The sequence below is a fragment of the Mycobacterium sp. NGS68 genome (assembly GCF_059812195.1).
This window is the reverse complement of the sequence record NZ_JCALCE010000036.1, coordinates 1-51,565: the sequence shown is the minus strand read 5'-3', so window position 1 is coordinate 51,565 and position 51,565 is coordinate 1. Positions and strand designations below refer to the sequence as shown.

At 69.1% G+C, this 51,565-nt stretch carries 56 protein-coding genes, 1 tRNA gene and 1 pseudogene; 21 read left to right on the top strand and 37 right to left on the bottom strand.

From position 1 onward, the window contains the following. Positions 1-100: 100 nt before the first annotated feature. Positions 101-304, bottom strand: a complete 204-nt coding sequence (gene cspA / locus AC5Y5V_RS26625; protein WP_007166602.1) for a cold shock protein CspA — start codon at positions 302-304, stop codon at positions 101-103. Positions 305-594: 290 nt separating this feature from the next. Here cspA and AC5Y5V_RS26620 point away from each other — a divergent pair, with 290 nt between their 5' ends. Beyond that, positions 595-2,928 carry a DEAD/DEAH box helicase gene (locus tag AC5Y5V_RS26620; protein ID WP_499941110.1) on the top strand — a complete coding sequence of 778 codons (2,334 nt, stop codon included), beginning with the start codon at positions 595-597 and terminating at the stop codon, positions 2,926-2,928. 103 nt (positions 2,929-3,031) lie between these two features. Beyond that, a complete protein-coding gene (locus tag AC5Y5V_RS26615; RefSeq protein ID WP_499941108.1) occupies positions 3,032-4,057 on the top strand; it encodes a PAS domain-containing protein in 1,026 nt (341 codons plus the stop codon). 75 nt (positions 4,058-4,132) lie between these two features. Here the strand turns inward: AC5Y5V_RS26615 and AC5Y5V_RS26610 are convergent. The 7 genes and pseudogenes from AC5Y5V_RS26610 to ssd form a co-directional block, all read right to left on the bottom strand. After that, positions 4,133-4,354 (bottom strand): annotated as a pseudogene (locus AC5Y5V_RS26610) (Rv3654c family TadE-like protein); the annotation flags it as partial. A 31-nt stretch (positions 4,355-4,385) separates the two neighbouring features. Continuing rightward, on the bottom strand, positions 4,386-4,715 hold the full coding sequence (locus AC5Y5V_RS26605) for a TadE family type IV pilus minor pilin (protein ID WP_499941124.1): 330 nt from the start codon (positions 4,713-4,715) through the stop codon (positions 4,386-4,388). Continuing rightward, a complete protein-coding gene (locus AC5Y5V_RS26600) occupies positions 4,712-4,903 on the bottom strand; it encodes a DUF4244 domain-containing protein (RefSeq protein ID WP_499941106.1) in 192 nt (63 codons plus the stop codon). Before AC5Y5V_RS26600 ends, AC5Y5V_RS26605 begins: the two co-directional genes overlap by 4 nt. 36 nt (positions 4,904-4,939) lie before the next feature. Beyond that, positions 4,940-5,530: a type II secretion system F family protein gene (locus AC5Y5V_RS26595; RefSeq protein WP_499941103.1), complete on the bottom strand. Its 591-nt coding sequence runs from the start codon at positions 5,528-5,530 to the stop codon at positions 4,940-4,942. Beyond that, the gene (locus tag AC5Y5V_RS26590; protein WP_499941101.1) at positions 5,527-6,330 is read right to left on the bottom strand and encodes a type II secretion system F family protein; all 804 of its coding nucleotides are present in this window, start codon (positions 6,328-6,330) and stop codon (positions 5,527-5,529) included. The genes AC5Y5V_RS26595 and AC5Y5V_RS26590 overlap by 4 nt, the downstream gene beginning before the upstream one ends. Next, positions 6,327-7,502 carry a TadA family conjugal transfer-associated ATPase gene (locus tag AC5Y5V_RS26585; protein ID WP_499941099.1) on the bottom strand — a complete coding sequence of 392 codons (1,176 nt, stop codon included), beginning with the start codon at positions 7,500-7,502 and terminating at the stop codon, positions 6,327-6,329. Before AC5Y5V_RS26585 ends, AC5Y5V_RS26590 begins: the two co-directional genes overlap by 4 nt. Beyond that, complete coding sequence (gene ssd / locus AC5Y5V_RS26580) at positions 7,499-8,551, bottom strand: septum site-determining protein Ssd (RefSeq protein ID WP_499941122.1); 1,053 nt, start codon at positions 8,549-8,551, stop codon at positions 7,499-7,501. The genes AC5Y5V_RS26585 and ssd overlap by 4 nt, the downstream gene beginning before the upstream one ends. 480 nt (positions 8,552-9,031) lie before the next feature. Here ssd and AC5Y5V_RS26575 point away from each other — a divergent pair, with 480 nt between their 5' ends. Next, entirely contained in the window at positions 9,032-9,889 is an 858-nt protein-coding gene (locus tag AC5Y5V_RS26575; protein ID WP_499941097.1) for an HAD-IB family hydrolase, read from the top strand. A 480-nt stretch (positions 9,890-10,369) separates the two neighbouring features. On the opposite strand, the gene AC5Y5V_RS26570 is transcribed toward AC5Y5V_RS26575, so the two are convergent. Genes AC5Y5V_RS26570 through AC5Y5V_RS26545 form a run of 6 tightly spaced genes read right to left on the bottom strand, consistent with a single transcriptional unit; the run spans position 10,370 to position 16,645 of the window. Continuing rightward, positions 10,370-11,137, bottom strand: coding sequence for an oxidoreductase (locus AC5Y5V_RS26570; RefSeq protein WP_499941094.1), 768 nt, complete (start codon positions 11,135-11,137; stop codon positions 10,370-10,372). A gap of 11 nt (positions 11,138-11,148) precedes the next feature. Next, positions 11,149-12,750 (bottom strand): dipeptide ABC transporter ATP-binding protein, encoded by a 1,602-nt coding sequence (locus AC5Y5V_RS26565; protein ID WP_499941090.1) that lies wholly within the window; start codon positions 12,748-12,750, stop codon positions 11,149-11,151. Continuing rightward, complete coding sequence (locus AC5Y5V_RS26560; protein ID WP_499941087.1) at positions 12,747-13,616, bottom strand: ABC transporter permease; 870 nt, start codon at positions 13,614-13,616, stop codon at positions 12,747-12,749. The genes AC5Y5V_RS26565 and AC5Y5V_RS26560 overlap by 4 nt, the downstream gene beginning before the upstream one ends. Next, positions 13,609-14,535: an ABC transporter permease gene (locus AC5Y5V_RS26555; protein WP_499941084.1), complete on the bottom strand. Its 927-nt coding sequence runs from the start codon at positions 14,533-14,535 to the stop codon at positions 13,609-13,611. Before AC5Y5V_RS26555 ends, AC5Y5V_RS26560 begins: the two co-directional genes overlap by 8 nt. Continuing rightward, positions 14,536-16,158 (bottom strand): peptide ABC transporter substrate-binding protein, encoded by a 1,623-nt coding sequence (locus AC5Y5V_RS26550; protein ID WP_499941081.1) that lies wholly within the window; start codon positions 16,156-16,158, stop codon positions 14,536-14,538. It lies immediately after the preceding gene. 22 nt (positions 16,159-16,180) lie between these two features. Beyond that, complete coding sequence (locus AC5Y5V_RS26545) at positions 16,181-16,645, bottom strand: DUF4232 domain-containing protein (protein ID WP_499941120.1); 465 nt, start codon at positions 16,643-16,645, stop codon at positions 16,181-16,183. A gap of 187 nt (positions 16,646-16,832) precedes the next feature. Here AC5Y5V_RS26545 and acs point away from each other — a divergent pair, with 187 nt between their 5' ends. Next, a complete protein-coding gene (gene acs / locus AC5Y5V_RS26540) occupies positions 16,833-18,785 on the top strand; it encodes an acetate--CoA ligase (protein ID WP_499941079.1) in 1,953 nt (650 codons plus the stop codon). Positions 18,786-18,797: 12 nt separating this feature from the next. Here acs and AC5Y5V_RS26535 read toward each other — a convergent pair whose 3' ends face one another. After that, the gene (locus AC5Y5V_RS26535) at positions 18,798-19,496 is read right to left on the bottom strand and encodes a chymotrypsin family serine protease (protein WP_499941077.1); all 699 of its coding nucleotides are present in this window, start codon (positions 19,494-19,496) and stop codon (positions 18,798-18,800) included. Positions 19,497-19,652: 156 nt separating this feature from the next. Between AC5Y5V_RS26535 and AC5Y5V_RS26530 the strand changes: the two genes are divergently transcribed. Beyond that, positions 19,653-20,189 carry a phage holin family protein gene (locus AC5Y5V_RS26530; protein ID WP_499941075.1) on the top strand — a complete coding sequence of 179 codons (537 nt, stop codon included), beginning with the start codon at positions 19,653-19,655 and terminating at the stop codon, positions 20,187-20,189. Next, positions 20,190-21,164, top strand: a complete 975-nt coding sequence (locus AC5Y5V_RS26525; RefSeq protein ID WP_499941072.1) for an alpha/beta fold hydrolase — start codon at positions 20,190-20,192, stop codon at positions 21,162-21,164. Here AC5Y5V_RS26525 and marP read toward each other — a convergent pair. The 4 genes from marP to nth are packed head-to-tail and all read right to left on the bottom strand — an operon-like array spanning position 21,157 to position 24,489. Next, on the bottom strand, positions 21,157-22,350 hold the full coding sequence (marP, locus tag AC5Y5V_RS26520; protein ID WP_499941118.1) for an acid resistance serine protease MarP: 1,194 nt from the start codon (positions 22,348-22,350) through the stop codon (positions 21,157-21,159). The genes AC5Y5V_RS26525 and marP overlap by 8 nt on opposite strands. Positions 22,351-22,355: 5 nt before the next feature. Further along, complete coding sequence (locus AC5Y5V_RS26515) at positions 22,356-23,162, bottom strand: NUDIX hydrolase (RefSeq protein ID WP_499941070.1); 807 nt, start codon at positions 23,160-23,162, stop codon at positions 22,356-22,358. Continuing rightward, entirely contained in the window at positions 23,159-23,791 is a 633-nt protein-coding gene (locus AC5Y5V_RS26510) for a TlpA family protein disulfide reductase (protein ID WP_499941068.1), read from the bottom strand. The genes AC5Y5V_RS26515 and AC5Y5V_RS26510 overlap by 4 nt, the downstream gene beginning before the upstream one ends. 17 nt (positions 23,792-23,808) lie before the next feature. Next, positions 23,809-24,489 (bottom strand): endonuclease III, encoded by a 681-nt coding sequence (nth, locus tag AC5Y5V_RS26505; protein ID WP_499941066.1) that lies wholly within the window; start codon positions 24,487-24,489, stop codon positions 23,809-23,811. Positions 24,490-24,662: 173 nt separating this feature from the next. Here nth and AC5Y5V_RS26500 point away from each other — a divergent pair, with 173 nt between their 5' ends. Together AC5Y5V_RS26500 and crp are read left to right on the top strand one after the other, a co-directional pair. Then, positions 24,663-25,052: a hypothetical protein gene (locus AC5Y5V_RS26500; RefSeq protein WP_499941114.1), complete on the top strand. Its 390-nt coding sequence runs from the start codon at positions 24,663-24,665 to the stop codon at positions 25,050-25,052. A gap of 108 nt (positions 25,053-25,160) precedes the next feature. Continuing rightward, entirely contained in the window at positions 25,161-25,835 is a 675-nt protein-coding gene (crp, locus tag AC5Y5V_RS26495; protein ID WP_067233956.1) for a cAMP-activated global transcriptional regulator CRP, read from the top strand. A gap of 65 nt (positions 25,836-25,900) precedes the next feature. Here crp and AC5Y5V_RS26490 read toward each other — a convergent pair whose 3' ends face one another. Genes AC5Y5V_RS26490 through sp36 form a run of 3 tightly spaced genes read right to left on the bottom strand, consistent with a single transcriptional unit; the run spans position 25,901 to position 27,351 of the window. Then, positions 25,901-26,704 (bottom strand): MBL fold metallo-hydrolase, encoded by an 804-nt coding sequence (locus AC5Y5V_RS26490; protein WP_499941063.1) that lies wholly within the window; start codon positions 26,702-26,704, stop codon positions 25,901-25,903. A 6-nt stretch (positions 26,705-26,710) separates the two neighbouring features. Continuing rightward, complete coding sequence (locus AC5Y5V_RS26485; RefSeq protein WP_499941061.1) at positions 26,711-27,178, bottom strand: RidA family protein; 468 nt, start codon at positions 27,176-27,178, stop codon at positions 26,711-26,713. 11 nt (positions 27,179-27,189) lie between these two features. Further along, complete coding sequence (gene sp36, locus AC5Y5V_RS26480; RefSeq protein ID WP_499941059.1) at positions 27,190-27,351, bottom strand: Sp36 family protein; 162 nt, start codon at positions 27,349-27,351, stop codon at positions 27,190-27,192. Positions 27,352-27,427: 76 nt separating this feature from the next. On the opposite strand from sp36, the gene bagA reads away from it, so the two are divergent. Together bagA and bagB are read left to right on the top strand one after the other, a co-directional pair. After that, positions 27,428-28,450 (top strand): ATPase BagA, encoded by a 1,023-nt coding sequence (gene bagA / locus AC5Y5V_RS26475; protein ID WP_499941057.1) that lies wholly within the window; start codon positions 27,428-27,430, stop codon positions 28,448-28,450. Then, entirely contained in the window at positions 28,447-29,577 is a 1,131-nt protein-coding gene (gene bagB / locus AC5Y5V_RS26470; protein ID WP_499941055.1) for an ATPase BagB, read from the top strand. Before bagA ends, bagB begins: the two co-directional genes overlap by 4 nt. 191 nt (positions 29,578-29,768) lie before the next feature. On the opposite strand, the gene AC5Y5V_RS26465 is transcribed toward bagB, so the two are convergent. Then, positions 29,769-30,119 carry a WhiB family transcriptional regulator gene (locus AC5Y5V_RS26465; RefSeq protein ID WP_499941052.1) on the bottom strand — a complete coding sequence of 117 codons (351 nt, stop codon included), beginning with the start codon at positions 30,117-30,119 and terminating at the stop codon, positions 29,769-29,771. A 369-nt stretch (positions 30,120-30,488) separates the two neighbouring features. Here AC5Y5V_RS26465 and ponA2 point away from each other — a divergent pair, with 369 nt between their 5' ends. The 4 genes from ponA2 (at position 30,489) to AC5Y5V_RS26445 (ending at position 35,203) form a co-directional block, all read left to right on the top strand. Then, on the top strand, positions 30,489-32,921 hold the full coding sequence (ponA2, locus tag AC5Y5V_RS26460) for a transglycosylase/D,D-transpeptidase PonA2 (RefSeq protein ID WP_499941050.1): 2,433 nt from the start codon (positions 30,489-30,491) through the stop codon (positions 32,919-32,921). A gap of 84 nt (positions 32,922-33,005) precedes the next feature. Beyond that, on the top strand, positions 33,006-33,965 hold the full coding sequence (locus AC5Y5V_RS26455) for a metallophosphoesterase (protein WP_499941048.1): 960 nt from the start codon (positions 33,006-33,008) through the stop codon (positions 33,963-33,965). Beyond that, positions 33,962-35,068, top strand: coding sequence for an L-cysteine desulfhydrase Cds1 (cds1, locus tag AC5Y5V_RS26450; protein WP_499941046.1), 1,107 nt, complete (start codon positions 33,962-33,964; stop codon positions 35,066-35,068). The genes AC5Y5V_RS26455 and cds1 overlap by 4 nt, the downstream gene beginning before the upstream one ends. Before the next feature lie 61 nt (positions 35,069-35,129). After that, positions 35,130-35,203: transfer RNA gene (locus AC5Y5V_RS26445), tRNA-Pro, on the top strand. Between the two features lie 284 nt (positions 35,204-35,487). On the opposite strand, the gene AC5Y5V_RS26440 is transcribed toward AC5Y5V_RS26445, so the two are convergent. The 4 genes from AC5Y5V_RS26440 to AC5Y5V_RS26425 all read right to left on the bottom strand — a co-directional run bounded on the left by AC5Y5V_RS26440 (position 35,488) and on the right by AC5Y5V_RS26425 (position 37,949). Further along, positions 35,488-36,549 carry an LLM class flavin-dependent oxidoreductase gene (locus tag AC5Y5V_RS26440; protein WP_499941043.1) on the bottom strand — a complete coding sequence of 354 codons (1,062 nt, stop codon included), beginning with the start codon at positions 36,547-36,549 and terminating at the stop codon, positions 35,488-35,490. Then, positions 36,549-37,055: an SRPBCC family protein gene (locus tag AC5Y5V_RS26435; RefSeq protein ID WP_499941041.1), complete on the bottom strand. Its 507-nt coding sequence runs from the start codon at positions 37,053-37,055 to the stop codon at positions 36,549-36,551. The genes AC5Y5V_RS26440 and AC5Y5V_RS26435 overlap by 1 nt, the downstream gene beginning before the upstream one ends. A gap of 3 nt (positions 37,056-37,058) precedes the next feature. Further along, entirely contained in the window at positions 37,059-37,646 is a 588-nt protein-coding gene (locus AC5Y5V_RS26430; RefSeq protein WP_499941039.1) for a TetR/AcrR family transcriptional regulator, read from the bottom strand. Positions 37,647-37,793: 147 nt separating this feature from the next. Continuing rightward, entirely contained in the window at positions 37,794-37,949 is a 156-nt protein-coding gene (locus AC5Y5V_RS26425) for a hypothetical protein (protein ID WP_499941037.1), read from the bottom strand. A 282-nt stretch (positions 37,950-38,231) separates the two neighbouring features. Between AC5Y5V_RS26425 and AC5Y5V_RS26420 the strand changes: the two genes are divergently transcribed. Beyond that, complete coding sequence (locus AC5Y5V_RS26420) at positions 38,232-39,734, top strand: glycoside hydrolase family 183 protein (RefSeq protein ID WP_499941035.1); 1,503 nt, start codon at positions 38,232-38,234, stop codon at positions 39,732-39,734. On the opposite strand, the gene AC5Y5V_RS26415 is transcribed toward AC5Y5V_RS26420, so the two are convergent. The 5 genes from AC5Y5V_RS26415 to AC5Y5V_RS26395 all read right to left on the bottom strand — a co-directional run bounded on the left by AC5Y5V_RS26415 (position 39,731) and on the right by AC5Y5V_RS26395 (position 42,849). Continuing rightward, on the bottom strand, positions 39,731-41,050 hold the full coding sequence (locus AC5Y5V_RS26415) for a cytochrome P450 (RefSeq protein WP_499941031.1): 1,320 nt from the start codon (positions 41,048-41,050) through the stop codon (positions 39,731-39,733). The two genes, AC5Y5V_RS26420 and AC5Y5V_RS26415, sit on opposite strands and share 4 nt — an antisense overlap. A 119-nt stretch (positions 41,051-41,169) precedes the next feature. Continuing rightward, on the bottom strand, positions 41,170-41,475 hold the full coding sequence (locus tag AC5Y5V_RS26410) for a DUF4193 domain-containing protein (protein ID WP_499941028.1): 306 nt from the start codon (positions 41,473-41,475) through the stop codon (positions 41,170-41,172). Positions 41,476-41,636: 161 nt separating this feature from the next. Then, complete coding sequence (locus AC5Y5V_RS26405; RefSeq protein ID WP_499941026.1) at positions 41,637-41,867, bottom strand: hypothetical protein; 231 nt, start codon at positions 41,865-41,867, stop codon at positions 41,637-41,639. Positions 41,868-41,969: 102 nt separating this feature from the next. Continuing rightward, positions 41,970-42,470, bottom strand: coding sequence for a DUF6328 family protein (locus AC5Y5V_RS26400; RefSeq protein ID WP_499941024.1), 501 nt, complete (start codon positions 42,468-42,470; stop codon positions 41,970-41,972). 10 nt (positions 42,471-42,480) lie between these two features. Continuing rightward, positions 42,481-42,849: an STAS domain-containing protein gene (locus tag AC5Y5V_RS26395; RefSeq protein ID WP_499941022.1), complete on the bottom strand. Its 369-nt coding sequence runs from the start codon at positions 42,847-42,849 to the stop codon at positions 42,481-42,483. A 149-nt stretch (positions 42,850-42,998) separates the two neighbouring features. Between AC5Y5V_RS26395 and AC5Y5V_RS26390 the strand changes: the two genes are divergently transcribed. From AC5Y5V_RS26390 to AC5Y5V_RS26365, 6 genes are all read left to right on the top strand, one after another. Next, entirely contained in the window at positions 42,999-43,892 is an 894-nt protein-coding gene (locus AC5Y5V_RS26390) for an STAS domain-containing protein (RefSeq protein ID WP_499941019.1), read from the top strand. A 33-nt stretch (positions 43,893-43,925) separates the two neighbouring features. Continuing rightward, entirely contained in the window at positions 43,926-44,324 is a 399-nt protein-coding gene (locus AC5Y5V_RS26385) for an STAS domain-containing protein (protein ID WP_499941017.1), read from the top strand. Further along, positions 44,314-44,742, top strand: coding sequence for an ATP-binding protein (locus AC5Y5V_RS26380; protein ID WP_499941015.1), 429 nt, complete (start codon positions 44,314-44,316; stop codon positions 44,740-44,742). The genes AC5Y5V_RS26385 and AC5Y5V_RS26380 overlap by 11 nt, the downstream gene beginning before the upstream one ends. Further along, positions 44,735-45,364: a SpoIIE family protein phosphatase gene (locus AC5Y5V_RS26375; RefSeq protein WP_499941012.1), complete on the top strand. Its 630-nt coding sequence runs from the start codon at positions 44,735-44,737 to the stop codon at positions 45,362-45,364. The genes AC5Y5V_RS26380 and AC5Y5V_RS26375 overlap by 8 nt, the downstream gene beginning before the upstream one ends. 7 nt (positions 45,365-45,371) lie before the next feature. Continuing rightward, positions 45,372-47,591, top strand: coding sequence for a SpoIIE family protein phosphatase (locus AC5Y5V_RS26370; protein ID WP_499941010.1), 2,220 nt, complete (start codon positions 45,372-45,374; stop codon positions 47,589-47,591). Between the two features lie 110 nt (positions 47,592-47,701). Further along, positions 47,702-48,661, top strand: coding sequence for an iron-containing redox enzyme family protein (locus AC5Y5V_RS26365; protein WP_499941112.1), 960 nt, complete (start codon positions 47,702-47,704; stop codon positions 48,659-48,661). Here the strand turns inward: AC5Y5V_RS26365 and AC5Y5V_RS26360 are convergent. The 5 genes from AC5Y5V_RS26360 to AC5Y5V_RS26340 form a co-directional block, all read right to left on the bottom strand. Then, positions 48,609-48,842 (bottom strand): CDGSH iron-sulfur domain-containing protein, encoded by a 234-nt coding sequence (locus tag AC5Y5V_RS26360; RefSeq protein WP_499941008.1) that lies wholly within the window; start codon positions 48,840-48,842, stop codon positions 48,609-48,611. The genes AC5Y5V_RS26365 and AC5Y5V_RS26360 overlap by 53 nt on opposite strands. Continuing rightward, a complete protein-coding gene (locus AC5Y5V_RS26355) occupies positions 48,839-49,525 on the bottom strand; it encodes a HemK2/MTQ2 family protein methyltransferase (protein ID WP_499941006.1) in 687 nt (228 codons plus the stop codon). Before AC5Y5V_RS26355 ends, AC5Y5V_RS26360 begins: the two co-directional genes overlap by 4 nt. A gap of 93 nt (positions 49,526-49,618) precedes the next feature. Beyond that, complete coding sequence (locus AC5Y5V_RS26350) at positions 49,619-50,191, bottom strand: type 1 glutamine amidotransferase domain-containing protein (protein ID WP_499941004.1); 573 nt, start codon at positions 50,189-50,191, stop codon at positions 49,619-49,621. A 148-nt stretch (positions 50,192-50,339) separates the two neighbouring features. Next, positions 50,340-51,326 (bottom strand): LLM class F420-dependent oxidoreductase, encoded by a 987-nt coding sequence (locus AC5Y5V_RS26345; RefSeq protein WP_499941002.1) that lies wholly within the window; start codon positions 51,324-51,326, stop codon positions 50,340-50,342. 37 nt (positions 51,327-51,363) lie between these two features. After that, positions 51,364-51,565: GatB/YqeY domain-containing protein (locus AC5Y5V_RS26340; RefSeq protein ID WP_499941000.1), on the bottom strand; the 202-nt coding region annotated here is incomplete at its 5' end.

Here is a 51,565-nt window from a genome sequence, read left to right as displayed (position 1 = left end):
CCATATCAGGGGCTTTTGTGTCTGCTCGCCGGGTGGCGGCGCCGTCAAAACGAAAACCCCCCGGGCTGTGCGCCGGGGGGTTTCGTCAGCTTCTGCTCGCTCAGACGGAGCGGACGCCGGTGGCCTGGGGGCCCTTAGGGCTGTGTCCGATCTCGAACTCGACTTTCTGGTTTTCTTCAAGGGTGCGGAAGCCCGAACCCTGGATCTCCGTGTAGTGGACAAACACATCCGCGGAACCATCTTCGGGGGCGATGAAGCCGAACCCCTTCTCCGCGTTGAACCACTTCACAGTTCCCTGTGGCATTTCTTCGATCTTTCCTTTTCTTTTGGGTACGGGGCGCCGCCTTTCGATGCCCCGGGCCCGCTACGACCGCCATACCTCGCAGATTCGCCGGAACTTCACCCGACCGATAACCTCGCAGGAACCGCGGCCGCAACGTCGATCCTGCGAAAGTTTGACACGAACACAGAAGCTGCGACCGCACTCAGTCAACCATGTTCGTCGCGTCGGCGACAGCACCTTGGGGGCCGAAGGGACGGTGAATTTACGTCAGCGTCACATCAGCATCCTCCCGGCCGCCCGCCCGCAGGCCCGTGACGGCGAGTTTCGGCAGCGAATTGCTGGCCGTCGCGCTCGCCGGCACCCCGCCCGACGAGCGGCCCCTGCGCCACGTCGCTGAGCTGCCGGCCCGTGGCGGGCGGCCGGCGCAATGGCCGGACTGGGCCGAGCCCGACGTGGTCCGTGCGTTCGCCGACCGCGGCATCAGTGCGCCCTGGTCGCACCAGGTCGAGGCCGCCGAGCAGGCCCACGCCGGCCGCCATGTGGTGGTGAGCACGGGAACCGCGTCGGGCAAGTCGTTGGCCTACCAACTTCCGGTGCTCAACGCGCTGGTGACCGACCCCGCCGCGCGCATCCTGTACCTGTCGCCGACCAAGGCGCTCGGGCACGACCAGTTGCGCGCCGCGCACGCGCTGACCAGCGCCGTTCCCCGGCTCGCTGCCGGAAGTAATCCGGTGGCGCCCACCGCCTACGACGGCGACAGCCCCGCCGAGGTGCGCCGCTTTGCCCGCGAGCGCTCCCGGTGGCTGTTCTCCAACCCCGACATGATCCACCTGTCGATCCTGCGCAACCACGCCCGCTGGGCGGTGCTGCTGCGTCGGCTTCGCTACCTGGTGGTCGACGAATGCCACTACTACCGCGGCGTTTTCGGTTCGAACGTGGCGATGGTGCTGCGCCGGCTGCTGCGGTTGTGCGCCCGCTATTCCGCCGAGCCGACGGTCATCTTCGCCAGTGCGACGACGGCCGCGCCGGGGGCGACGGCCGCCGAGTTGATCGGCCGGCCCGTTGTCGAGGTCACCGAGGACGGTTCCCCGCAGGGCGCGCGCACGGTGGCGCTGTGGGAGCCCGCGCTGCGCGCCGACCTCACCGGCGAGAACGGCGCCCCGGTACGCCGATCCGCCGGGGGCGAGGCGGCGCGGGTGATGGCCGACCTGATCGCCGAGGGCGCGCAGACCCTGACGTTCGTCCGGTCGCGGCGCGCCGCGGAGTTGACTGCGCTGGGCGCCCAGGCCCGCCTGGACGACATCGCCCCGGGGCTGTCGGGCACGGTGGCGTCGTACCGGGCCGGCTACCTGTCCGAGGACCGCACCGCGCTCGAGCACGGCCTGGCCGAGGGCCGGTTGCGCGGCCTGGCCACCACCAACGCGCTGGAGCTGGGCGTCGACATCGCCGGGCTGGACGCGGTGGTGCTGGCCGGCTTCCCGGGGACAGTCGCGTCGTTCTGGCAGCAGGCCGGCCGGTCCGGGCGGCGCGGCCAGGGGGCGCTGGTGATGCTGATCGCCCGCGACGACCCGCTGGACACGTATCTGGTGCACCACCCCGCCGCGCTGCTGGACAAGCCGGTCGAACGGTCCGTGATCGACCCGGCCAACCCCTATCTCCTGGGGCCTCAGCTGCTGTGCGCCGCAACCGAATTGCCCCTCGACGAGGCCGAGGTGCGGTCGTTGGGCGCCGAGCGGGTAGCCGCAGGCCTGGTCGACGACGGATTGCTGCGGCTGCGCAACGGCAGGTACTTCCCGGCGCCCGGCGTGGAACCGCATGGCGCCGTGGACATCCGGGGGTCCACGGGCGGCCAGATCATGATCGTGGAGGCGGACACCGGTCGGCTGCTAGGCAGCGTCGGCGTCGGGCAGGCGCCGGCCACGGTCCATCCCGGGGCGGTGTATCTGCATCAGGGCGAGAGCTACGTCGTCGACTCGTTGGACCTCGAGGAGGGTCTGGCGTTCGTGCACGCCGAGGATCCCGGCTATGCGACCTTCGCGCGGGAGCTGACCGACATCCAGGTCACCGGCGTCGGCGAGCGATCGCGGTTCGGGCCCGTCACGCTGGGCCTGGTGCCGGTGACCGTAACCCACCAGGTCGTCGGCTATCTGCGCCGCCGGCTCAATGGCGAGGTGATCGACTTCGTCGAGCTCGACATGCCCCAACACACGCTGCCGACCACCGCGGCCATGTACACCATCACCCCGGAAGCGTTGCTGAACAACGACATCGAAGCACTCCGGATCCCCGGCTCGTTGCATGCCGCCGAGCATGCGGCCATCGGGCTGCTGCCGTTGGTGGCCAGCTGCGACCGCGGCGACATCGGCGGCCTGTCCACCGCGATCGGCCCCGACGGCCTGCCCAGCGTCTTTGTCTACGACGGCTATCCGGGCGGGGCGGGGTTCGCCGAACGCGGCTTCCGCCAGGCCCGCACCTGGCTGGGGGCCACCGCCGCGGCGATCGAGGCGTGTGAGTGCCCCAGCGGGTGTCCGTCGTGCGTGCAGTCACCCAAGTGCGGCAACGGCAACGACCCCTTGGACAAGGCGGGCGCGGTGCGGGTGCTGCGGCTCGTGCTCGCGGAGCTGGGCGGCGAATCGAGCAGCTGACCGGCCCTGTCGGCGCCAATTGTGTTGCGTACCCAGCGACCTGCGCCGACGGAGGCTCCCCCGGCTGACCGCAGCGACGGGCCCCAACCGTAGACTCGACCGCATGGCCCACGACTGGCTGCTCGTGGAGACGCTGGGCGACGAACCGGCCGTGGTCGCACAGGGGCGGCAACCGAAGAACCTAGTCCCGATCACCACGTTTCTGCGCCGCAACCCCTACCTCGCCGCGGTCCGCACGGCGATCGCCGAGTCACTGCGCACCGGCCAGAGCCTGACCAGCATCACCCCCAAGAACGACCGCGTCATCCGCACCGAACCGGTGCTGATGTCCGACGGCCGCATGCACGGTGTGCACGTGTGGAGCGGCCCCGCCAACGTGGACCCGCCGGAGCGGCCCGTCCCGGGACCGCTGAAGTGGGACCTGACGCTCGGCATGGCCACCGATACCAAGGAGTCGCTGACCAACAGCGGCAAGAACCCCGCCGTCGAGGCCACGCACGGCAGGGCGTTCGCCGAAGACCTGCCGTCGCGCGACCTCAACCCCAACGAGAGCAAGGTGCTGGCGCTGGCGATCAAGGCCGAGCCGGGTCAAACACTTTGCAGCAGCTGGGATATCACTGACTGGGAGGGCAACCCGATCAGGGTGGGCTTCGTCGCGCGCACGGCCATGGAACCGGGTCCCGACGGTCGCGATCACCTGATCTCGCGCGGCATGAACTGGCGCGCCGAGCTCGACGGGACACCCGCCACCGCCGACCGGCTGGCGCAACAGATCCTCAACGGCCTGGCCCAGCCCGGCGTGCACCGCGCCCTGGTCGACCTCAACACCTGGACCCTGCTGAAGTGGCTCGACGAGCCCTGCCCCTTCTACGATTGGCGCGGCAGCGACCCCGGCCGGCCCCGGGTGCATCCTGACGACGAGAACCTGATGTCCTCCATGACAACGGAATTCGCCGGCGGGGCCACGTCCCGGGTGCTGCGGCTGCCCGGCGACGACGGCAGCTGGGTGCCGATGCACGTCACCGTCAACCGGGTGGAGCTGGAGCCGGAGACGTACGCCGGCCTGCTGTCGCTGCGGCGGCCCACCGACGCCGAACTCGCCGACGAGGGGCTGACCGAGCGCGGCTGACGGCGCACGGGGCACCGGACCGGCCCGTGCGGCGGCCTGCGCCGAGCCGAGCGGGACAACGGCCACCCGGACCGTGACGACCACATCGAGGTCGTCTACCTGGCAGTCGAGTTCGTCGACGCGCATGGCGTGGGCCACCGCCATCGCCCACGTGCAGGCCACCCCGACGCCCGACGGCAGCCGCCCCGCGGCGGCCAGTGCGGCCAGATCCGCGGCCGCCTGCGCACGGTGGCGCGCGATCACCGCCGAGCCGAGGTACGCACCGCCACCCGCCACGCACAGCAGCACCGCGACCATGGCCGCCGCCACGACGGTCGCCGCACCCCGGTCATCCCGACGGCTCGGCCGCCGAGACCGCCCGGGCCGCAATGTCCAATGCGGGCAACAGCTTTGAATGCGCCACCACCGTCGCGACCAGGAAGTCGCCGTCGCGCTGCACGCGGACCTGGGCGCCGCCCGGCGCGATGCGCCGCGCGGCGGCGATCCCCCTCCGTTCGTCGCCCCGGGCGGCCAGCCGGGCCGCTTCGCGGGCCGCATCGACACAGCGCACCTGCATCGAGACCGCGGTGAGCCCCGCCAGACACAACACCAACACCACGACCAGGGAAGCGATCCCCAGCGCCGCCTCGACGGTGCTCGCGCCGACATCCGAAGTCAGACCTTGGTGTTGAGCGCGCGGGCGATGATGTTGGTCAGCGCCGCGACGATGGAATGACCGGTGACGACGGAGTACAGGATCGCCCCGAACGCCGCGGCCGCGATCGTGCCGATGGCGTACTCGACCGTCGACATGCCCGACTCGTCGGCCGCCAGCAGCGTCATCCGCGCCACGAACACACGAAACATGTTGACCACCAATGCTTCCTCCTTGTGATGTCCCGGTCACAACAGGCCCGACCGAAGCAGGTCGCCGGCCAACCCGGCGACCACCGGAACGATGCCCAGGCACACGAACGCCGGCAGAAAGCACAGGCCCAGCGGCCCCGCGATCAACACGCCGGCACGCTCCGCGGCCGCGGCGGCCGAGTGGGCGGCGTCGTGGCGGCATTGGTCGGCCAGCTCCGCGATCCCGCCGGCCAGCGCCGAACCCGACGACGCGGACCGGCGGGCCAGTCGCAGCAGCGCGTCGGTCTGCGGGTCTACCGTGTGGGCGGGCTGATCCGGCGGCACCGACCACGCCACGGCCGGGTCGGCCCCCAGGACCAGCAGGTCGGCGGCGCGGCGCAGCACCGCGGCCAGCCCGGGCGGCGCCGAGGGCGCGGTCGCGGCGGCGGCCGCCGACACCGCCATGCCCGCCGCCAGGCACACGGCCAGCACGTCGAGGCTCGACGCGATCGCCAGCGGGTCCGTTCCGCGTACCGGCCGCGCCCGCCGGCGCTGTCCGCGGGACGGCATCATGGCCCGTGCGCGCACCACCGACGGGCCGGCGCCGGTCCACAACGCCACCGCGAGCAGCACCGCCGCGGTGCTCACGCGGCAACCCGGTTGGTGATCCGGTCCGCCCACAGCAGTCCCAGGCACGCCAGCGTCAACCCCACGACCAGTAGCCAGCCGCCCGCGCTCCCGCCCAGCAGGAAGCTCAGCGGCCGAGCCCCGATCAATTGACCGAGCAGCACCCCGAGCGCCGGCAAGCCCGCCAGAATGGCCGCCGTGGCCCGCGCGCCGGCCAGCCCCGACGCCACCCGCGCGGTGAACCGTTGCCGTTCGGTGATGTCTTGTTGCGCCGCGCGCATCAGGGCCGCGATGGCCAGCCCGTGGTCGCTGGCCAGCTGCCAGCACACCGCCAGCCGTTCCCAATGCGTCGGCAGCGCAGAGGATCCGGCCGCGCTGCGCAGCCCGGCGGCCACGTCGGCGCCCAGCCTCGCGCGCGCCGCGACGGCACGCAGGGACGCGGCGACCGTGCCGCCGGTTTCGTCCGCCGCGGCGTCGAACGCGCGCACCGGATGCGCGCCGACCCGCAACTCGCCGACAAGCACGTCGAGCGCGGTTTCCAGGCCGCGCCCCTCGGCGATGGCGCGGCGGTTGCGGCCACGACGACGGCGGCGCACGGCCGCGGTCGCGCCGAGCACCGCGGCGGCGAGGACCGTCGGCAACGGCAGCAACACGGCGCCGACGGCCGCCAGGCCGCCGGCGGCGATCCAACCGCCCCACCGCGAGCCGGTCCGGCGGACCCGGCGCCCGGGCATCGGCAACGTCAGCCGATGCCGCGGGGACGAGGACAGCACCACGATCGCCAGCGCGACGAACAGCGCCGCGAGCAGCTGCCCGTTCACGCCGGCATCCGGCTGTCCAATAGGCAACGCAGCGCGGGCGCGTCGTCGGTCAGGCCCCGATCCGCATGCCACACAGTGACCGCACGCACCCGCCCGTCATCCGCGCGCAGCACCGCGATCTCGGCGAGCCGACGCCGTCCGGTCCGGTCCCGCGCGACGTGCAGCAGCACCTGCACCGCGGCGGCGAGCTGACTGTGCAGCGCGGCACGGTCCAGGCCACCGAGCGCACCCAGCGCCTCCAGCCGCGCCGGCACCTCACCCGGGTTATTGGCATGCACGGTGCCCGCCCCGCCGTCGTGGCCGGTGTTCAGCGCGGCCAACAGATCGACCACCTCGGCACCCCTGACTTCGCCGACCACAATCCGGTCGGGCCGCATCCGCAGCGCCTGCCGGACCAGCTGACGCACCGGCACCTCACCCACGCCTTCGACGTTGGCGCATCGGGCGACCAGCTTGACCAGGTGCGGGTGTGGGGGCGCCAGCTCGGCGGCATCCTCGACACACACGATGCGTTCGGTCGGGGGGACCGCGCCGAGCATCGCCGCCAGCAGGGTGGTCTTGCCCGCCCCGGTACCTCCGCACACCAGGAACGCCAGCCGGGCGGCGATGACCTCGGCGACCAGCGCGGCAGCCCGCGGGTCGATCGCCCCGGCCGCTGTCAGCGCCGCGAGATCCTGGGTCGCGGGCCGCAGCACCCGCAGCGACAGGCAGGTCCCACCCGCTGCGACCGGCGGCAACACCGCGTGCAGCCGCACCGCGAACTCCCCATCGCCGATGCCGGTCAGCTGGCCGTCCACCCAGGGCTGCGCGTCGTCGAGGCGGCGCCCCGCGGCCAGCGCCAGCCGCTGCGCCAGCCGCCGTACTGCGGCCTCGTCGGCAAACCGTATCTGGCTGCGCCGCAGCCCGTTTCCGTCGTCGACCCACACCGCGTCGGGCGCGGTGACCAGGACGTCGGTGGTGCCGTCGGCGCGCAGCAACGGCTCGAGGATGCCGGCCCCGGTCAGCTCGGTCTGCAGCACCCGCAGGTTGGCGAGGACCTCGGTGTCGCCGAGCACCCCGCCGGCCTCGGCCCGGATCGCGGCGGCCACCACCGCCGGCCCGAGCCGGGCACCCGGCTCGGCGGACTCGGCGGCCAATCGCTCCCGCACCCGCTCGATCAGCGACCCGCTCATGCCGCCCTGCCGCCCCGCGCCGGCCGGGCCGGCAGCATGCCGAGCACCCGACGAGCCGCCGCCGCCAGCGCGGAGCCCCGCCGCAGCCTCAGCCCGCCGCGCTCCAGCTGCTCGGCGAGCCGCGGCTCGGCCCGCATCGACGCCAGCAGCGGCAGATTCGCGATGTCCGCCACCTCCGCCGCCCGCAATCCGCCCGGCGACGGGCCCCGCACGACGAGTCCCAGGTTGGGATTGACGGCGGCCAGCACCGGCGCGAACGCTGCGGTGGCCGCGCACGAGCGGACGTCGCACGGACTGACCAGTACGACGAGATCGGCGGCGTCAAGGGCGATCTGGGTGGCATCGGTCAATCGGCGCGGCAGATCGCCGACGACGGTGACCCCGCCGCGGCGGCCGGCGTCGACGACGGCCTCCACCGGCGCCGCGTCCATCTCGTACCCGCACCGCGCCCCGGACAGCACGCTGAGCCCGCGGTGTCGCGGCAGCGCCTCCCGCAGCGCCGACCAGTTCAGCCGCCCGCCCTGCAGCGACAGGTCAGGCCACCGGACACCGGCGGCGCTTTCGCCCCCCAGCACCAGGTCGATGCCGCCGCCCCACGGATCGAGATCCACCAGCAGCGCGTCAGCGGCCGCGAGAGCCAGGGCGACCGCGAACAAGGACGCACCTGCCCCGCCGCGGCCGCCGATCACCGCGACCACGTCGCCGCGCTGCGCCCGGGGACCATCGTCGTGCGCCGCCGCCTCGGCCAGTTCGTGGACCAGGGTGGCCTCCTGCTCGGGCAGCCTCAGCACGTGCTGGGCGCCGACGGCGATCGCCGACTCCCAGGTCCCCGCCGTGGGTTCGGCCGCGGTCAACACGCTGACGTGGACGCGCCGTGGCAGGCCGGCGTGCCGGCAGCGGTCGGCTGCGGCGTGGTCGAGCACGACGGCCGCCGCCGCCGACCATGTGCGCCGGCTCAGCGGGGCGGCGACGCCGGAATACACCACCCGGACGCCGACCGCCGCGGCCGCGCGGTCCAGTTCGTCACGCAGCGCGGCGTCGGTCAGCACGGCCAACACGCCTGCCGATGCGGCGGGTCCGATAGTCACTCCCCCAGCGTGGGGTCCGCAGCGGATGGGACACCAGTGCCAAACACGGATTTGTGGATAGAGACGGAACTGTGCACTAAGTGCCCGGTTCAGCGCTCCGACCGCGCGCAAAAGCACAATCCCCGCAACGGCCAAGCAGCCGGCTGAGGACCGTACCTATCGGAAATATTTACCCCAGAAAAGGGACGACCCCCGCCAGGGGGGGAGGAGGCGAGGGTCGTCGTGTATCAGCCCCGGGGGGTCGGGCTGATACACCCTCGGCACAGGGCCGAGTAATGCTTACTATACACATGACAGTGGCTACTCACGCAAGTAATCACGCAATCAAAAAAACACCGTGAGCCGCAAAAACACCGTCCACCCCGTCCACCCCGCCCGGCCCGGGCGGCCATTTGGCCGCGAGATCCCGGTCCCGAGACCGTCGCGACCTATGCTGGACGGGTGACCGCCTCCGACTCGGCCGCGCAGCAGCAAACTCCGCCGCAAGTGGCGCCGCCCCCCGGTCCCAGCGCCCGCACTGCCGCATTTTTCGACCTGGACAAGACCATCATCGCGAAGTCCAGCACGCTGGCGTTCAGCAAACCATTCTTCGCGCAGGGACTGCTCAACCGGCGCGCCGTGCTCAAGTCGAGCTACGCGCAATTCATCTTCCTGCTCTCCGGCGCCGATCATGACCAGATGGACCGGATCCGCGCACACCTGACCGACATGTGCGCCGGCTGGGACGTCGCGCAGGTCAAGTCGATCGTCAACGAAACGCTGCACGACATCGTCACGCCGCTGGTGTTCGCCGAAGCCGCCGACCTGATTGCCGCCCACAAGCTCTGCGGCCGCGACGTGGTCGTGGTCTCGGCCTCGGGCGAGGAGATCGTGGCTCCGATCGCCCGCGAGCTCGGCGCCACGCACGCCATGGCCACCCGGATGGTCGTCGAGGACGGCAGGTACACCGGAGAGATCGCGTTCTACTGCTACGGCGAAGGCAAGGTGCAGGCGATTCGCGAGCTGGCCGCGCGCGAGGGCTACCCGCTGGAACACTGTTACGCCTACTCGGACTCGATCACCGACCTGCCGATGCTCGAGGCAGTGGGTCATCCGAGCGTGGTGAACCCCGACCGGGCCCTGCGCCGCGAAGCCGTCGTGCGCGGCTGGCCCGTGCTGTCGTTCAACCGGCCGGTGTCGCTGCGCGACCGCATCCCGGCGCCGTCGGGGGCCGCGATCGCGACCACCGCGGCGGTGGGTATCAGCGCGCTGGCCGCCGGCGCGGTCACCTACTCGCTGCTGCGCCGCTTCGCCCTTTAGCGGCCCTTTAGCGGCCCTGTAGCGCCGCTGCGCCCTTCAGCGGCGTCCCGCCGTCAGCAAACTCGCCAACGCGCAATTCCGCTGCCCCTTCGCGACATTCACAGGATTGGGCCTTGCTGTGCTTAGGGTCGAGGAGTACAAAGGAAAACACGGAAGCCCGGTGAGGCCTAGACCGATCCGGAAGAGAAGGTTCGATCTCCCGATCCGGGCACCTAGCACGGTTCTCGGCACCCACGCTGAGTCACAGCCGCGATAATGGCAGAAGTGTTGCGGGCCTGCGTAATTGCGAAGGTGGAAGGTCTCGACAGCCCTTTGGGTGGGGCTGCAGCCGGAAGCGTCGCAAGAACGCCGAGGCCATCCCACGCAGCCCATAGGATGCACGCCTGGTAACCGAGTTCCGTGTTAGCGGGCGGCGGCCCGAAGTTATTCGGGGCGCCGCCCGCTTTGCAATTCATTGGCAATTCAAAAACGTTGCACGGCCTAATGTTTCGATTGCGTCGGCAACGGATCGGCGATCGCCAGCGCCTCCTGCGCGCCGGCCTGTAGCGCGCGGCAGCACAGCACCAGCCACGCCCCCACGCCGTCCGGAGTGCCGTCCGCGAAACCCTGGGCGGCGGCGCGGTATTCGGCCGATTGCCGCATCCACCGCACCTCCGGGACACCGAGTCCGTGCGGATCCAACCCGGTCGCGATGGTCACCAGCCGCGACACCGCCCGAGCCACCACACCGTCGGCGCTGCCGAACGGCTGCAGCGTCAGCAACTCGCCGTGGGCGACCGCGGCGACCACCGGAGCCGACGCCCGGGTGCGACCGGTCACCAACTCGGCCAGCAACTCCAGCCGCGGCCCGATCTCGGGTTCGGCGCGAGGCCGGCCCAGCCGTTCGGCGTCCACCTGGTCCGCGGCGGCCAGCATGTGCAGGCGCGCCAGGGCCTGCAACGGCGATCGCTGCCAGACCCCGACCAGCGTTCCGCCGCCGCCCTCCAGCGCCTGCGCGACCCGCAGGGCTCCACCGAACACGGGGTCGGCGGCCGCGACCGCGTCGGCCAGGTCTTCCAGCCGCACCGGACCGCCGTCGAGCACCGACGACGCCCGCGCCGCGCGCAACGCCGCCTCGGCGGCGGTCACCGGCCAGCCGCGCAGGTTGGCGCGGTGCCGGTGGGCGCGCCCCAGCGCGTCGCGGGCGCGGTCGCTGGCCTCGGCGACGCCGGGGAGCTCCATCAGCGGGGCGAGCGGGTCAGCCGTCACAAGGTGTCAACCTATCCCGGCGCGCCGGGGATGGCCGCCAGCAGCTCCCGGGTGTACTCATGACCGGGCCGGCTGAACAACTCCTCGGTGGGGGCGTGTTCGACCACCCGGCCGGCGCGCATCACCAGCACGTCGTCGGCGATCTGGCGGATGACCGCGAGGTCGTGGCTGATGAACAGGTACGTCAGGCCGAGCTGCGCCTGCAGGTCGGCCAGCAGGTCGAGGATCTGCGCCTGCACCAGCACGTCGAGCGCCGAGACCGCCTCGTCGCAGACCAGCACCTCGGGCCGCAGCGCCAGGGCGCGCGCGATCGCGACCCGTTGCCGCTGCCCGCCCGACAGCTCGCGCGGCAGCCGGCCAAGGACCGACGCCGGCAGCGCCACCTGGTCCACCAGCTCGCGCACGGCGCGCTCGCGCTCCCGGCGATCACCGACCCGGTGGATCCGCAGCGGTTCCTCGACGGCCCGATACACCGTGTACCGGGGGTCCAGACTGCTGTAGGGATTCTGGAACACCGGCTGAATCCGCCGCCGCAACGCCAGCGCGCGGTCCCGGTCGAGCTTGTCCGAGACCTCGGTCTCCCCGAAAACGACGCTGCCCGAGGTGGGTTGCAGCAGGCCGAGCACCATCCGCGCCACCGTCGACTTACCCGAGCCCGACTCACCGACGATCGCCAGCGTGCTCGCCCGGCGCAGCCGAAACGAGACGGAGTCGACGGCGCGGAACTCCGACCGCCGCCACGGCGCGCCGTGCGACTCGCGGTACACCTTGGTCAGCTGCGAGGCGACGAGGATGTCGTCTCGCGCTTCGGGTGCCTCCGGCGCCTCCCGGGTCCGGACCGTGAGCGACGGGGCGGCGGCCACCAGCCGCTGGGTGTACTCATGCTGGGGGTTACGCAGGATCTGCTGTGCCGCGCCGGATTCCACGACCAGGCCGCGATGCACGACGACGACGGACTCGGCGCGCTCGGCGGCCAGCGCCAGGTCGTGGGTGATGAGCAGCAGTGCGGTGCCCAGCTCGTCGGTGAGGCGCTGCAGATGGTCGAGCACCCGGCGCTGCACGGTCACGTCCAGCGCGGACGTCGGCTCGTCGGCGATCAGCAGCCGGGGCCGGCCGGCCAGCCCGATGGCGATCAGCGCGCGCTGACACATGCCGCCGGACAGCTGATGCGGGTAGCGGGATGCCTGCTTGGCCGGGTCGGGCATGCCGGCCTCGGCCAGCAACTGCACCGCCCGCCGGCGGGCATCGCGGCCATCGGTGTTGACCCGCAGCGCCTCGGTGACCTGGAACCCGACCTTCCAGACTGGGTTGAGGTTGGTCATAGGGTCCTGGGGCACGTATCCGATCTGCCGGCCCCGGATAGATCGCAGTACCCGGCGGTCGGCGCCGGTGATGTCGCGGCCGTCGAACACGATGCGGCCGCCGGTGATTCGGCCGCCGGGCGCGAGCAGCCCGAGGATCGCGGCGGCCGCGGTGGACTTCCCCGATCCCGATTCGCCCACCACGGCGACGGTCTGACCGCGTGCCACGGTCAGATCCATGCCGCACACCACGGGGTCGTGGGAGCCGAACCGCACCTCGAGCCCCTCGACCGAGAGCAGCGGCCCGCTCATGCCCGCCACGCCCGCGATGCCGGGTCCAGCGCGTCGCGCAGGACGTCGCCCATCATCATGAACGCCAGCACCGTGATCGCCAGTGCGCCAGCGGGATAGAAGAGGATGGGCGAGCCGGCGCGCAGCCGCATCTGCCCGATGTTGATGTCGCCGCCCCACGACACCACCGACGTCGGCAGGCCCACCCCGAGGTAGGACAGCGTCGCCTCGGTGACGATGAAGGCGCCCAGCGCGATCGTGGCCATCGCGATCACCGGGCCGATCGCGTTGGGCAGCGCATGCCGGAGCAGGATCTGAAACCTGCTCAGTCCCAGGGCCTTAGCCGCCAGAACGTAATCGCTGGCCCGCACCTCGAGAATGGCGCCGCGGGCGATCCGGGCCACCTGCGGCCAACCGAACAGGGCCAGGATGGCGATCACCGTCCACACCGTGCGGTGGTGCATCACCTGCATGAGCACGATGGCGGCCAGCAGCAGCGGCAGCCCGAAGAACACGTCGGTGACGCGCGAAACCAGGGCGTCGATCCAGCCGCCGTAGAAGCCGGCCAGCGCGCCCAGCGACCCGCCGACGACGAACACCAGCAGGGTGGCCCCCAGCCCGACGGTGACCGAGGCCCGCGCCCCGTAGACCGTGCGCGCGTAGATGTCGTGGCCCTGCAGGTCGGTGCCGAACCAGTGCGCCGCCGACGGCGGCAGCAGGCTCTGGCTGGGGTCGGCGTACGTCGGGTCGGCGGCGGTGAACAGCGCCGGAAACAGCGCGACAACCAGGATCAACAGGATCAGCGCGCCCGCCACGACGAACTTGGGGCGCCGGCGCAGATTTCGCCAGGTGTCGCCCCAGAAGCTGTGCCGGATCCGTTCAGCCATAACGGATCCGCGGGTCCAGGGCGGCATAGAGCAGGTCCACCAACAGGTTGCTGACCAGGTAGATCAGCACCAGCACCGTGACTATCGAGACCACGGTCGGCGCTTCCTGCCGGGTCACAGCCTGATACAGCACGCCGCCGATGCCGTGGATGTTGAAGATGCCCTCGGTCACGATCGCCCCGCCCATCAGCGCCCCCAGGTCGGCGCCGAGGAAGGTGACCACGGGGATCAGCGAGTTGCGCAGGATGTGCACGGTCACCACCCGGGGCCGCGACAGGCCCTTGGCCGTGGCCGTGCGCACATAGTCGGCGTGCGCGTTGGCGGCCACCGCCGACCGGGTCAGCCGCACCACGTAGGCGAAGGACACCGAACCCAGCACGAGCCCGGGCAACAGCAGCCGCCCGAAGCTGGCCCGTTCGCCGACGGTGACCGGCGCGATGCCCAAGCGGACCCCGAAGACGAACTGCGTCAGGAAGCCGAGCACGAAGATGGGGACCGCGATGATGACGAGGCCGGTGACCAGCACGGTGGAGTCGAAGATGCCGCCTTGGCGCAGGCCGGCGATCACCCCGAACCCGATGCCGAGCACCGCCTCGACGACCAGCGCGATCAGCGCCAGCCGGAAGGTGACCGGAAACGCATGCGCCAGAACGGCACTGACCGGCAGGCCGGAATAGGCCTTACCCAGGTCGCCGTGCAGGATGCCGCCCAAATAGCGCAGGTATTGCAGCAGGAACGGTTCGTCGAGGTGGTAGCGGGCGCGCAGCGCGGCGGCCACCGCGGGGGTCAGCGGCCGGTCGCCGGCCATCGCGGCCAGCGGATCACCGGGCAACAGGAACACCATGGCATAGATCAGTAGCGTGGCGCCGAGGAACACCGGCACCATCGCGGCGAGGCGGCGCAGTATGTACCAAGTCATTTAGGCCTTGACCAGGTTCTCGTAGTCGGGCAGGCCGTTCCAGGTGACGGTCACGTTGCTGACGTGCGACGACCACCCGAGCACCGCTATGTAGTACCACAGCGGCACAGCGGGCATGTCGTGCAGCAGGATTCGTTGCGCCTTGTTGACCAGCACGTCGGCCTCGCGCAGGCTGGGTGCGGCCTCGGCGGTCGCCAGCCCCGCGTCGAACTCCGGGTTGGAGTAGCCGACGTCGTTGGATCCCGCGCCCGTCTTGTACAGCGGGCCGAGGAACTCGATCATCGACGGATAGTCGCCGATCCAGCCGGCGCGGAACGCGGAATCGATGGTGCGGTTGGTGATCTGGGTTCGGAACCCGGCGAAGGTGGGCTGCGGGGCGCCGACGGCGTCGATGCCGAGCACGTTCTTGATGCTGTTGGCCACCGCGTCCACCCACTCCTGATGCCCGCTGTCGGCGTTGTAGGCGATCGCGTAGCGGCCGCGCCACGGCGAGATCGCGTTGGCCTGCGCCCAGAGTTGCCGGGCCCGTTCGGGATTGAAGTCCAGCGCGTCGTTGCCCGGTATGTTCGGGTCGAACCCCGGCAGCGATCGCGCGGTGAAATCGCGGGCCGGGCTGCGGGTCCCGTTGAAGATCTGCTGACAGATCTGCGGGCGGTTGATGGCCGCAGACAGCGCCAGCCGCCGCAGCCGGCCCTCCTCACCGCCGAAATGCGGCAGTCGCAGCGGCGTGTCCAGCGACTGGCTGACGGCCACCGGCCCGCTGGCGGCGTTGCCGCCGAGGTCGCGCTTGTAAATGGTCAACGCGCTGGACGGAATCGTGTCCAGGACATCGAGATTGCCGGACAGCAGGTCGGAGTAGGCGGTGTCGAGGTTGGCGTAGAACTCGAACCGCAGACCCTTGTTTCGCGGCTTGCGGTTGCCGTGGTAGCCCGGGTTGGGTTTCAGGTCGATCCGCACGTTGTGTTCCCAGGCCGGGCCGTCCGGACCGTCCGCCAGCTGATAGGGGCCGTTGCCGACGGGACTGCGCCCGAACGCCGCCATGTCCCGGAATGCCATGTCCGGCAACGGGTAGAACGCGCTGTGACCCAGTCGCAACTTGAAGTCGACGGTCGGCGCCCGCAGGCGCACGGTGAATTCGAGGTCGTTGACCACCCGCAGCCCCGACATTGTGGTCGGCTTACCCTCTCCCGGCGCGCCGACCGTGTCCGCAAGGTCCTGATATCCGTCGATGGGGCTGAAAAACTCCTGTTGCAGTTGGGCATTGGCGCTCAGGGCACCGTAGTTCCACGCGTCGACGAACGAGTGGGCCGTCACCGCCGAGCCGTCGGTGAACTTCCAGCCCGGTTTGAGCACGATCCGGAAGTTGACGTTGTCGGTGGTGTCGATCGTCTGCGCCACCTCCGGCGACGGCTCGCCCGCGGCGTTGTAGGACACCAGGCCGGCGAACAGCCGATCGAGGATCCGCCCGCCGAGGCTGTCGTTGGTGCCGGTCGGGACCAACGGGTTCGGCGGCTCCCCGCCGTTGACCATCACCACGTCGGGGCTCAGGACGCCGCCGCCGCAACCGGCGAGGCAGGCGGCCACGAGCAACCCGGCCACGGCCAGGGCCAGCATCCGACGCATGACAGCGACCCTAAGGCCTCCGTCAGGCGGGTGTGATCGGGTGCACCTGTAGCTGGCAAGCGTCGATGGTGACCGGGATGGTCGTCACGAAGACGGTGTCCGGCGGGTTCACCAGCAGCGCGGTGTAGGTGGGGCACGGGTTGCCGGCTGCGTCGACGGCCGCGCCTTCCACGACGGCCTGCGCCTGCTGCGTCAGGGAGAGGGTGACGGCGGGGGGCGCATCGGCGCCGCCGGGCAGGTCGCCCGTGTGGCCGTGCGCCGTCGGCTCGGCGTGCAGGGGCGGGTCGCCGGCGCCCGTGTCGACGGACGGGTAGCCCGCCAGCGTGCACGCCGTCCAGCCGCCGGCGAGGGCGAACACCAGCGTCACCACGTGGTTGCCGCCCGCGGCCTGCGTCGGGGATGCGCTGATGGCGATCTGGTCCGAGCGGCACGGCGTCAACTCTTCGCCGGTCTCGAACGGAACGGCAAACGCCGGCGCCGCCAGCACCGTCACAGCCAGCGGGCCCGCCACGGAGCCAAATGCCACCCGGGATCTAGACACAGCGGTGATTATCCGGCATATGTACGCGCAGTGACCACGGAATGAACCAGCGCGGTTGCGGCCCGCTCCTCGTACGCGACCGCGGTATCACAGAGTTAGGCTCGCCGCAGAGCCAAAACCCAGGGAGTAGCCAGTGACCGCCGCCAACACCGAAGTCCCGTCCTCGTATCCGCCGCCGTCGCACTTCGCCGAGCAGGCAAACGCGCGTGAGGACCTCTACCGGGAGGCCGAGGACGACCGGCTCTCGTTCTGGGCCAAACAAGCCGAGAGGCTGTCCTGGGCAACCCCGTTCACCGAGGTCCTGGACTGGTCGGACGCGCCGTTCGCCAAGTGGTTCGTCGGCGGGAAGCTCAACGTCGCCTATAACTGCGTGGACCGCCACGTCGAGGCCGGACACGGGGATCGGGTCGCCATCCACTGGGTCGGCGAGCCCGAAGGCCACAGCCGCAGCTTTACCTATGCCGAGCTGCAGGCCGAGGTGTGCAAGGCGGCCAACGCGCTGACCGATCTCGGTCTGGTCGCCGGCGACCGCGTCGCCATCTATCTGCCACTGATCCCCGAGGCCGTGATCGCCATGCTGGCCTGCGCGCGGCTCGGCGTCATGCACACCGTCGTGTTCGGCGGCTTCACCGCGCACGCGCTGCGGGCCCGGATCGCCGACGCCCAGGCCAAGCTGGTGATCACCGCCGACGGGCAGTACCGCCGCGGCAAGGCGGCAGCACTGAAGGACGCCGCCGACGAGGCCGTGAGCGAGCCGGACAGTCCCGTCGAGCGCGTTCTGGTGGTCCGGCGCACGGGAATCGACGTGACCTGGAACGACGAGCGCGACGTCTGGTGGCACGACGTCGTCGACTCCGCGTCGCCCGAACACACCCCGGAGGCGTTCGACGCCGAGCACCCGCTGTTCCTGCTGTACACGTCGGGCACCACCGGCAAGCCCAAGGGCATCGTGCACACCAGCGGCGGCTACCTCACGCAGTGCTGCTACACGGTGCACATCGTGTTCGACGTCAAGCCGGAGAGCGACGTATTCTGGTGCACCGCCGACATCGGCTGGGTCACCGGGCACACCTACGGCGTCTACGGTCCGCTGTCCAACGGCATCACCGAGATTCTCTACGAGGGCACGCCCAATACACCCGACGAGCACCGGCACTTCCAGATCATCGAGAAGTACGGCGTGACTATCTATTACACGGCCCCCACGATGATCCGGACGTTCATGAAGTGGGGCCGCGAGATCCCCGACGCGCACGACCTGTCCAGCCTGCGGCTGCTGGGGACCGTTGGCGAAACGATCAATCCCGAGGCCTGGCGCTGGTACCGCGACGTCGTCGGCGCGGGGAAGCTCCCGGTGGTCGACACCTGGTGGCAGACCGAGACCGGGGCCGCCATGATCACGCCGTTGCCGGGAGTCGCCGCGGCCAAGCCGGGTTCCGCGATGACGCCGCTGCCGGGGATCTCGGCCAAGATCGTCGACGACCACGGCGATCCACTGCCCCCCGACAGCGAGGGCGAAACCCACGTCACCGGGTATCTGGTCCTCGACCAGCCGTGGCCCGCGATGCTGCGCGGCATCTGGGGCGACCCCGAGCGGTATCGCAAGACCTACTGGTCCAAGTTCGCCGAGCAGGGCTATTACTTCGCCGGCGACGGCGCCCGCTTCGACCCCGACGGCGCGATCTGGATATTGGGCCGCATCGACGACGTGATGAACGTGTCCGGGCACCGGATCTCCACCGCCGAGGTGGAGTCGGCGCTCGTCGGGCACGCCGCGGTCGCCGAGGCGGCGGTGGTCGGCGTGACGGACGACATCACCGGTCAGGCGATTTGCGCGTTCGTCGTCGTGCGCGGCAACTACGAGCCCCACGACGGCACCGTCGACGAACTGCGCGCCGAGGTGGCCCGGGAGATCTCACCGATCGCCAAGCCCCGCGAGGTGCACATCGTCCCGGAACTGCCCAAGACCCGCAGCGGCAAGATCATGCGCAGGCTGCTGCGCGACCTCGCCGAGAAGCGCGAGCTGGGCGACACGTCGACGCTGCTCGACCCCGGGGTATTCGACGCGATCCAGGCAGCCAAGTAGCGCCGTCGCGGGTCAGGCCGGAACGGGCACGAATCCCGCGCCGGGCCGATTCTTGGCGTTGACGTCGGCCAGGATGGCGTTGAAGTCCATCACCACGGCCGGGGTGTGCAGCGGGATGTACTTGATGACGCACGTCGGCAGGTTGTCGCTGAACGCGCCGTGGATCATGCCGACCAGCAGGTTGTTGACGGTCACCGGGCCGCCCGAGTCGCCGGGCCGGCCGCAGACCTGCATGACGAGGGTGCCGGGCGTCTGGCCCATCCCCCACGTCACCCCGCAGGAGTTGCCGGTGGTGCGGCCCTGCTTGCAGGCGACCTGGCCGAACGCCGGATCCGGGCCGATGCCACTGATCACGAAGCCGTTGAAGTTGGCCACCGGCGCCACTTTGGCCGGATCGAACTTGATCACCGCGTAGTCCAGGGCGTCGTTGCCCGCGACCATCACACCCAGCTGGCCCCTGCCCTCCGCGCCCTCCGCGGCGACGTGGGCGCCCGGCGCCCCGCAGTGGGCGGAGGTGAAGCCGATCAACTCACCGGAGCGGTCGTTGCCGATAGTGGTCAGCGTGCACATGGTGTCGCCGTTGATGACGATGCCCGCCCCGCCACCCAGCGGCAACCGGTCGTCGGCGGTAGCGGTGCCGGCGGGCCAACCGAGCAGGGCCCAGAGGCCGGCCACGATCGCCACCGCGACACACCGGTAGGCCATCTGCACAGCGAAACTCCCGTCGAGCTGGTCGAACGTCGAGGAACAGGTCCGCCAGTTTAGATGATCGGCCGTCGCACGCGGCTGGCCTCGTGCGGCCCCGCACCGCATGGCAACATGAACCGCGACGACAGCGAATCGGGCAATCAACCGAGAGGACCGTCTGTGAGCAAAGGCGAGGGCAAGAACGGCGTGCCCAACACCCTGACCACGATTCCGTTGACGGATCCGCATGCCCGATCCGGTGAGCCGTCGATCGGGGACCTGATCAAGGACGCGACGGCGCAGATGTCCACGCTGGTGCGCGCCGAGGTCGAGCTGGCCCGCGCCGAGATCACCCGCGACCTCAAGAAGGGCCTGACCGGCAGCGTGTTCTTCATCGCTGCCCTGGTGGTGCTGTTCTACTCCACCTTCTTTTTCTTCTTCTTCCTTGCCGAGTTGCTCGACAACTGGCTGTGGCGCTGGGCGGCGTTCCTGATCGTGTTCGGGATCATGGTCGTCTTCACCGTGGTGTTGGCGCTGTTCGGCTATCTGAAGGTGCGTCGCATCCGGGGGCCGCGTCAGACCATCGAATCGGTCCGGGAGCTGCCGTCGGCGCTCACGCCCGGCCAGGACAAGGGCCCGGCGGGCCCGCCGGCGATCACGTCCGATTCCAACCCTCCCAGGCCGCCCAGGACGGCCGCCGACCCGTCGGGTTGGTAAATGCCGGCACCCGATCCGTCGATGGTCCGCATCGACGGGCCCTGGCGGCATCTGGACGTGCACGCCAACGGCATCCGCTTCCACGTCGTCGAGGCGCTGCCCGCCGGCCAGGACACCACACCGCCGGCTGAGCCGGCCACGGCGCGCCCGTTGGTGATGCTGCTGCACGGTTTCGGCTCGTTCTGGTGGTCCTGGCGGCATCAACTGCGGGAACTGACCGGGGCGCGGGTGGTCGCGGTCGACCTGCGCGGCTACGGCGGCAGCGACAAACCGCCCCGCGGGTACGACGGCTGGACGCTGGCCGGCGATACCGCCGGGCTGATCCGGGCGCTGGGGCACACGTCGGCGACGCTGATCGGCCACGCCGACGGCGGCCTGGCCTGCTGGACCACCGCCCTGCTGCATTCGCGCCTGGTGCGCGCCATCGGGCTGATCAGCTCGCCGCACCCGGCCGCGCTGCGCCGATCCACCCTGACCCGACGCGACCAGAGCCGTGCGCTGCTCCCGACGTTGCTGCGCTACCAGGCGCCGATCTGGCCGGAGCGCATGCTCACCCGACACGACGCGGACGAAATCGAGCGCCTGGTCCGCAGCCGCAGCTCCGCCAAATGGGTAGCGTCCGAAGACTTTTCCCAGACGATCGGCCACCTGAGGCGGGCGATCCGGATCCCGGGCGCCGCGCACTGCGCGCTGGAGTATCAACGCTGGGCGGTCCGCAGCCAGCTGCGCGACGAGGGTCGGCGCTTCATCCGGTCGATGTCCCGGCAGCTCGGCGTGCCGCTGCTGCATCTACGCGGCGACGCCGATCCGTACGTGCTGGCCGACCCGGTCGACCGCACCCGGCGCTATGCGCCGCACGGGCGCTACGTATCCGTCGCCGGCGCAGGGCATTTCGGTCACGAAGAGGCGCCGCAGGAGATTAACCGCCACCTGATGCGCTTCCTCGAGCACGTGCACGGGCCGCGGCTCAGCTGACGCAGCGTCCGGTCGCCACGGCCTGGTTGCTGTCGAGCCTGGTCAACTGGCTTTCCACTTCGTCGGCGGTGAGCACGAAGCCTGTGTTGGCGTCGTCGACGGCCGCGCCGAACACGACGCCGAGCACCCGCCCGTTGAGGTCGATCAGCGGTCCACCCGAATTACCCTGCTCCACGTTGGCGTAGATGGTGTAGACGTGGCGGGTGACCGATTCGGGGTCGCGGTAGATGTCCGGGCCGTTGAGCTTGATGGCCTCGCGAATCCGGGCCGGGGTGGCGGTGAAGTTGCCGCCGCCGGGATAGCCCAGCACCACCGCGCTCGTGCCCGGTTTCGCCTCGACCTGATCGAAGTCCAGCCGCGGCGGCGGCAGGTTGGGCACCGCGAGGATGGCGATATCGACCCGCGGGTCATACGACACCACGGTCGCGTCGAACGGGTTGCCGCTGGCGTACACCTGGACCTTGTTGGACCCGGCCACCACGTGGGCGTTGGTCATCACGCGGTTGGCCTGCACCACGAATCCGCTGCCTTCCAACACCTTCGAGCAGGCGCGGGCCTCGCTGCGGATCTTGACGACGCTCGGCCGGGTCGCGGCCACCACCGGGTTGGTGATCAGCGCCGGATCCGGTGACGCGACCGGGGCGACCGGCGTCCGGCTGAACGGCTCCAGCACCGCGGGCAACCCCGACGTGTTCAGCAGCGCCGACAGCCGCTTGGGCACCGTCTTCAGAAAGCCGGGCGCCACATTGTTGACCCCCGCGAGCACCCGCGAACCCTTGACCGCGGAAGCCAGCTCGGGCTGGTCCTTCGACTGGGTCAGCGGCGTCGCCAGCAGCCACGCCGCCGTCAGCACCACCACCAGTTGCACGCCCACCCCGACGACCGAGTCGAGCGTGCGGACGGTGCTGTTGCGGATCGCGCCGCGAACCGCCCGCCCCAGCACGACGCCGGCCACCTCGCCGACGACGACCAGCGCCAGGATCAGGAAGAGCGCGGTGAACAGCTTCGCGCGCGGGGCGGCGATGTGGCTGACGATGTGCGGCGCCAACAGCACGCCGGCCAGCGCGCCGAGCAGCACGCCGACGAACGACAGCAACGAGCCCAGCGCGCCCGAACGCCAGCCCGAGATCGCCGCGATGAACGCGACGGCCAGCACGGCCACATCCAGCCAGTCCGACGGGCTCAGCGAGTTCATCGCGCGCCACCCCCATCCGGTTCGCCGACGAGGACCATCGCCTCGTCCAGCTCGCGGATGTCGCCGGTGTCCCAGGGCTGGGCCCAGCCGGCGACGTCGAGCACTGCTGAGATCACCTGGCCAGTGAAGCCCCACACCAGCATTTCGTTCAGTAGAAACGCCGGGCCGGCCCAGCGGCGGCTGAGCGTGCGGCGGTACACCATCAGCCGATTCTCCGGGTTGATGAACGCGCGCACCGGAACCCGGGCCACGATGGCGGTTTCGGCCTCGTTGACGACGGCCACCGGGCCGGGATCGGGCGAGTAGGCCAGCACCGGGACGACGTGGAACCGCGACGGCGCGATGAACGTCCGTTCCATCGTGACCAGCGGATGCAGCCGGGACGGGTCGATTCCGGTTTCCTCGTGCGCCTCACGCAGGGCGGTCGCGACGGGTCCGTCGTCGCCGGGATCGGAGGCCCCCCCGGGGAACGCCGCCTGCCCGGCGTGGTGGCGCAGCGTGGAGGCGCGCACGGTCAGCAACAGGTCGGCGTCGTCGGGCGGTCCGCCGTCGTCCGGCCCGGCCGGCGGGCCGGAGAACAGCACCAGGACGGCGGCCTCGCGGTCGTCGCGGCGCAGCGAGGCAACCGACGACAATGCGCCGGCGGCGGTCACCATGGCCAGCACGTCGGCCGGCAGCCGGCGGCGGAATGCGTCGGGAATCTCGGCGACGTTGTCGACCAGCGGTTTGAGCCAGGGCGGCCCGAATTCCGGCGTCAGGGGAATCGCACTCACCCGCGCCTCACCCCGCTTTGTCCCGGTCATCCCGCATCGCTTTGCACGGCGGCCGCGATCTCGTCGGCGGTGGCGAAGGCGCGCGGCAGCGTCTGCGCAACGCTACCGTCCGGCCGCAGCACCACCGTCGCGGGCATCACGTTTGCGACGGCCAGCGCCGCGGCGACCCGCCGGCGACCGTCCTGCAGGGTCGGCAGCCGCACACCCATCTCGGCCAGCCGCAGCAGGGCGGCCGTCTCGTTCTCGTCCTGGTGGACGGTCACCACCAGCACCTCCGGCCCGACCCGACGCTGATACTCGGCCATGGCGGGCAGTTCGGCCGCGCATGGAACGCACCAGTACGCCCACAGGTTGAGCACCACCCGGTGCCCGGCGAACGCGGCAGCGACGTCGACGGCGGAACCATCGGCCGCGCACTCCACCACCACGCCGCGCAGCACTCCCGCGCCGGCACCGCCGCGGGGACAGGCCGGCAGATCCGCACGCTGCCGCGGCCCGGCCAGCGCGGCCGGGGTGTCGGCGTCGCGGTGTTCGCGGGCGGCGGTGCCCTGGGACGTCCGGGCGGACGGGGCGTCGTCGCGCAGCTCGGCAACCAGCGCCACCACCAGGGCCGCCACCACCGCCAGGATCGCGACGGTCCACCGGGTTTTGGGCGTCATGGGGCCGTCACGGGGCGTTACAGCCCGGCCAGCGCCAACAGATGCTCGGTCTCTGGGCCCTGGACGAGGGGGGCGGCGAGCAGCGGGTCGGTGGGACCGAGGCCGAAGGACGGGCAGTCCTTGGCGAGCACGCAGACTCCGCAGGCCGGCTTGCGGGCGTGGCACACGCGCCGACCGTGGAAGATCACGCGGTGGCTCAGCAGGGTCCACTCCTTGCGTTCGATCAGTTCGCCGACGGCGTGCTCCACCTTGACCGGGTCCTCCTCGGCCGTCCAGCGCCAGCGGCGCACCAGCCGCCCGAAGTGGGTGTCGACGGTGATGCCCGGGATGCCGAAGGCGTTCCCGAGGATCACGTTGGCGGTCTTGCGGCCCACCCCCGGCAGAGTCACCAATTCCTCCATGGTGGCGGGCACTTCGCCGTCGAACCGCTCGACCAGGGCCTGGCCGAGGCCGATCAGCGAGTTCGCTTTGTTGCGATAGAAGCCGGTGGGGCGGATCAGGGCTTCCAGCTCGGCCCGGTCCGCCTGCGCGTAGTCCACCGCGGTGCGGTATTTCGCGAACAGCGCGGGCGTCGTCAGATTGACCCGCTTGTCGGTGCTCTGCGCGGACAGGATGGTCGCCACCGCCAGCTCGAGCGGCGAGGTGAAGTCCAGCTCGCAGTACACGTGCGGAAACGCTTGTGCCAGTGTGCGATTCATCCGACGCGCCCGACGGACCAGGCCGACGCGGGTCTCTTGGGCCCACCGCCGGTCCACCTCCGCACCGGCTGCGGCCGGCGTGGGCCTAGCACGGCCTTTCGGCTTTGCCCGTGTCACGTACGACAGAGTACTGATTTCGTGATCTCACTGAGACCTCATGTTGATGCAAGGCCCTGTTTACTCTCCTTGTGTCGTGGTTGCTGGTGGCCTGCGTGCCCGGGCTGCTCATGCTGGCGACGCTCGGCCTCGGGCGCGTGGAAAGGGCGCTGTCCGCCGGCACCGTCTCCGCGACCGACGTCGACGACTTCCTGGAGCATGCCGAGGCGGTGGATGTCCACACCCTCGCCCGTGAGGGCATGCCCGAGGCGCTGGACTATCTACACCGGCGACAGGCGCTGCGGCAGGCCGAGTTGCCCGCGGGCGGCTCGGGGCTGCGGCTCGACGCGCTGTTTTTCGCCGGCGACTTCGGCCAACTGGGCGAGTCGGGGTTGCCGACGCGCATCCACGCCCGTTCGCGAACCAATCCGCAATTTAGGGAGACTCGGGACGCCAATCGTGTGTAGCGTTGGCAGGTCGAACCGATTGGCCTACCTTTAAACGCGTGTCACTCGTAACAGGGCGGCCTGCCAGTATCTGATTCGTTGGAACCCGAAGAGGCAAGAAGAGGCAACGTGGACGAGGTCCTGGCAAGGGCAGGGATCTTCCAAGGGGTTGAGCCCAGCGCAGTCGCAGCACTGACCAAGCAGCTGCAACCCGTTGACTTCCCCCGCGGACATACGGTTTTCGCCGAGGGAGAGCCCGGCGACCGGCTGTACATCATCGTCGCCGGCAAGGTCAAGATCGGTCGCCGCTCGCCGGACGGCCGGGAGAACCTGCTGACCATCATGGGCCCGTCGGACATGTTCGGCGAGTTGTCGATCTTCGACCCGGGCCCGCGGACGTCCAGCGCGACGACGATCACCGAGGTGCGGGCGGTGTCGATGGACCGCGACGCGCTGCGGGCCTGGATCGCCGACCGTCCGGAGATCGCCGAACAGCTGCTGCGGGTGTTGGCACGGCGGTTGCGCCGGACCAACAACAACCTGGCCGACCTGATCTTCACCGATGTGCCCGGTCGGGTGGCCAAGCAGCTGCTGCAACTCGCCCAGCGCTTCGGCACCCAGGAGGGTGGCGCGATGCGGGTGACCCATGACCTGACCCAGGAGGAGATCGCCCAGCTGGTGGGCGCATCGCGGGAGACGGTGAACAAGGCGCTGGCCGACTTCGCGCACCGCGGCTGGATCCGCCTCGAGGGCAAGAGCGTGCTCATCTCGGACTCCGAGCGGCTGGCGCGCCGCGCGCGTTAGACCGGCGAGCAGACGCAAAAGGCCCTTTTCCGTCGGCGTGTCGGGAGCTTTTGCGTCTGTTCGCGCTAGGTAGCCCGCAGGTAGTCGAGCTGCACCTGGACCGACCATTCGGCGGCGTCCCACAGCTTCTCGTCGACGTCGGTATAGACGTGTTCGACGACCTGCCGGGCGCTGGCGTCCTCCCCCAGCTCGCGCACCGCGGACCGCACCTGCTCCAGCCGCTCCTGCCGGTGCACGAGGTAGTCCTGGGTGACGGCGTCCAGGTCGGGCAGCTCGGGTCCGTGACCGGGCAGCACCGCGCGTCGGCCCAGGCCCCGCAGCCGGTGCAGGGATTCCAGGTAGTCGGCCAGGCTGCCGTCTTCCTTATCCATGACGGTGGTGCCGCGGCCCAGCACCGTGTCGGCGGTCAGCACCGCGTCGTCGAGCACGAACGACAACGAGTCGGCGGTGTGGCCCGGCGTGGACATCACCTTGATCTTCAGGCCGGCCGCGTCGATCACCTCGCCGTCGGTCAGCTCGCCGCCCAGACCGCGCAGGAATCCGCTGCCCGCGGAGCGCACCGTCGCCCCGGTCAGCTCGACCAGCTTGTCGATGCCATCGGTGTGGTCGGGGTGGCGGTGGCTGATCAGCACGAGCGCGATGCGGCCCAGCGCGGCGACCCGAGCGATGTGCTCGTCGTCGTCGGGTCCGGGATCCACGATGACCAGCTCGTCGCTGCGGGGACCGCGCAGCACCCAGGTGTTGGTCCCCTCCAAAGTCATCAGACCGGGGTTCTCGGCCAGCAACACCGACACGGTCTCCGTGACGGGCCGCAGCCTGCCGTATGCGGGATGCGTCAGCGACTCAGCGGGCTCGGCTGTCTCGGTCATCGGACCTCAGCCGACCTCCACGATCAGCTCGATTTCCACCGGCGCATCCATCGGCAACTCGGCCACCCCGACCGCCGAACGCGCGTGCGCACCCTTGTCGCCGAACACTTCGGCAAGCAGGTCCGAGGCGCCGTTGACCACGTTGGGCTGGCCGTTGAAACCCGGCGCCGACGCGACGAACCCGACGACCTTGACCACCCGCGTCACCGTGTCCAGACCCACCAGCGCGTCGACGGCGGCCAGCGCGTTGAGCGCGCAGATCCGAGCCATCGCCTTGCCCTCCTCGGGCGTGACATCGGCGCCCACCTTGCCGGTGCGGGCAAGCCTTCCGGAGTCGAACGGCAACTGGCCGGAGGTGTAGACGACGTTGCCGGTGCGCACCGCGGGAACGTAGGCGGCCAGCGGCGAGGCGACCTGCGGCAGCGCCACACCGAGATTCCCGAGCCGGGCCAGCCAGGTGGATCCAGAAGTCATGACCCGCTCCGCTACTTGGGCCGCTTCAGGTACGCGACGTGCTGCTCGCCGGTGGGCCCGGGCAGCACCGCCACCAGTTCCCAGCCGTCCTCACCCCATTGGTCGAGGATCTGCTTGGTGGCGTGTGTAAGCAACGGGACCGTGGCGTACTCCCACGCGGTCGGTTGGGTCATGACGCGAGCTTATCGGTCGGACGGAACCAGCTCCGGGCAACCCGGTGGCGGGCTACCGGCGTCGGGCTAGCATGCGATGGTGGCAAACACAGATAGCGGCGGGCATTCCGTCGGCTGGCCGGCGCGCTTGTCGAAGGCCCGCCTGCATTTCGTGACGGGCAAGGGCGGTACGGGAAAGTCGACGATCGCGGCCGCGCTCGCCCTGACCCTGGCCGCAGGCGGGCGCAAGGTGCTGCTCGTCGAGGTCGAGGGGCGCCAGGGCATCGCGCAGCTGTTCGACGTCCCGCCGCTGCCGTACCAGGAGCTCAAGATCGCCACCGCCGAACGCGGCGGCCAGGTCAACGCGCTGGCAATCGACATCGAGGCGGCGTTCCTGGAATACCTCGACATGTTCTACAACCTCGGGATCGCGGGGCGGGCGATGCGCCGGATCGGTGCGATCGAGTTCGCGACGACGATCGCGCCGGGCCTGCGCGACGTGCTGCTCACCGGCAAGATCAAGGAGACCGTGATCCGCGTCGACAAGAACCGGCAGCCGCTCTATGACGCGATCGTCGTCGACGCGCCCCCGACCGGCCGCATCGCCCGGTTCCTCGACGTCACCAAGGCGGTATCCGACCTGGCGAAGGGCGGACCGGTGCACTCGCAGGCCGAGGGGGTCGTCAAGCTGCTGCACTCCGATCAGACCGCCATCCACCTGGTCACCCTACTGGAGGCGCTGCCGGTACAGGAGACCCTGGAAGCCATCGAGGAGTTGGCGGAGATGGATCTGCCGATCGGCAGTGTGATCGTCAACCGCAACATTCCCGCCTATCTGGAGCCCGACGCGCTGGCCAAGGCCGCCGAGGGAGACATCGACGCCGACTCGGTGCGGTCCGGTCTGGAGACGGCCGGAATCACGCTCTCCGACGACGATTTCGCCGGCCTGCTCACCGAGACCATCGAGCATGCCACCCGGATCAGGGCGCGCGCGGACAACGCCCAACAGCTCGACGCGTTGCACGTACCGCGGCTGGAACTACCGACCATCTCCGACGGCGTGGACCTGGGCAGCCTCTACGAACTCTCCGAATCGCTTGCCCAGCAGGGGGTTCGATGACCAACACACCAAAGACCCTGGACATGGCCAAGATTCTGGCCGACACCTCCAACCGCGTGGTGGTGTGCTGCGGCGCGGGCGGGGTCGGTAAGACGACGACGGCAGCCGCGATGGCGCTGCGCGCCGCCGAATACGGCCGCACCGTGGTCGTTTTGACCATCGACCCCGCTAAGCGGTTGGCACAGGCGTTGGGCGTCAACGATCTTGGCAACACCCCGCAGCGGGTGCCGTTGGCGCCGGAAGTTCCCGGCCAGCTGCACGCGATGATGCTGGACATGCGTCGCACGTTCGACGAGATGGTGATCCAGTACTCCGGATCCGATCGCGCGCAATCGATTCTGGACAATCAGTTCTATCAGACCGTCGCGACCTCGCTGGCCGGCACGCAAGAGTACATGGCGATGGAGAAGCTGGGTCAGCTTCTGGCCGAGGACCGCTGGGACCTGGTGGTGGTGGACACCCCGCCGTCGCGCAATGCGCTCGACTTCCTGGACGCGCCAAAGCGGTTGGGCAGTTTCATGGATAGCCGCCTGTGGCGGCTGCTGCTGGCCCCCGGTCGGGGTATCGGTCGATTGGTGACCGGCGCAATGGGTTTGGCGATGAAGGCGATGTCCACGGTGCTCGGCTCGCAGATGCTGGGCGATGCGGCGGCGTTCGTGCAGTCGCTCGATGCGACGTTCGGGGGCTTCCGGGAGAAGGCCGATCGCACCTATGCGCTGTTGAAGCGCCGCGGCACCCAGTTCGTGGTGGTGTCGGCGGCCGAACCCGACGCGCTGCGCGAGGCGTCCTTCTTCGTCGACCGGCTGTCCCAGGAAAGCATGCCGCTGGCGGGGCTGGTGTTGAACCGCACGCATCCGACGTTGTGTTCGCTACCCGTCGAGCGGGCGATCGACGCCACTGAGACGCTGGACGCCCCCGACTCCGACTCGAGCGCCAAACTGGCGGCGGCCGTGCTGCGGATCCACACCGATCGGGCGCAGACCGCCAAGCGCGAGGTCCGGTTGCTGTCGCGGTTTACCGGCGCCAATCCCGACGTCCCGGTCATCGGCGTGCCGTCGCTGCCGTTCGACGTGTCCGACCTGGAGGCGCTGCGCGCGCTCGCGGACCAGATCACCTCCGTCGGCTAAATACCACCCGACGAGCGTTGGGTTGATGCACGTTCCCGACGCGGGACCGTGACATAAGTCGACGCTCGACGCACACGGCGCACCCCCGCTATTGTGCACACGCCAGTTCTTATTGCGCACAAGCTGATTAGGCGATGGCGACCTGCGGTTGTAACAGAAAAGTAATGATGAATGCTCGAAGGGCGAGCGGATCAGCCGACGCTGCGGTTACGCCGCTTGTCGAAGAAGTCGGCCCACGACACCACCTCGGGGTGTTGCTTGAGCAGTGCGCGGCGCTGGCGCTCGGTCATGCCGCCCCAGACGCCGAACTCGACCTTGTTGTCCAGCGCGTCGGCACCGCATTCCTGCATTACAGGGCAGTGCCTGCAGATCACGGCGGCCTTGCGCTGGGCGGCGCCGCGCACGAACAGCTCGTCAGGGTCGGTGGCCCGGCACAGCGCCTTCGATACCCAGGCGATGCGGTCTTCGGCTTCGACTGCCTTCAGGGGCGTCGTCGCAATCGACAGGTTCGTTCTGCGTGGCGCCGGCCGTGTTCCTGACACGAGCTGTTCCCTTTCCTCCCAGCCGCAATTTGCGACCGCCCTCCTCGGGTGCAGACCCTGCTGCGATCTACGCCACACTGTGCACGGCGCTGTTACCTGAATCTCACCGTGTGTCTAAGTTAGGTGGTCAGGTGCCAATTGCGCAACAGTCTGATAACGCTTTTTTTGGGACGCGCGTGCCGTCTGGGCGTCGGAGCGGACTTCGCGCGGCGACGCCCGAGTCCCGTTTGTGGAGTTGAACAGTGACGCTTGTGAAAATTTGCCTAACACTTGTGCAAATCGCTGCGGACACTGTCCGTATGAGTGAGTGAACCGATCTGGTCGGCCGCTGAACATGGCGCTGTCGCCCAGGGTGGCTACTGTGGACCCATGTCCGATCGTCCGCCGGCCGCATTGACGCTCCTCAAGCTGGCTGGGTGCTGCCTGCTGGCCAGCGTCGTCGCGACCGCACTGATGTTCCCGGTCGCGGGCGGACTAGGACTGATGTCCAATCGCGCGTCCGAGGTCGTCGCCAACGGCTCGGCCCAGCTGGTCGAGGGCGCGGTGCCCGCGGTGTCGACGATGGTCGACGCGAAAGGCAACACCATCGCCTGGCTGTATTCGCAGCGCCGCTTCGAGGTGCCCGGCGACAAGATCGCCAACACGATGAAGCTCGCGATCGTCTCCATCGAGGACAAGCGGTTCGCCGAACACAACGGCGTGGACTGGAAGGGCACGCTGACCGGCCTGGCCGGCTACGCGTCCGGCGACGTGGAAACCCGCGGTGGATCGACGATCGAGCAGCAGTACATCAAGAACTACCAACTGCTGGTCACCGCGCAGACCGACGCGGAGAAGCGCGCGGCCGTCGAGACCACCCCGGCGCGCAAGCTGCGCGAGATCCGCATGGCGCTGACGCTGGACAAGACCTTCACCAAGCCGGAGATCCTGACCAAGTACCTGAACCTGGTGTCGTTCGGCAACAACTCCTTCGGCGTGCAGGACGCGGCGCAGACCTACTTCGGCATCAACGCGTCGGACCTGAACTGGCAGCAGGCCGCCCTGCTGGCCGGCATGGTGCAGTCGACCAGCACGCTCAACCCCTACGTCAACCCGGAAGGCGCGCTGGCCCGGCGCAACCTGGTCCTCGACACGATGATCGAGAACCTGCCCGCCGAAGCCGAGGCCCTGCGGGCCGCCAAGGCCCAGCCGCTGGGCATCCTGCCGCAGCCCAAGGAGCTGCCGCGGGGCTGTATCGCCGCCGCCGACCGCGCGTTCTTCTGCGACTACGTCCAGGAGTACCTGTCGCGCGCCGGCATCAGTAAGGAGCAACTGGCCCGGGGCGGCTATCTGATCCGCACCACGCTCGACCCCGAGGTGCAGATCCCGGTCAAAGCGGCCATCGACAAGTTCGCGAGCCCCAAACTGCCGGGCATTTCCAGCGTGATGAGCGTGATCAAGCCGGGCAAGGATTCCCACCACGTCCTGGCCATGGCGAGCAACCGCACCTACGGGCTCGACCTCGAAGCCGGCGAAACCATGCGACCACAGCCGTTCTCCCTGGTCGGCGACGGCGCGGGGTCGGTGTTCAAGATCTTCACGACGGCCGCTGCGCTCGACATGGGCATGGGGATCAACGCCTCGCTCGACGTGCCCGGCCGATTCCAGGCCAAAGGCATGGGCAGCGGTGGCGCCAAGGGCTGTCCCAAGGACACCTGGTGCGTCGTCAACGCCGGTAACTACCGGGGCGCAATGAACGTCACGGACGCGTTGGCCACCTCACCCAACACCGCGTTCGCCAAGCTGATCCAGCAGGTCGGGGTGACCCGCACGGTGGATATGGCCATCAAGCTGGGCCTGCGCTCCTACGCCAATCCGGGCACCGCCCGCGACTACAACCCGGACAGCAACGAGAGCCTGGCCGACTTCGTCAAGCGGCAAAACATCGGCTCGTTCACCCTCGGCCCGATCGAGGTCAATGCGCTGGAGCTGTCCAACGTCGCGGCCACCCTGGCGTCCGGCGGCGTGTGGTGCCCGCCGAGCCCGGTCGACAAGCTGATCGACCGCAACGGCAATGAGGTCGCTGTCACCACCGAGACCTGCGACCAGGTCGTCCCCGAGGGTCTGGCCAACACGCTGGCCAACGCGATGAGCAAGGATGCGACCGGATCCGGCACGGCCGCCGGTTCGGCCGGTGCGGCCGGTTGGGACCTGCCGGTGTCGGGCAAGACCGGCACCACTGAGGCGCACCGATCCTCCGGCTTCGTCGGATTCACCAGCCACTACGCCGCCGCGAACTACATCTACGACGACTCGACCTCGCCGACGGACCTGTGTTCGGCCCCGCTGCGACACTGCGGGGAAGGCGACCTGTACGGCGGCAACGAACCGGCACGCACATGGTTCACGGCGATGAAACCGATCGCCACCGCGTTCGGCGAAGTGAAGTTGCCGCCCACCGATCCTCGCTACGTCGAGGGCTCACCAGGCTCACGGGTGCCCAGCGTCGCCGGCCTGGAGGTGGACCAGGCGCGCCAGCGACTGAAGGACGCGGGCTTCCAGGTCGCCGACCAAACCGCCTCCATCAACAGCGTCGCCAAGTTCGGCGAGGTCGTCGGGACGTCACCCAGCGGGCAGACCATCCCGGGCTCGATCATCACGATCCAGATCAGCAACGGCATCCCGCCGCCACCGCCGCCGCTGCCGGAAGGCATTCCGGGCATGCCGCCGCCGATCGGGTCGCAGGTGGTGGAGATACCGGGTCTGCCGCCGATCACGATTCCGCTGCTCGCGCCGCCGCCTCCGGCACCGCCGCCGCCATAACCTGGCGGTGCGCAAAAGGCCCCTTACGGCACGTGTGTCTGAAGACATGCGTTACCAGTCGGCCACCGGCAGTAGGCTTTCAGCATGGCTGCTGTTCTGCCCACGCTGTTGCGCACCGGAGCCGTCGCACTCGGCTCGGCCGTCGCCGGGATCGGTTATGCCGCGTTTGTCGAGCGCAACGCGTTCGTCATCCGCGAGTTGACCATGCCCGTGCTCTCACCCGGATCCACCCCGCTGCGGGTGCTGCATGTCAGCGATCTGCACATGCTGCCCAACCAACGCCGTAAGCAGGCCTGGCTGCGCGAGCTAGCGTCCTGGGAGCCCGACCTGGTGGTCAACACCGGCGATAACCTGGCGCACCCCAAGGCGGTGCCCGCGGTCATCCAGGGCCTGGGCGACCTGCTATCCCGTCCGGGCGTGTTCGTCTTCGGCAGCAACGACTACTTCGGGCCGCGCCTGAAGAACCCGATGAACTACCTGACCAACCCGGACCACCGCGTCCGCGGCGAGCCGCTGCCCTGGCAGGACCTGCGCGCTGCGTTCACCGAGCGCGGCTGGCTGGACATGACCCACACCCGTCGGGAGTTCGAGGTGGCCGGGCTGCACATCGCCGCGGCCGGCGTGGACGACCCGCACATCGACCGGGACCGGTACGACACGATCGCGGGTCCGGCGAGCCCGGCCGCGAACCTGAGGCTGGGGCTGACGCACTCGCCGGAGCCCAGGGTGCTGGACCGGTTCGCCACCGACGGCTACCAGCTGGTGATGGCCGGCCACACCCACGGCGGGCAGCTGTGCCTGCCGTTCTACGGGGCTTTGGTGACCAACTGCGGCCTGGATCGCTCAAGGGCCAAGGGACCGTCCCGCTGGGGTGAAAACATGCTGTTGCACGTGTCGGCCGGAATGGGCACCTCGCCGTTCGCGCCGGTGCGGTTCTGCTGCCGGCCTGAGGTCACCCTGCTGACGCTCATCGCGACCCCGATGGGCGACCGTGACTCGGACAGCAACCTGAGCCGGTCACAGCCAACAGCATCGGTGCGTTGACCGATCGGGCCCAGATCGCGGACCGTAGCCGGCCGCGTGACTGGACCGACAACGCGATCCGGCTGATCGAGGCTGACGCCCGCCGCAGCGCCGATACCCACCTGCTGCGCTACCCGCTGCCGTCGGCGTGGGGCACCGACGTGGACGTCGCGCTCTACCTCAAGGACGAGACGACGCACATCACCGGCAGCCTCAAGCACCGGCTGGCCCGTTCGCTGTTCCTCTACGCGCTGTGCAACGGCTGGATCGGCGACGGCACCACCGTCGTCGAGGCGTCGTCCGGTTCCACCGCCGTGTCCGAGGCCTACTTCGCCGCCCTGCTGGGGCTGCCGTTCGTCGCCGTGATGCCGGCGTCGACCAGCGCCGCCAAGATCGCGCTGATCGAAGCGCAGGGCGGCCGTTGCCATTTCGTGCAGAACTCGAGCGAGGTCTACGCCGAGGCGGCCCGGGTCGCCGCGGACACCGGCGGCCATTACCTGGACCAGTTCACCCACGCCGAGCGCGCCACCGACTGGCGCGGCAACAACAACATCGCGGAGTCGATCTACGCGCAGATGCGCGACGAGGCCCACCCCGTCCCGGAGTGGATCGTCGTCGGGGCGGGCACCGGCGGCACCAGCGCGACGATCGGCCGCTACATCCGCTACCGGCGCCATGCCACCCGGTTGTGCGTCGTCGACCCGGAGAATTCCGCGTTCTTTCCCGCCTACGCCCAAGGTCGGGACGACCTCGTGATGCCGACGGGTTCGCGGATCGAGGGCATCGGCCGACCGCGGGTTGAGCCGTCGTTTCTGCCCGGCGTGGTCGACCGCATGGTGTCGGTGCCCGACGCGGCGTCAATAGCCGCCGCACGGCACGTCAGCGCCGTCCTGGGCCGCCGCGTGGGGCCGTCCACGGGCACCAACCTGTGGGGCGCCTTCGGGCTGCTCGCCGAGATGGTCGCCGACGGCCGCAGCGGCTCGGTGGTCACCCTGCTCGCCGACAGCGGGGACCGCTACGCGGACACCTACTTCAGCGACGACTGGGTCAGCGCCCAGGGGCTCGACCCCGGCGACCACGCCCTGGCGCTGGTCGAATTCGAGCGTTCCTGCCTGTGGAAGTGACCCGCGTCTAGCGCGTTTGGCGAGTCGGCGGGCCGGTGCGATAGGCTGTCGTGGCTTCAAGCGGGGTGTGGCGCAGCTTGGTAGCGCGCTTCGTTCGGGACGAAGAGGTCGTGGGTTCGAATCCCGCCACCCCGACAGTGGGAAACCCGCACTGGCCAGGCACAGCGGTCAGGGCGGGTTTCTTCGTCTCCAGGACGGTCTCCAGGATGCGCGTCCTGAAGCGACAGTTGGGTAAAGTCCGGATCCGTGCAGGCAGTGCCGTCGGGGAGCCACGCCGGGGACCTCGCTCAGACATTCAGTCCGCCGAGTCGTGGCACCGCGCTCTGGGCGGCGGTTCTGTGTTTCATCGCCGCATTCATGTTCCTGGCCGGCGCACGCGGACCGGCGCCTGAGCGGGGTCTCAGGCTCGGCGGCGTCCGTCATGGACTCGACGCCCCGATCGAATGGACCAGGTCGATGGCGGCGCCGAGAGTCTTCACCCGCTCTTCGAGGGTGTCGCCCGCCGGGTAGATGCGGACGGTGTCCACGCCGGCGTCGCACCACACCCGCAGCCGGTCACGAACCATCGGTTCGGTGCCGATCAGCGTCGTCGCCAGGATCATGTCGTCGGTGATCAGGGCGGCCGCTCCGGCGCGGTCGCCGGATTGCCAGCGCTGTCGGACGGCCGTGGCGACGTCGGCCCAGCCCTGGCGGCTGTACGCCTGGTTGTAGAAGTTCGTTGACGTCGAACCCATTCCGCCGAGGCTGAACGCCAACTCGGACTTGCGCTTGTCGACGAGCGTCTTGAGGTGATTCTCGTCGGCGGCGAAGGCGACCTCGGCGCCCTGGCAGATGTCCAGGTCCGACCGCACACGTCCGGAGCGCGTCAGGCCCTCGTCGAGGTGGGCGAAGTACGCCTCGTCGGCGCCCTCGGGAACGAAGCTGGTGCCGAGCCATCCGTCGGCGATCTCGCCGGTGAGCCGCAGCATGGCCGGCGTGAGGGTCGCCAGATACAGCGGAATCGGATGTTCGGCCCGCATCGACAGTCGCATGGGCTTCGCGTCGCCGCCGACCCGCGGAATGTGAAACTGCTTGCCCTGAAAAGAGATTCGTTCGCCTGCGACGGCCTGACGGATGATGTCGACGGTCTCCCGCATGCGCGCCAGCGGGCGGGCGAAGGCGACGCCGTGCAGCCCCTCGATGACCTGGGGGCCAGACGCGCCGAGCCCGAGTAGGAATCGGCCCTGTGACAAGTTGGACAGCGTGATCGCGGCCTGGGCGATCGCAACGGGGGTGCGGGTCGCCAGTTGGATGATGCCGGATCCCAGCAGCATCCGTTCGGTGCAGGCGGCGTAGAAGCCCAGCGTCGACACCGCATCCGAACCCCACGCCTCGGCGACCCAACAGATGTCGAGGCCCATCCTCTCCGCTTCGGAGACGAAAAGCTTTTGGTGAGACCAGGTTCCGAAGCTGGCGGCCTCGACGGTGATGGCGGCGCGCATCAGCGTTCGGCCTTCTGTTTGAGGTATTCGAGGGTGGCCAGCATCGACTTCTCGAATTCGCGCATCCGCACGTAGACGATCTTTTGTTCCTTGTCCGGTTGCTGCGCGATGGCCACGGACAGCCCCGACGGCGCCGGCCCCATCTGCATCCACTGCGACAGCCGGGTGCCGCTGCCCTCGGGGGTCAGCCGAAGCCGCCAGACTGCGGTCGGATTGTCCGGATCGCCTACCGCCCAGGCGAAGACGCGCTGCGGCTCGCACTCCACGACTTCGGAGACCGTGGACCATTCCCCGAACGACGGGTGCTTGTTGTAGCCCGTGAACCGGGCGCCGACTTCGGGCCCCTGGCGGCCGTCGGCCCATTCGACGCGTTGCAGCTCGGCGCTGCTCTCGGCCATGACGGCGATATCCGAGGCGACGTCCCATACGCGTGCGGGGGGCGCGTCGATCCAGGTGGACACCTCCACCGTTGGGGTGTCGGCATACACGGCGCCGGTCCATTCCATGCCCTAACCCACATTCGGTTCGTTCGCGAACAGCGTGCGAGCGGTCAATAGCACTTCGAGTTCGGCCGTCACGTCCTCGAGCGGCTGCAGGCTGGCTCTGGCTCGGCACAGCGTGACCGCCCCGGAGACGGCGGCGACGGACATGCTGGCCAGCCGCTGGGCGACGGGCGCGGCCAGACTCTGCCCCTCAAAGCAGTCCGCGAGCGCGCCGTGCCAGGCCTGGAAAATCTGGTTGGCGTGCTCGGCCAGGGCCGAATCGGCCGGTGCGCTTACCGCCACCGACACCACCGGGCAGCCGGCGCCGAAATCGCTTTCCCACAGCAGTCGACGCCAGAACGCGGTCATCCGGCGCAGGACCGCGACCGGACCATCGGCCGACGTGCGGCGGATCAGCTCGGTGATGGTGTCGCCGCCCAGTTGCACTGCCTCATCGAGGATTTGCGAACGACCGCCGGGGAAGTGGTGGTAGATGGACCCGCGCGGGGCTCCGCTGCGACTGAGCAACGCGTCCAACGTCACGCCGTCGGCGCCACGCTCCCGCAGCAGCTGCACAGCGGTCAGCACCATCGCCTGCCGCGTATCACCTGCCATCACTCACCGCCTGCCCATCATCAAGGTGCGATGGGTCAGACTATGACGGCCTTCATAATCTCGTCAAGAACGGCCGAGTTGTGCGGGCGAACTCAGGATTGGATCTGGCGGGAACTGCCGCCGACTATGCAGATCTTCATAGCGCGGCTAGAACCAGACTTTTCGGCCCCCGACCGGGCGGCCGACGGCGCCCAGGATCCATAGGATCACGCCGATGACGACCAGGATGCCGCCGACGTAAGTGAGAATCGGCAGCGGAACGAGGTATCCCACCACGATCAGGATGATGCCCAAGACGATCATGTCGTGCCCCTTTGTTGAACGCTGTCTAATTGGCTGATTGAAGAGGTATACCCGCTCCTCGCGGAGCCAATCGGGTTGCCAACTCTGCGTTGGCGCGGGGCCTCAACGAAAGGGTCGCGACACGGTCTCAGATCCATACCATTGCCAAATGGCTAGTCACAAGAGCCCCGTAGGTCTCTATCGTCACATGTGCAACTGGGGGCGTCAAGGCGGCGTCAAGGCGGCGTCAGAGGGGCGTCTTGCCCCGTGAAAGGTGTGACATTGTCGGCGTTTCCGCGAATCATGTCAGCGTCGGTGGCGGCTACGGCCGCTCTCGGGCTGGTGGTTGGAATAGGCGTCGCGCCACCCGCCTACGCCACCCCCTGCGAAGCACCCGAGGCGAACATCGAGCCGCCGGCCACCGAGGCGCCGGTCGAGGCGCCCGCGCCGGTGGTCCGACCACCCACGGGACGCAGGCCGAGCAATACGAATGACCGTGCGCCACTTCCCAAATTGGGTCCGCTGATCTCGAGTCTGCTCAAGCCGGGCACCACCCGGTATTCCGCTCCGCTGCAACAACAATCGCAGGTACGACCGAAAACCGAGGGCGCGGTGCCGGGGCCCAATCCGCCGCAGCCCGGCAACCCACCGCCCCCGAATGCCACCCAGTTGCAGCCGAATGCGGCCCCACGACCCGCCCCCCAACCCGCGCCTCAGCCGGCGCCCCAGCCCGCACCGGAGGCGGCTCCGCCACCTGCGTCGATCGCGGGCGCCCCCACTTCGCTCGTCGACTGGATCACCGGACCCAACGGCCCGAACAAGACGCTGGAACGCTTCGGCATCTCCGGTACCGACCTCGGAATCCCCTGGGACAACGGTGATCCCGGCAACCGCCAGGTTCTCATGGCCTTCGGTGACACCTTCGGTTACTGCAAGGTCCACGGCCAACAGTGGCGATACAACGTGCTGTTCCGCAGTTCCGACCATGACCTGACCAAGGGCATTCACGTCGCACCCGGGTCCGCCTCCGACAAATACGCCGGCTCGCCGTCGTATCCGTCGGGCCTGTCCCGGCAGATCATCAAGACGATGAAAAAGGCGCCACACGAGACCGGTCTCATTCCCACCGCGGGGATCGCCATCGGCAGAACGCAACTCATGAACTTCATGTCCATCCGCGAGTGGGGCCGCGACGGCGAATGGGCGACGAACTTTTCGGCGCTGGCGATGTCCCGCGACAACGGGCAGAACTGGGGCATCTACCCGGGCAGTATTCGCCCGGCCACGCCGGACGGCGCCGCGGGCGTCAAATACGTTCCGGGCAATGAGAATTTCCAGATGGGCGCCTTCATGAAGGGCAACGACGGGTACCTCTATTCGTTCGGAACTCCCTCTGGGCGCGGAGGTGCGGCGCATCTGTCGCGGGTCCCGCCGAACGCCGCACCGGACCTCAGCAAGTACCAGTACTGGAACGGTGACGGCGAGGGCCGCTGGGTCCCGAACAACCCGGGTGCGGCCACACCGGTCATCCCCGGCCCGGTCGCCGAGATGTCCGGCCAATACAACAGCTACCTCAAGCAGTACCTGGTGCTGTACACCAACGGCGCCAACGACGTCGTGGCCAGGACCGCGCCGGCACCGCAAGGGCCATGGAGCCCAGAACAACTGCTCGTGTCGTCGTTCCAGATGCCCGGTGGGATCTACGCACCGATGATCCATCCGTGGTCGTCGGGCAAGGACCTCTACTTCAACCTGTCGCTGTGGTCGGCCTACGACGTGATGTTGATGCACACGGTGCTGCCCTAACGGGGCCGGAACCGCACCTTGGTGCCGTGGCGAGGTGCGAGCATGATCGAGCGCCGTACGATCCGTTCCGGAGTTGCGTCGACGGCCGTGAATTCGCCCTCGCGCAGCAGCACGTGTAGCACGGTGATCAGCTCGCGCATCGAAAAGCTGGCGCCCAGACAACGTTTCACGCCGCCCCCGAACGGCACCCAGGCATAGGTCTGCGGCCGAACGCCGAGGAATCGTTCGGGACGGAACTCGTACGGCCGCTCGTAGGTGTCGCCGTTTCGGTTGATTGCGATGATGTGAACGACGATCCGGGTGCCCGGCTGCACGCAATAGCCGCCGATGGTAATGGGTTTGGCGACCACCCGCGCGGTCAGCGGCGCCGGTGGTCGCACCCGCAGCGTCTCGTGAATGACCGCGGTCGTGTAATCCTCCTCGCCACTGAGGGCTTCGTTCCGTACGCGCCGCAGGGCATCGGGGTGGTGCAGCAGCAGGTCCATCACCCACGCCAGCGTCGTCGCCGTCGTCTCGTGGCCGGCCAGCATCAGGGTGATCAGGTCGTCGCGAATCTCGCTGTCGGACAACCGCTCGCCGTCTTCGCCGCGCGCACACATGAGCAACGCGAGGATGTCGGTGTGCTGGTCCAGACGTGGATCGTTGCGCCGCCGGGCGATGAGCGGCATGACGACGTCATCGATCTCCTTGTTGGCCTTGGCGCGCTGCGGCCACACCCGCAGAGTGCCGAAATGACGCAGCGCGTAACGGACCGTCAACTGCTCCGAAACACCGAGATTCAGCAGCCGCTCGAAGGGCTGGCCGAGTCGCCGCACCTCATCGGGATCGTCGACGCCGAAGATGACCTTGACGATCACGTCGAGCATCAGTGATCGTGCCGCCTCCAACATCTCGAAGGGGCGGTCTACCGGCCAGTTGCGCATCGCCGTACGGGTGGAGTCCTGCATGATCGGCACGTAACCGCTCAGTGCGGCGCCGTGCAGTGGCGGTGTCAACAGTTTGCGCCGCCGCTGATGCTCCGGCTCCTCCTGCACGAACATCGATCCGGACCCGTAGATCGCCGCCGCCGGCCCCACCCCTTCTCCCCCGAGCAGCACGTCGGTGGGCGCGGTGAAGACCTCCTTCGCCAGCGCCGGGTCGGACACGATCGCCACGTCGCCCAGGCTGAGGATCGGCATCGTCATGATCGGCCCGTACCGGCGGATCAGCCTCATCATCCGGCGCTCGCCGCCGACCAGGTAGCCGATCGCATACGCCGCGGCGAAGGCCGCGCGAAACCCGCGGGGCGCGGGCAGGCCCGGAGGGGATGGCGGCACGCCAACGACACAACACGGCGCCGTCGGCTAGGTCAAGCAGCGACGCGCCCCTGCGCGAGCAGACGCAAAAGCACCCATTTCGGGCCGAAATGAGGGGCTTTTGCGTCTGCTCGCGCCACTTACGCGCAGTCGGCGCAGATCGGACGTCCGCTGCCGTCGGTGCCGTGCAACCGGTTGCGGTGCTGCACCAAAAAGCAGCACGAACAGGTGAACTCGTCGGACCGCATGGGGATGACGGCGACCGTCAGCTCCTCACCGGACAGGTCCGCGCCGGGCAGCTCGAAAAAGGGCGCGTCGTTGGGGTCGTCGTCGACGATCGCGGGAGACGACCCGGGCAGAACCGGCGCCAGCTCACGCAGCGTCGACCGGTCCGCGGGGTCGGCTTCGGACACGCGACGTGAGTCGTAGTCGCTTACGGCCGTCATAGGTGTTCCTTCCTCGCCAGGGGAGGGCCAACCCGCCTGAAAGTCAACCCGTGGCTGAGGCGATACCCCGTAGAGCCCCTGGCCACACCTATAAACGGCAACAAATTGGACACGCGCCAAAGCGCGCGCGTGCGGGCACGAAAACGGGCCCCGGAAGCGGGCTAGCGGGCCGGCAATTTTATGCGGTAGCCGCCGCTGGAAAGGGGCGCGGGCGCCGCCTGCCAAGGCAGCTCGGACTCGACGACGCGAGGCTTGCTGTGCAGCACCGCGGCCAGCCCGAACCAGGGCGCCACGACGGCCACCACCAGCGTCACCCAGGCCACCATCAGATGCCCCGTCGCGAGCGCGCTCACCCCCGCGACCAGACCGATCACCCAGACGGCCGCAGCCACCCGCCCCGCCATAGTGGCCGATTCCCCCCGGCCCTGGGTCGACATGTCAACCACGGGCTGCCAATTACCCGTTCGCATAGAAAACCAAACGAACGGGGCCGGCTACCACCGGTGACTACGCAGCAATAACGGCACTACCAGCCAGAACACGGTAAACAACGCGAGCGCGCACGCACCGGCAGCAATGCCCGCACCGCGCCCGGTCACCGCCGCGAAGACGATGACGGTCATCCCGGTCAACGCGAAGCCGAGCAGCGTGAGTCCGGCGAACGCGCACCGGTGCGCCGCCGACACCACCACCTGGAGGCGATGCCGCCGGAACAGCAGCCGGTGCATGGCGACCGGCGCGATCAACAACACCGTGGCGGCCACCGAGCAACTCACCGTCGCCAGATACACCACCCGCATGTGCGGGCCCAGCACGTCGAAACGCTGCTGAAAAGGCAGCGTCAACAGGAAGCCGGTGAGCAGCTGCACGCCCGTCTGCTCCACCCGCAGCTCCTGCAGCAGGCTGTTCCAGTTCCGGTCCAGCCGCTGGATTTCGGTCTCCCCGCGCTCGCGGCTGTCCCAGCGCTGGTCGTCCTCTGGATGATCGACGTCCATGACGGGCGCGTCAGTGCTGGAGTTTGTCGTCCCGCACGCCGGTCAGCGCGTCATCGAGCGTCTGGTACAGGGGGAACGTCTTGTCCAGCCCGGTCAGGTGAATCGGCCGGCGCGTCGCCGGGCCACGCGCCACCACCCCGAACTCCGTCGCCTTCCCGAGCTTCTCGTACGTCGCCGCAAGAATTTTCAGCCCCACCGAACCGAGGAACTCGACCGCGGAGAGGTCGATGACCAGTGCGGTCGGCCCGTCGGCAACCACCTCGCCAATGGCTTCCTCCAAGGCGGGAGCGGTGACCAAATCGATTTCGCCGCTGACACTCACCACGGACACCCCGTCGTGGTCCGCAACCAACGTGGTAATCGAATCAGGAGCTGACAATGGCGATCCTTCGTCCGGGTCTGAGTGCCTCAGGTGTGGTGCAAGCCTAACCCGCCCGCCGAACTGGCAGAAGAAAAAGGCCTCAACACCTACCGCGCACCTATCCACGCTAGTCTCGCCATGAGACCTGCGCGCCTTGAGGAGGCCAGATGTCAGATTCTCCGTTGGAGACCAGCACCGGAACCCAAACGGCAACGGTCTCCAGCGATGGTCTGCTGCCGCAACTCGTTCAGCACCTGCGGCGAAATCGCACCATCCTGCGCGAGGAGTGGGCCCGGCGCATCACCGAGGCCCAATTGCTCACCGCGATGACGCCGGAGGAGCTGTTCTCCGAGGCGACCGCCGTCTACGACAACTATGTCGAGGTGCTCGAGACCGGTAGCGTCGAGGCGCTGCAGGCCTACGCCCGCGACCTGTCGGAACGCATCATCCCCCGGGGCGTGGAGACGGACGAGGTGCTCGGCATCGTGCTGCTGCTGCGTGACGTGCTGGCGCGCTCGCTGTTCGAGAAGTACCAGGCGGAGTTCGGGATGCTCAACCGCGTGCTCGACGCCTACGAACCCGCGGCCAACCGGATCGCCAACACCGTGGGCGTCAGCTTCGTGCAGGAGCGCGAGCGCATCATCCGCCAGCAGCAGGAGGCGATCCGGGAGCTGTCGACGCCGGTGCTGCAGGTGCGCGAGCAACTGTTGATTCTCCCCATCATCGGCGTGCTCGACAGCCAGCGCGCCCGGCAGGTCACCGAGCAGCTGCTGCGCGCCATCCGCGCCAACCGCGCAAAAGTTGTCGTCATCGACATCACCGGTGTGCCGACCATCGACTCCACCGTGGCCAACCACCTGGTGCAGACCGTGGACGCGTCGGGATTGATGGGCGCCAGCGTCATCATCACCGGCCTGTCCTCGGAAATTGCCCTGACGCTGGTGACCATCGGGCTGGACCTGTCCAAGATGAATGCCGTCGGCGACTTGCAGGGCGGCATCGAAGAAGCCGAGCGTCTGCTCGGCTACGAGGTCACCCGCACGGGCGAGGCGACCGGATAAGCGCGGGCAACCACAAACAGCCACGGAAGCCTCATGCCAGTACCAATCCTGAAGCAGGGCCAGATTCTGATCGCGTCGGTGCAGGCTGCGCTCACCGACTCCGACACCGAGCGGTTGCGCTACGACCTCATGGAACGCGTCAGCCAGTTCCGCGCGCAGGGCATCGTCGTCGACGTCACCGCGATCGACGTGATGGATTCCTTCGCGGCCCGGTCGCTGCGGACGATCGCGCACATGACGCGGTTGCGTGGCGCCGACACGGTGATCGTTGGCCTGCAGCCGGAGGTGGCGTTCGCGATGGTCCAGCTGGGGTTGACGTTCGACGACATGAACACGGCGCTGGACCTGGAGGAAGGTATAGCGCTGCTCAATCGCAAACTGGGGCGCCCGAAATCGGCGAAATGGACGATCGGGCGCGACGGTGGCGGATGACCCGGGCTACCCGGCAGTTAAAGTCGTCGATATCAACAACCCCGACGACATCGTCGACGCGCGCAAGGCTGGACATCAACTCGCCTTGGAGCTCGGCTTCTCGCTGACCGACGTCACCATGGTCGCCACCGCGATCTCGGAAATCGCTCGCAATATCACCAGCTACGCGGGCCGCGGCGCGGTCCGGGTTGCGGTCGACGACCGTGAGGGCCGAAAGGCGCTGGTGGTGCGCGCCGAGGACGACGGTCCCGGCATCGCCGACATCGACCGCGCGATGGAAGACGGCTACTCGACCGGACGCGGGCTCGGCCTGGGCTTGCCGGGCGCACGCCGATTGATGGATCGGCTGATCGTGCAATCCGCGCTTGGTAAGGGCACCGTGGTCGAGATGTGGAAGTGGGTCCCGGCGCGTGCGTGAGCAGGGCCGGCTGGGACCGATCGAGTGGGCGATGGTGGGACGCCCCCGGCCGGGGGAGCGGGTCTGTGGCGATCAGTCGATCGCGGTTGGGGTAAACGGAGCGGCCGCCCTGTTCGGCGTGTTGGACGGGCTGGGGCACGGACCCGAGGCCGCGAGCGCGGCGAACACCGGAGTGGACGTGCTCAAGGGCGCCTGCGGCGAGCGGCTCGAGGTGTTGGTGCAGCTCTGTCACCGCGTCCTGACCGGCACCAGGGGTGCCGCGATGACCTTGGCCCGCGTCGATTTCGAGGCGGGCCAACTGTCCTGGACCGGGGTGGGCAACGTCAGCGCCAACCTCGTCGCCAAGGCCGCCAGCGGAGTCCAAGTCGTCCGCTCCACCGCCCGCCTGACCGCCGGCATCGTCGGCTACCGGATACCGGATATCACTCCCGCACAAGTGGTTCCGATTCGCACCGGCGACCTGTTGGTCATCACCAGCGACGGCATTGCCGAAGACCATTTGGACCACATCGATTTTGCCGCCACCGCACCCGTGATCGCCGAGCACATCCTGGACAAGCACGGCAAGGCGTCTGACGATGCGATGGTGCTGGCCGCACGTCACCGGGGGACACCAAGATGAGCAAGATATGAATGCTACGAACGACTTTCACGCCCAATACACCGCCGCGCTGAAAAGCTATGTGGACACCCGCGACGAGGACAGCCTGGCGATCGGTCACGAGCTCGGGCGACGCGCGTTGCAGGAACAGATCAGCATGCTCGAGATCATCGAGAAGCACTTCACCCAAATCGAAGAACTGGCAAAGAAAACCGATCTCGACCGGCCGGCCGCGGTGGAATTCCTGCTGCAGACGCTGGCCGCGCTCGACGTCGTCACCCGCGGCTACCTCGACGGCACCCGGCGCTACGAGGAGCAGCGCGCCCGGGCCGAGGGGCTGGCCGACCGCGACAAGTTCCGCACCGCCCTGGTGAATTCGTTGCAGGAGGGGTTCTTCGTCGCCGACGAGCGGGGCGCGATCGTCGAAATGAACGACGCGTTCGCCGAGATCATCGGCTTTCCGCCCGACGGCATGCCGTACGTCTGGCCGCACCCCTGGCTGATCGACACCGACGCTGCCGCGCAGCAGATAATCCGGGCGCTGACCGACGGCAGCGCGGAATACGAGACAGAGATCCAGCATCAGGACGGCCGGCTGGCCTGGGTGACGGTGAGCATCAACTCGGTGCGCGAATCCGGCAGGGAACCGGAAGCTTTCGTCGGAACGGTTCGCGACATCACCGCCCAGCGGGCGTTCGCGGCGCGGGAGAACGCGGTGATGCGGCTCGCGACGTCCGTGGGCGTCGCCAAGAGCCTGGCCGAGGTGCTGTCGATCACGCTCGATGAATGCCGCGCGGCGGTCGACGTTCAGCGCATCGTCGCGGTCATCTGGCCGTCCGGCGAGGGCGAACCGGCCGTGCAGACCGCCGGCGACCCACCAGCAGCGACCTGGCGTGAGCTGGACCCGCTGCTGCGCAGGACGTTTCAGGACGCGCGTAACCAGCTGCCGCTGACGGCCAGGCCGGTCGAGTGGCCGGACGCGCCGGGTAGGGCCCGGGGAATGTTCGCGGTGCTGTCTGGCACCGGCGACGTCGCGCTCTGGCTGGAGCTTGGGGTACCGCGTTGGGTGAGCCCGGAGGATCGACTGCTGGTCACCGTCCTTGTCGGCCACCTCAGCCTCGCGGTCCAGCATGTGCGGCAGTTCGAGATAGCGCGCGAGACATCGCTGACGCTGCAGCGCGCGATGCTGCCGCCCGTGCAGCCGCCGCCAGGGTTCACCGTGCGCTACGAACCCGCGGTGCCACCGTTGGAGATCGGGGGCGACTGGTATGACGTGGTGGCGGTCGGCGATCACCGCATCGGCATCGTCGTCGGCGACTGCGTGGGTCGGGGCCTGCCCGCGGCGGCGATCATGGGCCAGCTACGCAGTTCGGCGCGTGCGCTGCTGCTCACCGGCGACCAACCGGCGGTGCTGCTGGAACAGCTCGATGCGGCGGCGGCGCTGATCCCGGACGCCTACTGCACCACGGTGTTTCTCGCGATTCTGGACACCGAATCCGGGATCCTGGAATACAGCAACGCGGGACACATGCCGGCGGTGCTCGCCGGGGCGGACCCGCTTCTCGGCTCGGGGATCACCGTGCTGACCGAAGCCCGGTCCGTGCCGCTCGCGGTGCGCCGGGACAGGCCGCGGCCACAGGCCTCGCAGGTGCTGCCGTCCGGCTCGACGCTGATGGTGTACACCGACGGCCTGGTCGAGCGCAGGCACGAGTCAATCGACGACGGGATCGCCCGCGCGGCAGACGTTTTGGCCGAGACGATGAAGCTGCCGCTGGACGCCGTGGCGGACGTGGTGCTGCGGGAATTGGCTCCGTCGGCGGGCTACGACGACGACGTCGCAATGGTGATCTACCGCCACGAGTCCGCGCCGCTGCGAATCGAAACCGCCGCGACCGCAGATCAATTGGCCGGCATCCGACATCGGTTGAGCGGATGGCTGCGCGGCGCCGAGGTGCCCGACGACCTGGCCGCGGACATCGTGCTGGTGGTCAACGAGGCGTGCACCAACAGCATCGAGCACGCGTACCGCGGCCGAGACCCCGCCACCATGCTGGTCCAGGTCGAGTGCACTGGCGGCGAGGTGCGCGTGCGGATCGCGGACACGGGCTCCTGGCAGACACCGGCAGCCAACCCCGGCAACAGCGGACGGGGCCTGGTGCTGATCCGGGCGATCAGCGACTCGGTCACCGTGGACAGCACTCCGACCGGAACCACCGTCGACGTCACGTTCCGGCTTGCCCACCGATGAGGCGGCCGGCACCCCCGTTTGCCCCCGGCGTCAGCGGGTACCACACCGGGGTGACTGACACATCGATCCGCGTCGAACCGGCCCTGCCGGCCGCGCACGGCCCACTATCGATGACCGTCCGTCGCGCGCTGACCGGGCCGTCGTCGCGCGACCAGCTCGCGCGCATCGCCGCGTCCGTGCGTGATTCCGATCCCTACGGGCTCGACCTGCACCTGGCGCTGTACATGTGCTACGAACTGCACTACCGCGGCTTCTCGGGCGTGGACCCGACCTGGGAGTGGAATCCCGCACTGCTGCAACTGCGCGCCGAACTGGAGCGCGCCTTCCTGGCCGGCGTGCGCCGCGACGTCGGCCCCATCGAACCCGGCGACACCGCCGCGGCCGAGATGGCTGCGCTGTCGATCGAGTCCGCGGATGGTGCCGGGCCGACGTACTACCTGCGCGACTCCGGGACCTGGCAACAGATGCGTGAGTATTTCGCGCACAAATCGCTGTACCACCTCAAGGAGGCCGATCCGCACGCCTGGGTGATCCCCCGGCTGAGCGGCCACGCCAAGGCGGCGTTCGTGGCGATCGAATACGACGAGTACGGCGCCGGCCAGGGCGAACGCCTGCACCAGCAACTCTTCACCAATCTGTTGGCCGCAGCCGGGCTGGACCCCGGCTACCTCGCGTATCTCGACGCCGTGCCGGCCGAGTCGCTGGCCGTGGTGAACCTGATGTCGCTGTTCGGCTTGCACCGCTGGTTGCGCGGCGCGGCGATCGGGCATTTCGCCGCGACCGAGATCACCTCCCCGCCCGGGTCCCGACGGATGGTCCAGGCCCTGCAGCGGATGGATGCCCCGGCGGCATGCGTCGCGTTCTACGCCGAACACGTGGAGGCCGACGCGGTGCACGAACAGGTAGTGCGCCTTGACGTCGTCGGCGACCTGATCGCTCGTGAACCGAAGCTGGAGCCCGACGTCGTGTTCGGGATGCGCGCCTTCTCCGTCGTCGAGGATCGCTTGGCGGACGCGATTATGGTGTGCTGGAAGCTCGGTCAGTCTTCGCTGCGGCGTCAGCTGAACTAACGGTCCGACATCTGCGGTGGCTGGTGTCGCACAGCGGATACTCCTTGCTGCGCGCACACGTGCAGATCGCCACCATGAAACGGTCGGACTCGACGACACCGCCGTCGGGCATCTCGATCCGCACCGGCCCCGCAACCAGCACGGGGCCTTTGGGGATGACACGAACCCGGGTGGTGCTCAACGCTTGTCCGCCCGGATTACGACGAGTTGCTCGTGGCGGCGCCCGGGGCGCAGCCGACCGGTCTCCTCCAGCCATGCCGCCCGCGCGGTCAGCACCGGCCCGAACGGAATCCACTGGCAGGCGACGACGTCGGCGTCCAGCCCGCCGGCACGCAGCCGTTCCAGCGAGCGCTCAACCCCCGCGAATGCGGACTGCACCAGCAGTAGCGATCCATTGTGGCGCAACAGCTTCGAGGCCGATTCGCACAGCGGATCCAGCACCAGCCGACCGTCGGGCCCCGCATCCCATGCCCATGACGGGCCGACGGACAACGGAATCACCTCGGCGGCAGCGCCTTCCGGCGGCGTCGGAACATAGGGCGGGTTGGCCACCACGACGTCGAACGGAGCACAGTCCAGCGCACCCATCCACGAGCCCTGACGGACATCGACGTCCACCCCGGCGCCCGCGGCATTGCCCCGCGAGCTGCGCACCGCACGCGGACAGATGTCGAAGGCGGTGACGCTGGCGCAGCCCATTTCGGCCGCGGCGATCGCGACAAACCCACTTCCCGTACACAAGTCGAGTACCCTGCGTCCGGGAATAAGGCCGCTCCGCGACATCGCATCGACGAGCAGCCGGGAGTCCTGCTGGGGTTGGTAGACCCCTTCGGCCAGGGCGGTGCCTGGATATGTGGTGGTCAAGCGTCAGCCTTTCGACACCGCCGCGAATATCGCGGCATGTTGTGTCTAATGCCCGCGATACGCCGGCTTAAACAGGATTCACGCGCATCCTGGTCAGGGCCGCCAGCGTGGCGAACCCGCGGGGGCGTGGGCGAGTTCGTCGATCATTGCGGAGCAGAACGCCGGAAGATCCGACGGCGAGCGGCTGGTGATCAGGTTTCCGTCGACCACGACCTCCTCGTCCACCACGTGGGCGCCCGCATTGCGCAGGTCGGTGCGGATGCTGGGGTATGAGGTCAGCGTTCGGCCCGGAGCGACGCCGGCCTCCACCAGCGTCCACGGTCCATGACAGATTGCGGCGACCGGCTTTCCGGAGTCGACGAAATCGCGCACGAAGGTCACGGCGCATTTGTCCGCCCGCAGTTTGTCCGGGTTCACCGTGCCGCCGGGCAACACCAAGCCGTCGAATTCGTCGACCGAGGCGTCCGACACGGCGCGGTCGATGGTGAACTCACCGGCAGGCTCGAGATCGTGGTTGCGCGCCTGGATTTCGCCGGCCTTCAGTGACAGCAGCTCGATCTGAGCTCCCTCTTGCTGCAGTGCGTCGCGCGGCTGTTCCAGTTCGACCTTTTCCACGCCGTCCGCAGCCAAGATCGCGATCTTCTTACCTTCCAACCGATTTGGCATGTTGCCGCTCCTCGTGGGTCATTGCGGATGCAGGGCAGCGACCTAGCTGGTGCTTAACTGGCCGTCGGCCCGGTCTATCCCAAGTTGTTGCGGAGCCCACCCGCCGGGCGATCGCGATGTGAATACCCCACCGGCGAAACGTCAAACGTCAGCTCGTCGGCGCTCGCAGCGCCTCAAGCAGCGGTTCGGCGGCTTCTTTGAGAAACAGCTCCTGCGACTCGCCGCCGATTTGAATGAGCGCCACATCGGTGAAACCCGCTGCCTGGTAGGGCCGGACGGCTTCGACGATCGCGTCCAGATCCGGCCCGCAGGGAATGCTCTCGGCGACGTCTTCGGGACGCACGAATTGGGTGGCGCCGGCGAATCCGGCCGGTGTCGGCAAGTCGGCGTTGACCGCCCAGCCACCGCCGAACCAGCGGAACTGGTCGTGCGCGCGTTCGATTGCGGCATCTCGATCGGGGTCCCAGCACACCGGAATCTGCCCGACCACCCGTTCGCCCCCCGCCACGTTGGCGGCCTGGCGAGCCGCGTGCCAGGTGTCGACGAGTTGTTCGTCGGGCTGCACCGCGATCAGGTGGTCGGCGAGTTTGGCGAATTTGTCGACCCCCTTGGCGCCGGCCATCGCCACCCCGATGCCCACCGGCACCTCGGGCACGTCCCACAGCCGCGCCGAGTCCACCTGGAAGTATTCGCCCCGCCAGTTGACCAGGCCTCCGCCGAACAGCTCGCGGATGATCTTGATGGCTTCTCGCAGCATGTCCTGCCGGCGTTCGATGGCCGGCCAGCCCTTGCCGACCACATGTTCGTTGAGGTTCTCGCCGCTGCCCAGGCCCAGGGTGAACCGGCCGTCGGCCAGGATCTGCACCGTCGCCGCCTGCTGCGCGACGATCGCCGGGTGATACCTCATGGTCGGGCAGGTCACATAGGTATAGAGGTCCACCTGCTCGGTCACCTGCGCCACCGCGCCCAGCACCGCCCAGGCGTTGGGCGCATGCCCCTGCGATACCAGCCAGGGCGAGAAGTGATCGCTGCAGACTTCGAAGTCGAATCCGCGCTCTTCGGCTGAAATAGCATACCGGACAAGGTCTTTGGGACCGCTCTGCTCGGTCATCAAGGTGTAGCCGAACTTGGTCATACCGACGTGGGTACCCCGGCGCCGGGTGCGCAAACGGCTAGAGGCGGTCCTTGACCGCCGCGGACAGCCGGGCGCCGTCCGCCTTCCCGGCCGCGATCGCGGTCGCCGCCTTCATCACGAGGCCCATCTGCTTCATGCCGGGTCGCTCACCGATCTCCTCGGCCACCTGGGCGATGGCGGTGTCGGCGACGTCGGCCAGCTCAGCCTCGGTGAGCGGGGTGGGCAGGTACTCGTCGATG

Bases quoted from the DNA above. Each gene is read 5' to 3' on its own strand.
- cspA (WP_007166602.1), bottom strand. From the start codon at position 304: ATGCCACAGGGAACTGTGAAGTGGTTCAACGCGGAGAAGGGGTTCGGC.
- AC5Y5V_RS26615 (WP_499941108.1), top strand. From the start codon at position 3,032: ATGGCCCACGACTGGCTGCTCGTGGAGACGCTGGGCGACGAACCGGCC.
- AC5Y5V_RS26600 (WP_499941106.1), bottom strand. From the start codon at position 4,903: ATGTTTCGTGTGTTCGTGGCGCGGATGACGCTGCTGGCGGCCGACGAG.
- AC5Y5V_RS26585 (WP_499941099.1), bottom strand. From the start codon at position 7,502: ATGAGCGGGTCGCTGATCGAGCGGGTGCGGGAGCGATTGGCCGCCGAG.
- AC5Y5V_RS26565 (WP_499941090.1), bottom strand. From the start codon at position 12,750: ATGAGCGGGCCGCTGCTCTCGGTCGAGGGGCTCGAGGTGCGGTTCGGC.
- AC5Y5V_RS26560 (WP_499941087.1), bottom strand. From the start codon at position 13,616: ATGGCTGAACGGATCCGGCACAGCTTCTGGGGCGACACCTGGCGAAAT.
- AC5Y5V_RS26555 (WP_499941084.1), bottom strand. From the start codon at position 14,535: ATGACTTGGTACATACTGCGCCGCCTCGCCGCGATGGTGCCGGTGTTC.
- AC5Y5V_RS26550 (WP_499941081.1), bottom strand. From the start codon at position 16,158: ATGCGTCGGATGCTGGCCCTGGCCGTGGCCGGGTTGCTCGTGGCCGCC.
- AC5Y5V_RS26525 (WP_499941072.1), top strand. From the start codon at position 20,190: ATGCCGGCACCCGATCCGTCGATGGTCCGCATCGACGGGCCCTGGCGG.
- AC5Y5V_RS26515 (WP_499941070.1), bottom strand. From the start codon at position 23,162: ATGACCGGGACAAAGCGGGGTGAGGCGCGGGTGAGTGCGATTCCCCTG.
- AC5Y5V_RS26510 (WP_499941068.1), bottom strand. From the start codon at position 23,791: ATGACGCCCAAAACCCGGTGGACCGTCGCGATCCTGGCGGTGGTGGCG.
- nth (WP_499941066.1), bottom strand. From the start codon at position 24,489: ATGAATCGCACACTGGCACAAGCGTTTCCGCACGTGTACTGCGAGCTG.
- AC5Y5V_RS26490 (WP_499941063.1), bottom strand. From the start codon at position 26,704: ATGACCGAGACAGCCGAGCCCGCTGAGTCGCTGACGCATCCCGCATAC.
- AC5Y5V_RS26485 (WP_499941061.1), bottom strand. From the start codon at position 27,178: ATGACTTCTGGATCCACCTGGCTGGCCCGGCTCGGGAATCTCGGTGTG.
- sp36 (WP_499941059.1), bottom strand. From the start codon at position 27,351: ATGACCCAACCGACCGCGTGGGAGTACGCCACGGTCCCGTTGCTTACA.
- bagA (WP_499941057.1), top strand. From the start codon at position 27,428: ATGGTGGCAAACACAGATAGCGGCGGGCATTCCGTCGGCTGGCCGGCG.
- bagB (WP_499941055.1), top strand. From the start codon at position 28,447: ATGACCAACACACCAAAGACCCTGGACATGGCCAAGATTCTGGCCGAC.
- ponA2 (WP_499941050.1), top strand. From the start codon at position 30,489: ATGTCCGATCGTCCGCCGGCCGCATTGACGCTCCTCAAGCTGGCTGGG.
- AC5Y5V_RS26455 (WP_499941048.1), top strand. From the start codon at position 33,006: ATGGCTGCTGTTCTGCCCACGCTGTTGCGCACCGGAGCCGTCGCACTC.
- AC5Y5V_RS26440 (WP_499941043.1), bottom strand. From the start codon at position 36,549: ATGCGCGCCGCCATCACCGTCGAGGCCGCCAGCTTCGGAACCTGGTCT.
- AC5Y5V_RS26435 (WP_499941041.1), bottom strand. From the start codon at position 37,055: ATGGAATGGACCGGCGCCGTGTATGCCGACACCCCAACGGTGGAGGTG.
- AC5Y5V_RS26430 (WP_499941039.1), bottom strand. From the start codon at position 37,646: ATGGCAGGTGATACGCGGCAGGCGATGGTGCTGACCGCTGTGCAGCTG.
- AC5Y5V_RS26425 (WP_499941037.1), bottom strand. From the start codon at position 37,949: ATGATCGTCTTGGGCATCATCCTGATCGTGGTGGGATACCTCGTTCCG.
- AC5Y5V_RS26420 (WP_499941035.1), top strand. From the start codon at position 38,232: ATGTCAGCGTCGGTGGCGGCTACGGCCGCTCTCGGGCTGGTGGTTGGA.
- AC5Y5V_RS26410 (WP_499941028.1), bottom strand. From the start codon at position 41,475: ATGACGGCCGTAAGCGACTACGACTCACGTCGCGTGTCCGAAGCCGAC.
- AC5Y5V_RS26400 (WP_499941024.1), bottom strand. From the start codon at position 42,470: ATGGACGTCGATCATCCAGAGGACGACCAGCGCTGGGACAGCCGCGAG.
- AC5Y5V_RS26390 (WP_499941019.1), top strand. From the start codon at position 42,999: ATGTCAGATTCTCCGTTGGAGACCAGCACCGGAACCCAAACGGCAACG.
- AC5Y5V_RS26385 (WP_499941017.1), top strand. From the start codon at position 43,926: ATGCCAGTACCAATCCTGAAGCAGGGCCAGATTCTGATCGCGTCGGTG.
- AC5Y5V_RS26370 (WP_499941010.1), top strand. From the start codon at position 45,372: ATGAATGCTACGAACGACTTTCACGCCCAATACACCGCCGCGCTGAAA.
- AC5Y5V_RS26365 (WP_499941112.1), top strand. From the start codon at position 47,702: ATGACCGTCCGTCGCGCGCTGACCGGGCCGTCGTCGCGCGACCAGCTC.
- AC5Y5V_RS26350 (WP_499941004.1), bottom strand. From the start codon at position 50,191: ATGCCAAATCGGTTGGAAGGTAAGAAGATCGCGATCTTGGCTGCGGAC.
- AC5Y5V_RS26345 (WP_499941002.1), bottom strand. From the start codon at position 51,326: ATGACCAAGTTCGGCTACACCTTGATGACCGAGCAGAGCGGTCCCAAA.